The sequence below is a fragment of the Actinacidiphila sp. DG2A-62 genome, assembly GCF_035825295.1.
Classification (GTDB): Bacteria; Actinomycetota; Actinomycetes; order Streptomycetales; family Streptomycetaceae; genus Actinacidiphila.
Window position 1 is genome coordinate 6998357 of the sequence record NZ_JAYMGI010000002.1, and the last position, 57671, is coordinate 7056027.

Sequence of the window (57671 nt, forward strand, 5' to 3'; positions counted from 1 at the left end):
TCCCGGTTGTCCTCGCCGTTGGCCTCGTTGTGCTTGTCGTTGTACGACACCAGGTCGCGCAGGGTGAAGCCGTCGTGGCAGGTGACGAAGTTGATGGAGGCCAGCGGGCGGCGGCCGTCGTCCTGGTAGAGGTCGGAGGAGCCGGTCAGCCGGGAGGCGAACTCGGCCAGCGTGGCGTTCTCGCCGCGCCACAGGTCCCGCACGGTGTCCCGGAACTTGCCGTTCCACTCCGTCCACAGCGGCGGGAAGTTGCCCACCTGGTAGCCGCCCTCGCCCACGTCCCAGGGCTCGGCGATCAGCTTGACCTGCGAGACCACCGGGTCCTGCTGCACCAGGTCGAAGAACGACGACAGCCGGTCCACCTCGTGGAACTGCCGGGCGAGGGTGGCCGCCAGGTCGAAGCGGAAGCCGTCCACGTGCATCTCGGTGACCCAGTAGCGCAGGCTGTCCATGATCATCTGGAGCACGTGCGGGCTGCGCATCAGCAGGCTGTTGCCGGTGCCCGTGGTGTCGGTGTAGTAGCGCGGGTCGTCGGCCAGCCGGTAGTACGAGGCGTTGTCCAGGCCGCGCAGCGACAGCGTCGGGCCCAGGTGGTTGCCCTCCGCGGTGTGGTTGTAGACCACGTCGAGGATCACCTCGATGCCGGCCCGGTGCAGCGCCCGCACGGCCGTCTTGAACTCCAGCACCTGCTGGCCGCGGTCGCCCAGCGAGGCGTAGCCGTTGTGCGGGGCGAAGAATCCGATGGTGTTGTAACCCCAGTAGTTGGCCAGCCCCGCGTCCGCCAGCCGGTGGTCCCGGACGAACTGGTGCACCGGCATCAGCTCCAGGGTGGTGACGCCGAGTTCCACCAGATGGCTGATCACGGACGGGTGCGCGAGCGCCGCGTAGGTGCCCCTGATCTCCTCCGGCAGCCCCGGGTGGGTCATCGTCAGACCCTTGACGTGCGCCTCGTAGATCACCGTCTTGTGGTAGTCGATGCGCGGCGAGCGGTCGTCCGCCCAGTCGAAGTACGGATTGACGACCACCGAGGCCATGGTGTGCGGAGCGGAGTCCAGGTCGTTGCGCGAGTCCGGCTGGCCGAAGCGGTAGCCGTAGACCGCCTCGTCCCAGTCGATCTCACCGCTCATCGCCTTGGCGTACGGATCGAGCAGGAGTTTGGAGGAGTTGCAGCGGTGCCCCTGGGCCGGGTCGTACGGCCCGTGCACCCGGAACCCGTAGCGCTGGCCCGGCATCACGCCGGGCAGATAGGCGTGCCGGACGAAGGCGTCCGCCTCGCGCAGCTCCACCGCCGTCTCGGAGCCGTCGTCGTGCAGCAGACACAGCTCGATCCGCGTCGCCACTTCGGAGAAGACGGCGAAGTTGGTCCCCGCCCCGTCGAAGGTGGCACCGAGGGGGTACGACTGACCCGGCCAGACTTGCATGTAGTGACTCTTCCACTTCTCGAGTTGCCCGAACGTCGCTGACGTCTCCGACGTCGCATCCTCCCATCCCTGCCCCCTTCCGAGGGTGACACGGCGACAACAGGCAGCGACCGCACGGGTGACGGGGTTGTCCGGTAGTAGTCAAGTAGGGTCGATACGGCTGCGGCGCCCCCGGAGCCGCAGTACCCTTCCTTGATCGTGGACGGGGGTCCAAAGGCGGTGAAGCGGTGACGTCCGGAGGTCTGATGCTCCCGGGTGGCGGTGAGCAGGGCGGCCAGCAGGGCGACCAGGACACCGCCGCCGAGGGTCAGTCCGGCGCGGTCACGCTCGCGGCGCCCCTGGAGATCGGAGCGGAACTGGACTGGGGCGACGACGCCTGGGCCGAGGTGCGCACCCGCGCCCGCCGGGCCGGGCGGGCCTACGTGTGGCTCAACCTCGTCGAGCAGCGGCTGCGCGCGGTGGTCAACGCCGTGCTGCGCCCGATATACGAGCCCGTGCACGGCGAGGAGTGGGTGGTCGCCGCGGCCGGCCCGGCCGGCAGCGAGTGGGTGCAGCGCGCGGTCGCGGTCCGCGAGGTCAGCCGCCGCAAGGGCTTCCTGCTCGACCCGGCGGACGACAACGTCCTCAGCTTCCTCACGCTGCCGCAGCTGCGCGAGCTGCTGGTGCAGCACTGGCCGATCTTCGAGCCCTACTTCGACGACCGCCGCGACCTCGAACTCGCCCTGGACGAGCTGGAGGTGGCCCGGCACGTGGTCTCCCGCAACCGGGCGCTGTCGCGGACCGTGCTGGACCAGGCCGAACGGGCCGCGGCCCGGCTGCTCGACCTGCTCGGCGCCGGCCCCTCGCGCGAGGCCGCCCGGCGGCTGCCGGTGGACGTGGTCGAGCAGCTGGTCGCCGACCGGTACTCCGACGTGGTCGGCGTCTACCCCGACCGGGTGCGGCTGCAGCGCCAACTGCCGGTCGAGGACCTGTTCTCCGGGGCGCGCCGGCTGGACGCCGTCGGCATCGGACTCAACCTGCTGGTGCAGAACTACTCCGGCCGCCGCCTGGTGCGCCTGGCCGAGAACGGCTGCCGGATGCGGCTGGCCTTCCTCAACCCGGCGAGCAGCTCGGTGCGCCGCCGGGAACGCGAACTGGGGCTGTCCCGCGGCGAGCTGAGCCGGTCGGTCGAGATGAACATCATGCACATGCGCCGGGTGCGGGCCCGGCTGCGCGACCCGGACGCCTTCGAGATCCAGGTCTTCGACGAGACCCCGCGGTTCACCGCCTACCTGGTCGACGGCGACACCGGCGACGGCCTGGCCGTCGTGCAGACCTATCTGCGCAGGGCCCGCGGCATGGAGGTGCCGGTGCTCGTGCTGCGCGGCGGCTCGCGCCGCACCGTCGAGGGCGAACGCCCGGCCGACGGCGGGCTGTTCGACGTCTACCGCGAGGAGTTCGAGGGCATCTGGGCCGACGCGCGGCCGGTGTCCTGACCGCCGTGGAGCGCGGCGGCGGGGCCGCGCGGCGGCCCCGCCGCGCCTCGGGCCGGGCCGTGCCGCGCGGCCGACTGTCAGTGCCGCACGGGATGATGGCGGAGCAAACGGGGGATTCGGGAGGGAAGGACGCGCCATGGCATGGCACGAGGAGCTGCTCGTCGGCTTCGACCTGGAGACGACGGGCACGGACCCGCGCACCGCGCGGATCGTGACGGCGGCGGTCACCGAGGTCAAGAGCGGGGAGCCGGTCAGGCACCTGACGTGGCTGGCCGACCCGGGGGTGCCGATCCCGCCCGAGACGACCGCGATACACGGCGTCAGCACCGCGCGGGCCGCCGCGGACGGGCGCCCGGCCCCCGAGGTCGTCGCCGAGGTCGCCGACGCCCTGCGCGGCTACTGGGCCCGCCGGGTGCCCGTCGTCGTCTACAACGCGCCCTTCGACCTCACCCTTCTGGATGAGGAACTGAGGCGCTACGCCCTGCCGCCGCTGGTCGCCGCGGGCGCCCCCGCGGGACCGGTGGTCGACCCGCTGGTGGTGGACCGCGCGCTGGACCGCTACCGGCGCGGCAAGCGCACCCTGGAGGCCGCCTGCCAGGTCTACGGCGTGGTGCTGGAGGGCGCGCACGACGCCGGGGCCGACGCGCTGGCCGCGGTCCGGGTGGCGCGGGCGCTCGCGCTGCGCTTCCCCGAAGTCGGCGGCGCCGACCTGGTCGAACTCCAGGCGCTGCAGACCGGGTGGTACGCCGCGTGGGCGGAGGACTTCGCGGCCTGGCTGCGCCGCAAGGGCTCCGCGGACCCGGACGTGGACCCGTCCTGGCCCCTGCGGTCCGCGGCGACCGAGGCGGTCCGGCCGTAGCCGCCACGGCGGCGCCGCCGGGTCCGCGGCCGTCGCCGGGCGAGGCCGCGTGCCTCCGGCAGAGGGCGTGTGTCTCCGGGGGAGGGCGCGCCGGCGGGGTCGGCGCGCCCGCGGATCAGGGGCCGGCGGAAACGGCCGGAGCTAGAAGGTGTACCAGCGGACCGTGGGGTCCGCGTTGCGCAGCGAGGCCACCCGGCGGCGGAACTCGGTGAGCGCCGCCTGGCTGGCCGGCGCGAACTGGGCGACCCAGGCGCAACTGGCCGTCTCGCGGGCACCGCGCAGCACCTCCCAGCCGTCCCAGGTCGTCACATCCCAGCCGTAGGCCTCGGTGAAGGCCGCGTAGTCCGCCGCGGGCACCCCGTAGCGGTCCCGGCTGAGCGCGAGCACGATCAGGTCGTGCTCGCGCAGGTCGCTGGAGAAGGTCTCCAGGTCCACCAGGACCGGGCCGTCGGGACCGATGTGCACGTTGCGCGGCAGCGCGTCGCCGTGGATCGGTCCGCGCGGCAGGTGCGGCCGCAGCGAGGCGGCGGCCTCCGCGTAACCGTCCCTGCGCCGGCGCAGGAACGAGGCATCGGCCGGGTCGATCGCGTCCCCGGCGATCCGCAACCAGCGCTCCACGCCGCCCAGCAGGTCGCGCGGCGGCAGCCCGAAGTCCGGCTCGGGCAGCGCGTGCACCAGCGTCAGCAGCGGTGCCACGTCGGCCGGTTCGGCCGGCCGCAGCGACTCCGGCAGCCGCTGCCAGTACGTGATCGGGTGGCCCTCGACCAGCCGCACCTCCGACTCCGCGGAGCGGACCGCGGGCACGTCGTGCTTGGCCAGCCAGTCGGCGGTGCGCACTTCGCGGCGGGCCCGGTCCAGCAGGTCCGCGCCCCGGCCCACCTTGATCACCAGGCGGCCGGCGGCGAAGACCGCGTTCTCCCCGAAGGAGAGCAGCTCGGCCTCGTGGTGCCCGGCGGCGTCGAGTACCGCACGTGCCCGGTCCTGCGTGAACACCGCTCCCGCCATGCCCAGCCCCTCGAAGCCCTCGAAGTCCGCCCGCCCGGCGCGGTCCGCCCCGCCGCGTCCGGTGTGTCCTGCTCTGCCCTGCCGCGTCTGATGATGTACCACGGGCCGCCCTCCCGTGTCCCGTCCGTCCGCGTCCACCGTGTGCCGCCCGTCACCCGACGTGCGGCGCGCCTGCCGTGCCCTTGCGTGGCCTTGCGTGCCCTTGTCGTTGTCGTGCCGTTGTCGTGCCGTTCGCCCGCTGTGCCCGTGTCGTACCGGCGCCGTACGCGTGCGGTACGCGCGCCGGGTCGACCGCGTCCGCCCGCATATGCCGGCGGCACCGGCGCGCGTGCGCAGGGCAAGTCTCGCATCCGCACGCCGGCGCGTCTCGCCGGGTCCCGAACACGCCGTCAGGCCACGGCGCGCCGGGTATTCCTACCCCGGCACACCGCGGCCTGACCGCTCGTCATGTGACGTTCCGTGAACCGGTCCGAACCGGGCCCTGCCGGACCGCTCCGCCGCTCACACCCGGTCGGCCACCGGGCGTTCCGGCCGCTGGTCGCCGCCGTGCGGCGCGCCGCCGTACGCCGGATGACCGGGCTGCGCCGGGTGGCCGGGGTGGCCCGGCCGGACCGGGTGATCCGAGGCGGCGGCCGGCGCCTTCGGCAGCGACGACTCGTCGTGCGTCATGTCCGGCAGCCACCGCAGGGCCTTGGGCAGGTACCAGTTGCGGTCGCCCAGCAGCGTCATCACCGCCGGCAGCAGCACCCCGCGGATCACCGTCGCATCGATCAGCACCGCGAAGGCCAGGCCGACGCCCATCTGCTTCATGCTCTGCATCGACAGCGTCCCGAAGATCGCGAACACCGCGACCATGATGACGGCGGCGCTGGTGACCACGCCCGCGGTGGTGGTGACGCCCTGCTCGATCGAGTCCCGAGTGCTCAGGCCGCGCATCCGCGCCTCGCGGATCCGGGAGACCACGAACACGTGGTAGTCCATGCTCAGCCCGAACAGGATCACGAAGAGGAACAGCGGCAGCCAGGCGACCACCGCGCCGGTGCCGGTCGCGCCGACCAGCGAGGCGCCCCAGCCGTGCTGGAAGACCACCGTCAGCACACCGTAGGCGGCGCCCACCGAGAGCAGGTTGAGCACGATCGAGGTGATCGCGATGGTCAGCGACCGGAAGGACAGCAGCATCAGCAGGAAGGCGAAGACCGTCACGAAGGCGAACACCGGCGGCACACTGCTGGTGATCTTGTGGTTGAAGTCCATCGAGCCGGCCGTCTCACCGCTGATCGGCGCCTGGAGTCCGGCCACCTTGCCCAGCGTGTCGGGCCTGACGTGGTCGCGCAGCAGCTTCAGATCGGCCTCGGCGCGCTTGTGGTCGGTGCCGCCGGCCAGCGGCACCTGGATCTCCGCGACGTTCTGCCGGGCGTGCACCGTCACCGTGACCGGGCCGGTGCTGGCCCCCGAGGCCACCGCCTCGGTGCGGAAGGCGGCGATGGCCTGCCGGACCGCGGGCGCGCCGATCGCGTCGGCCTTGACGACCACGCTCGCCGGCTCGGGGCCGCCGGGGAAGGCCGCGTCGATGTGCTCGTAGGTCTGCACGATCGGCAGGCTGTCGCCCAGTTCCTGATCCATCGACAGGTTCTCGGTGTGCATGCCGAACGCGGGGATCGCGATGGCCACCAGAGCGCCGCCGGCCACCAGCACGGCCGCTTTCGGGCTGCGCAGCACCGGACGCAGCACCGCGCGCCAGACCCGGCTGCCGTTCGCCGCGGCCCCGGTGCGCCGGGCGCGGGCCCGCCGCGCCCTGGCCAGGAACGGCACCCTGCCCTTCTCCACCCGGTGTCCCAGCAGCGACAGCAGCGCCGGCAGCACCGTCACCGAGCCGAACATCGCGATCGCGACCACGATCATGGTGGCGACGCCCATCGCCTTGAAGTCGCCGATCCCGGTGAAGAGCATGCCCGCCATGGCCACGATCACCGTGACGCCGGAGATCAGCACCGCGCGGCCCGAGGTGGCCGCCGCGATCCGCAGCGCCGTCTGCGGGTCGTGCCCCGCGGCCCGCTCCTCGCGCTCCCTGCGCAGGTAGAACAGGCAGTAGTCGACGCCGACGGCCAGACCCACCAGCAGCATCACCGAGTTGGCGGTGTCGCTCATCGGCACCTTGTGGCTGACCAGCGCCACCACCCCGGTCGCGCCGAGGAAGGCGCTCATCGCCAGCACCACCGGCAGCAGCGCGGCGACCAGCGCGCCGAAGGCGATCAGCAGGATGCCCAGCGCCACCGGCAGCGCGGAGAACTCGGCGGTCTTGAAGTCCGAGCCGAAGGCGTTGTCGATCGCCTTGTTCGAACTCGCGTCGCCGAACTCCTCGACCTTCAGGTCGCCGTGCTGCTTCTGCACCTTCGCCACCGCGTCCAGCACCGGCTGCACCCGGTCCGAGGCCGTGTCGGGATCGCCGCGCATGTCGAAGCGGACCAGCGCCGAGCGGTGGTCCTTGGAGACCGCCCCGGTGTCGTACGGGGAGGTGACCGCGGTGACCTGGCCGGTCGCCTTCACCGCGGCGATCACCTGGGCGACCGCGGTGTGCGCCGCCGGGTCCGACACGCTCGCGCCGGGCCGGGTGACCTGGACCAGGACCATCTCGCCCGCCGCGTCCTGCAGCCCCGCGTCGTCGATGATGGTGGCCGCCTGGGCGACCTCGCCGGGCATCGCCCGGTCCTCGTCCACGTCGACCCGGCCGGCGGCCTGGCCGATCATGAGTGCCGCGATGACGAAGAGCAGCCAGCCGCCCACCGCCGCCCAGCGGTGCCGGGCGCTCCAGCCGCCCATCGCCGCCGCGATTCCCGTCCTGCTGCCGTGTGCGCGTGCGCGACTCACGGTGTGCCCCCTTCGAGGAGTCTGGGTGGCGGCTGACCTGCCGCTCCGTCCACCCATGACGCTAGGGGGGCGGGGACGCGCGACCCATCCGGCCAACCGGTGACTTCCCGGCGGGTGTTCTCCCCCTCAGGGGTGGGGACAGCCCCACCCTCCCCTTCCTGGTTGTCCCCTACACCGGTCGGCTCCCGGGGCCGGCGCGGGCCGCGCGGCGCCTGCCGGCGGGCCGGCGCCGGCCGCTCAGCGCCGCGGCGCCGGCGGCTGCAGGCTGAACGCGGCGGTCTTCAGCGAACGCCGCATGGCCAGCGCTATCGGCTGCTCGGCGAACCGGTGCACCAGATAGGACAGCCCCACCAGGGCCGCCACGGTGACCCCGACCAGCACCCAGGGGTCGACCCGGGTGCCGTAGCGGTGGGCGACCGTCATGCCGACGGTGTCGTGCAGCAGGTACAGCGGGAAGGTGAGCGTGCCGGCCACCGTCAGCCCGCGCCAGCGCAGCCACCGGGTCCAGCCCAGCGCGATCGCCGCGATCAGCGCGAAGAACACGGTGATGACCAGCACCAGCCAGCCCCGCCACGGCGACCATGTGTCCCAGTTGTTGCGCCCGCCGCCCGGCGCCAGCAGGAAGTGCAGCGCCAGCAGCCACGACATCGCCACGATGCCCCACAGCAGCGGCGTCGGCCGGTAGCGGTACATCAGGTAGAAGGCCATCCCGGCGATGAAGTACGGCGCCGAGGTCGGGTTCACCATCAGCGTCAGCAGCGGGATGCGCGCGCCGGGCGCCAGCACCGTGGCGACCGTCCACAGGCCGCAGAAGACCACCACCCGGCGGTAGCTCAAGCCCTTCCACACCACCACCGCGAAGGTCAGGTAGAAGCACAGTTCCGGCCAGAGCGTCCAGTACGCCGGGTCCAGGTTGTCCACCCCGAGCGGCGTCTGCAGCATGGTGAAGTTCGCGAACAGCAGCCGCGGGTTGGGATGCCCGAACGGGCTGTCGGTCAGGTAGATCACGCACGCCGACAGCACGATCGCCACCCAGTACATCGGGTAGAGCCGGGTCACCCGGGAGATGAAGAAGTCCCGCGGGCTGCGCCCCCACGCGCTCATGCAGATGACGAAGCCGCTGATCAGGAAGAACAGGTCGACGCCGAGCCGCCCGAAGGCGAAGTAGCGGTGCACGGCGGGGAAGGTCTGCTGGTACGGCAGCCCCCAGATGTCGACCATCGCCCACGGCGTCTGGCCGATGAAGTGGAAGAGCACCACCGACATCGCGGCCAGGAACCGCAGCCCGTCGAGGGCCGCCAGCCGGTCCCTGCGCACTCCGGGGCGCGGCGCCGCGACGCTCCCCGTCGGCGCCGCGGCCGGCAGCGGGACCTTCGTCGTCGTCCCCGCCCCGGCGGCGCCCGCCGTAGGTCCCCCCGGTCCGCCCGCTCCCTCCTCCGTCCCCCGTGTCGCTGCCTGCGGCGCGGTCGTCTCCCGATGCTCGATCTGGGCCATGCGTCCACCGTTCCGGTGTCGTCCTCCAGTTACAGGGCTCCGGAACCCTCGATCACATGACCGACCAACCGACCGAAAGGTTGCTCTCAGGCAACCACAAGACGACCCACAGGCGAACGCGCCTCGTCGTACCGGCGCAGCAGCAACTCGGCGACCTCGGGGGCGTCGCCCAGCACCGGCGCCAGCACATCGGCCCCGGCCTCGCGGGCGCCGCGCTCGATGCGGTCCGGCAGGAAGCCGGGCGCGAGGACGTACGGAGCCACGGCGACCGACCGTACACCGTCGGCCCTCAGCCGCCGGACGACGTCCCCGGTGCGGGGGAGTGCGGCCGAGGCGTACGCGGGCCGCACCGCGCGCCAGCCGCTGCGCCGCCACCGCCGGGCGATCCCGGCGATCACCGCGCGCGCCTCGGGGTCGGTGGAGCCCGCGGAGGCCAGCACCACACCGGTCGAGGCCCGGTCGGCCGCGGTCAGGCCGGCCTCGCGCAGCCGCCGCTCCAGCGCGGCGACCAGCAGCGGCGACGGCCCGAGCACCGCGGCGGTGTGCAGCCGCGGCACCGGCAGCCCCAGCGGCGGCAGCGCCGCGGCGGCCTCCCGCAGCACCGCGGGGATGTCGGACTTGGCGTGGAAGGCGCGGGTCAGCAGCAGCGGCAGCACCACGGCCTCGGCCACCGCGTCGGCGGCCAGCAGCCGCACCGCCCGCGGCACGGACGGCGCGCAGAAGTCCAGGAACGCGGTCTCCACCCGCAGCCCCGGCCGCGCCGCCGCCACCCGCGCGGTCAGCGCCCGTACGGTCGCCGCGTGCCGGGGGTCGCGCGAGCCGTGCGCGACCACCAGCAGCGGCGGCGGCGCCGGCGCCGGCGGGACCAGCCGCAGGACGCGCCGCGCGCTCACTGGTTCCTTGCGGTCAGGCCGCGGCTGCGCAGCACCCAGCGCTCCAGCGGACTGAAGACGATCTGGTCGATGGCGATGCCGACGAACAGGATCAGCAGGATGCCCAGGAAGACGCCGGCCATGTCCGAGCCCTCCCGCATGTTCTCCAGGTAGCGGCCGAGGCCCACGCCGAGGTCGGGGGAGGAGGCGATCAGCTCCGCGGCCATCAGCGACCGCCAGGAGAACGCCCAGCCCTGCTTCAGCCCCGCGACGTAGCCGGGCAGCGCGGCCGGCAGCAGGACGTACCAGGCGCCGCGCACCCCGGTCGCGCCGATCACCCGGCCGGCCCGCAGGTACAGCGGCGGCACCTGGTCGATGCCCGACACCAGGCCGTTGGCGATCGAGGGCACCGCGCCCAGCAGGATCACCGCGTACATCGCCGAGTCCTCGATGCCCAGCCAGATCACCGCGGCCGGCACCCACGCCACCGACGGCAGCGACTGGAGCCCGGACAGGATCGGGCCGATCGCCGCGCGGACGAACGGCACCCGGGCCACCACCAGGCCCAGCGGGGTGCCGATGGCCAGCGCCGCCAGGAAGCCGAGCAGGCCGCGCTCGACGCTGGTCCAGATGATCGAGAACAGGTCGCCGGCCTCCCAGCGGTCCCGCAGCTCGCCCCAGACCGCGTGCGGGCTGGGCAGCTTGGTCGGGTCGGACACGCCCGCCGCCACCGCGATCTGCCACACCGCCACCACCAGCACGATCGCGGTGAGCGGCGGCACCACCTTCTTCAGCAGCACCTGCCCGACCGGGGCGCGGCCGACGGACACGGTCTCCAGCGCGTCCAGCCCCGCCTCCAGGCCGGACAGGTCGTCGCGTGGACCGTGCGGGCCGTTCGGGTCGCCCCGGTCCACCACCGCGCCGGCCGCCTCCCCGGACGTTCCGGTCTTCCCGGTCTTCCCGGTCTTCCCGGTCTGCCCGAGCTGCTCGGTCTCCCCGGTGTGCCCGGTCTTCGTGTCGGCGCCCTGCGCGCCGGCCTCAGTGCTGGCCATGACGGCGGATCTCCCCCCGCAGTTCCTCGGTGATCTCCACGGACAGGTCCGCCACCGCGGCGTCCTCGATGCGGCGCGGCTGCGGGATGTCGATGCGCCACTCCCGGGCGATCCGGCCCGGGCGCGAGGACATCAGCACGACGCGCTGCGCCAGGCGCACCGCCTCCCGCACGTTGTGGGTGACGAACAGCACCGACAGCTCGGTCTCCGACCAGATCCGGGTCAGCTCGTCGTGCAGCACGTCCCGGGTGATCGCGTCCAGCGCGGCGAACGGCTCGTCCATCAGCAGCAGCGAGCTGTCCTGGGCCAGCGCCCTGGCCAGCGCCACCCGCTGCCGCATGCCGCCGGACAGCTCGTGCACCCGCTTGCGGTACGCGCCGCCCAGCCGGACCAGCGACAGCAGCCGCTCGGCCTCCGGGCGGCGCTCCTCGCGCGGCACCCCGCGCAGCCGCAGCGCCAGCTCGATGTTGCGGCCCGCGGTCAGCCACGGGAACAGCGCGTGCTCCTGGAACATCAGCGCCGGCCTGCTGCCGGGCGCGTCGATGCTGCCGGCCGACGGCTGGTCCAGCCCGGCGACCAGGTTCAGCAGCGTCGACTTGCCGCAGCCCGAGGCCCCCAGGAGGCAGACGAACTCGCCGGGCGCCACGTCCAGCGTGATGCCGTCGAGCACGGCCTGCCGGGCGCCGGGCCGGCCGAACGCCTTCGACACGTGGTCCAGGCGCGCGGCGTACGCGGCGGGGCGGGCGGCCGGCGCCGCGGGTCCGGTCAGAGTGTCGGCCATGGGTGTCACCTCCTGGGGGTCATCGGATACGGGATCGGTGTGCGGATACGGGATCGGTGCGCGGATACGGGATCGCTCGGGGGTCGTGGGTGTGGGACCGGTCGCGGCCAGCGGTGGCGGGACCGGTCACGGGCGCCTACTGCGTGCCGAGGCCCGCGGCGCTCACCGCCGGCTTGCCCTGCGACGTCAGCACCTTGTTGAGCAGCGTCAGGTCGTAGATCCCGTCCAGCTTGGGGGCCTTGAGCAGGCCCGCGGCCACCGCGTGCTCGGCCTCGGCCTTGGCGGTGGACGCCAGCGGGTCGTCCAGCACCTTGATCGACTGCCAGGCCGGGTCCAGGACGTTCGCCGGCAGCGCCTTCTGGGTCAGCGCCTTGAGCTGGTCGTTGGCGTCGGCCTTGGCCTTGTCGGAGTTGGCGTTGATCCACGCGTTGGTCTTCACCGAGCCGCGCAGCACCGCCTCGACCACGTCCGGGTGGGCGGTCAGGAACTTCTGCGACACGATCACGTTGGTGATCACGAAGAGCTTGTCCGGCCACAGCGTGCTCTCGTCCAGCAGCACCTTGGCGCCCTCGGCGACCAGCTTCGAGGCGGTGGGCTCCGGCACCCACGCGCCGTCGATCGAGCCGTTCTTGTACGCGTCCGGGGTGATCTTGTTGTCGGTGCGGATCACCGACACGTCGCCCTTGCCGCTCTGCGCGTCGACCTTCCAGCCGCGCGAGCTGATCCAGTTCAGCAGCGCCACGTCCTGGGTGTTGCCCAGCTGCGGGGTGGCGATCTTCTTGCCCTTGACGTCGTCCAGGGTCTTGATCTTCTTCGGGTTGACCACCAGCTTCACGCCGCCGGAGGCCGAGCCCGCGATGATCCGCAGGTCGCTGCCGCCGGACTTGGTGTAGCCGTTGATGGACGGCGAGGGGCCGATCCAGCCGATGTCGATGGAGCCGGCGTTCAGCGCCTCGATCTCCGCGGGCCCGGCGTTGAAGGTGGCCTGCTTGATCTTCGTGGCGCCCAGCTCCTGCTGGAAGAAGCCCTCCTTCAGCCCGACCAGCGCGGTGGCGTGGGTCAGGTTCGGGAAGTAGCCGATCTTCACCTCGTCGGCGGACAGCTTGACGGCGCTGCTGCTGCCGCCCGTCGCGGCGGGCGTCGCGGCGCTGTCGTCGGACTTGTCGGAACCGTAGCCGCAGGCGGCCAGCGCGCCGAACAGGATCGGCAGGGCGGTCGCCGCGGCGACGAGTCTGCGACGGCGGGAGGAGGAGCGGGCGGACGGGCGGAGCTGGGCAGACACGGAGGTGTCCTCTCGTAAGGCCCGGCGTGTCGCGCCCGTCGTACGTCAGGGCGCGGCCGGAGTGGCGTCAGGTCTTCGACAGCGGTGCGGCGCGGGGAGCGCCGCGCGGATCGCGGGCACGGCGGTGGCGCGTGCGCGGCGGGAACGGCGGAAACGCGAGCGGACCGTCAGCCCGCACATCGCGCGACCCCGCCCGTGCCCGAGCCGAGCGAGCCGCTGCCGACGCGCCCGCCCTCCTTCGCGAAACCGGAGAACGCCTCCGTGGCCTGGTGCTGCACGGTCAGAAGTCCCATCCGCCGTCGTCCGCGCCCGCCCCGGCGGGCGCCTGGGCGCCGGCGGGCGCGGCGAACGCCTCGCCGGCCATGCCCGCGGTCAGCGTGGCGCCGTCGGCCGGGTCGATCAGCAGGAACGATCCGGTCAGCCGGGACACCGCGTACGGGTCCATCGGCAGCGGCTCCGCGGTGCGCAGCACCACCGTGCCGATGTCGTTGACCTCAAGACGCTCCGGCAGGTCCTGGTGGGCCAGCCCGTGCGACAGGTCGATCCGGTAGGGCAGCTCCTTGACCAGCGCCTTGACGGTCCGGGTGCCGTGCTTGAGCAGCACCCGCTCACCGATCCGCAGCGGCCGCTCGTGCAGGTGGCAGACCGTGGCCCGCACGTCCTGGCCGATCGGCGGCGCGTCCGCGGCCGGCGCGATCAGGTCGCCGCGCGAGACGTCCAGGTCGTCGGCGAGCAGCAGCGTCACCGACTGCGGCGCCCACGCGCTGTCCACCGGCTCGCCCAGCGCGTCGATGCCCGCGACCGTGGTGGTCCGGCCGGACGGCAGCACCGTCACCGCGTCGCCCACCCGGAACATCCCCGAGGCGATCCGGCCCGCGTAGCCGCGGTAGTCCGGGTGCTCGGCGCTCTGCGGCCGGATCACGTACTGCACCGGGAAGCGCGGCGGGCACCCGGCCAGGTCGTGGCTGACCGGCACGGTCTCCAGGTGCTCCAGCACGGTCGGGCCGCCGTACCAGTCCATGTGCGAGGACGGCTCCACCACGTTGTCCCCGGCCAGCGCCGAGATCGGGATCGCGGTCACGTCGGGCACGCCCATCGAGGCGGCGTAGCCGGTGAACTCCTCGGCGATCGCGGCGAACACCGGTTCCGCGTAGTCCACCAGGTCCATCTTGTTCACCGCGAGCACCACGTGCGGCACCCGCAGCAGCGCGGCCACCGCGGCGTGCCGGCGGGTCTGCTCGACCACGCCGTTGCGCGCGTCCACCAGCACCACGGCCAGCTCCGCGGTCGAGGCGCCGGTGACCATGTTGCGGGTGTACTGCACATGGCCGGGCGTGTCGGCGAGGATGAAGCGGCGGCGCGCGGTGGCGAAGTACCGGTAGGCCACGTCGATGGTGATGCCCTGCTCCCGCTCGGCCCGCAGGCCGTCGGTCAGCAGCGCGAGGTCCGGGCCCTCCTGGCCGCGGGTCAGCGAGGCGCGCTCGACCGCCTCCAACTGGTCGGTCAGCACCGACTTGGAGTCGTGCAGCAGCCGCCCGACCAGCGTCGACTTGCCGTCGTCCACCGAGCCGGCGGTGGCGAAGCGCAGCAGCGTGGCCTGGGCGTCCGCGCCCGGTCCGGCGCCGAGGGACTGCGTGGTGCTCGTCATGGCTAGAAGTACCCCTCGCGCTTGCGGTCTTCCATCGCCGCTTCGGACAGCTTGTCGTCGGCCCGGGTGGCGCCGCGCTCGGTCAGCCGGGACGCGGCGATCTCCGCGATCACCGCCTCCAGCGTGGTCGCGTCGGAGTCCACCGCGCCGGTGCAGGACATGTCGCCGACCGTGCGGTAGCGCACCAGGCGGGTCTGCACCGGCTCGCCGTCCCGCGGCCCGCCCCACTCGCCGGGGGTCAGCCACATGCCGTTGCGCGCGAACACCTCGCGCTCGTGCGCGAAGTAGATCCGCGGCAGCTCGATCCGCTCCCGCGCGATGTACTGCCACACGTCCAGCTCGGTCCAGTTGGACAGCGGGAAGACCCGGACGTGCTCGCCCGGCGCGTGCCGGCCGTTGTACAGCGACCACAGCTCGGGGCGCTGGCGGCGCGGGTCCCACTGGGAGAACTCGTCGCGCAGCGAGAACACCCGCTCCTTCGCGCGGGCCTTCTCCTCGTCGCGCCGGCCGCCGCCGAAGACCGCGTCGAAGCGCAGTTCGCGGATCGCGTCGGTCAGCGGCACCGTCTGCAGCGGGTTGCGGGTGCCGTCGGGGCGCTCGCGCAGCCGCCCGTCGTCGATGTAGTCCTGCACCTTCGCCACGTGCAGCCGCAGGGAGTGCGCGGCCACCGTGCGGTCCCGGAAGTCCAGCACCTCGGGGAAGTTGTGCCCGGTGTCCACGTGCAGCAGCGCGAACGGCACCGGCGCCGGCGCGAACGCCTTCAGCGCCAGGTGCAGCATGACGATCGAGTCCTTGCCGCCGGAGAAGAGGATCACCGGCCGCTCGAACTCGCCCGCCACCTCGCGGAAGATGTGCACCGCCTCGGACTCCAGCGCGTCCAGGTGGGTCAGCGCGTACGGGCTGCCCGTCGCCTCCGGGTGCGCCACGGTGGTCGTCATGCCGCCAGTCCCCTCTCCACGAGCAGTGCGTGCACGGCCGCCGCCGACTGCTCGACGGTGCGCCCCTGCGTCTCGATCCGCAGGTCCGGGTCCTCCGGCGGCTCGTACGGATCGTCCACGCCGGTCAGCCCGCTCAGCTCGCCCGCGGCCTGCCGGGCGTACAGGCCCTTGACGTCGCGCCGCGCGCAGACGTCGACGGGGGTGGCGACGTGCACCTCGACGTAGCCGGTGCCCTGGGTCTGGTGCCGCTTGCGGACCGCCTCGCGGCTGTCCGCGTACGGCGCGATGACCGGCACCAGCACCAGCACCCCGTGGGAGGCCAGGAGTTCGGCGACGAAGCCGATGCGCTGCACGTTGGTGTGCCGGTCCTCGCGGCTGAAGCCGAGGCCGGCGGAGAGGAACTCGCGGATCTCGTCGCCGTCCAGCACCTCGACCCGGCGGCCGTCGGCGCGCAGCCGCTCGGCCAGCGCCAGCGCGACGGTGGTCTTGCCGGCGCTCGGCAGGCCGGTGAGCCAGACGGTGGCCCCGGTGCTCATGGCGTCCTCCCGGTGGGTCGCGGCGGTCGCGACGGTGGATGTGGTCACAGGTGTATCCCGCACTCGGTCTTGCCCAGCCCCGCCCAGCGGCCGGCGCGCGCGTCCTCGCCCTCCAGCACCCGGCGGGTGCACGGCGCGCAGCCGATGGAGGCATAGCCGTCCATCAGCAGCGGATTGGTGAGTACGCCGTGCTCGGCGACGTACGCTTCCACGTCTTTCTGAGACCAACGTGAGATCGGGGCGATCTTCACCTTGCCGCGGCGGGCGTCCCAGCCGACCACGGGGGTGTTCGCGCGGGTCGGCGACTCGTCCCTGCGCAGCCCGGTCGCCCACGCGTCGTAGCCCTTCAGGCCCTCCTCCAGCGGCGCGACCTTGCGCAGCGCGCAGCACAGGTCGGGGTCCCGGTCGTGCAGCCGCGGGCCGTACTCGGCGTCCTGCTCGGCCACGGTCTGCCGCGGGGTGAGGGTGATCACGTTCACGTCCATCACCGCGGCGACGGCGTCGCGGGTGCCGATGGTCTCGGGGAAGTGGTAGCCGGTGTCCAGGAACACCACGTCCACGCCCGGCGCCACCCGCGAGGCCAGGTGGGAGACCACGGCGTCCTCCATCGAGGAGGTCACGCAGAACCGGCTGCCGAAGGTGTCGACGGCCCAGCGCAGGATGTCGGTGGCGGACGCGTCCTCCAGGTCGCGGCCCGCCTGCTCGGCGAGCTGCCGCAGTTCCTCGTCGGTGTGCTGTGCGGTGGTCACGTGGCGCCTCCAGACGGCGGTACGTGCGGGGTGCGGGAGGCCGACGCCTCCCGGGCGGCGAACCCCTCGGCCAGCAGGCCGAGGAACTTCAGCTGGAACGCGCGGTTGCAGGCGTGGCACTCCCACGCGCCGTGCCCCTGCTCGGAGGGGCGCAGGTCCTCGTCGCCGCAGTAGGGGCAGTGGAAGGGCGCGGCGCGCTCGGTCACGACAGCGCCTCCTCGGAGGCGCGGGCCGCCCACTGGGCGAACCGCTCGCCGTCGGTGCGCTCCTGCTGGAAGCGGCGCAGCACCCGCTCGACGTAGTCGGTGAGTTCGGCGGAGGTGACCTTCAGGCCGCGGACCTTGCGGCCGAAGCCGGCGTCCAGGCCCAGGCCGCCGCCCAGGTGCACCTGGAAGCCCTCGACCTGGTTGCCCTCGGCGTCGGTGACCAGTTGGCCCTTCAGACCGATGTCGGCGGTCTGGATGCGGGCGCAGGAGTTGGGGCAGCCGTTGACGTTGATGCCGATCGGCTCGTCGAACTCCGGCAGCCGTCGCTCCAGTTCGTCGATCAGTGCGGAGGCGCGGTCCTTCGTCTCCACGATCGCCAGCTTGCAGAACTCGATCCCGGTGCAGGCCAGGGTGCCGCGCCGGAAGGACGACGGCCGCACCCGCAGGTCCAGCGACTCCAGCGCGGCGGTGAGCGACTCCACCCGCTCGCCCGGCACGTCCAGCACCACCATCTTCTGGTCGGTGGTGGTGCGCAGCCGGTCCGAGCCGTGCTCGGCGGCGATCTCGGCGATCTTGGTGAGCGTGGCGCCGTCCACCCGGCCGACGCGCGGCGCGAAGCCGACGTAGAAGTTGCCGTCCTGCTGCCGGTGCACGCCGATGTGGTCGCGCCAGACCTGCTGCGGCAGCCGCGGCGCGGGGCCGTCGACGAGCGGGCGCTTGAGGTACTCCTCCTCCAGCACCTGGCGGAACCGCTCGGGGCCCCAGTCGGCCATCAGGAACTTCAGCCGGGCGCGCGAACGCAGCCTGCGGTAGCCGTAGTCGCGGAAGATGCCGACCACCCCGGCCCACACCTCGGGCACCTCGGCCAGCGGCACCCAGGCGCCGAGCCGCTCGCCGAGCCGCGGGTTGGTGGACAGCCCGCCGCCGACCCACAGGTCGAAGCCGGGGCCGTGCTCGGGGTGCTCGACGCCGACGAAGGACACGTCGTTGATCTCGTGCACCACGTCCATCAGCGGCGAGCCGGAGATGGCGGTCTTGAACTTCCGCGGCAGGTTGGAGAACTCCTTGCTGCCGATGTACCGGTCGTGGATCTGCTCGATCGCCCAGGTGCCGTCGATGATCTCGTCCTCGGCGATGCCGGCCACCGGCGAGCCGATGATCACCCGGGGCACGTCGCCGCACGCCTCGGTGGTGGACAGGCCCACCGCCTCCAGCCGGCGCCAGATCTCGGGCACGTCCTCGATCCGGATCCAGTGCAGCTGGATGTTCTGCCGGTCGGTGATGTCCGCGGTGCCGCGGGCGAACTCCTGGGACACCTCGCCGATCACCCGCAGCTGGGCCACCGTCAGCCGGCCGCCGTCGATCCGGACCCGCATCATGAAGTAGCGGTCGTCCAGCTCCTCCGGCTCCAGCACCGCGGTGCGGCCGCCGTCGATCCCGGGGCGGCGCTGGGTGTACAGGCCCCACCAGCGCATCCGGCCGCGCAGGTCGGCGCCGTCGATCGAGTCGAAGCCGCCGTGGGCGTAGATCGTCTCGATGCGTGTCCGCACATTGAGACCGTCGTCGTCCTTCTTGGTCTGCTCGTTGCCGTTGAGCGGGGTGAAATGCCCTTTCGCCCACTGGCCCTCGCCGCGGTGGCGCCCGGACTTGCGGCGGCCCGCGGGCGCGGCGGCGCGTGCGGGCGCGGCCGGGGGCTGGGGGTGTTCGGGGCTGGCGGCCATGGCGTTGCGTCCTTCGGGCAGGCTTGACGAGCGGGTCGGAAAGGCGCGCGCCGGTCCCCTGACCTGGCCGGTCGGGCGCGACGCGGGCCGCTCGACGGGCGGCGGGCGTGGCGAGGCCCGCGCGTCCACGACGGCGGGGACGGCGCAGGAGTGACAGGGGTGACGCGTCAGGGGCGCCGGGTGCGGTCAGCCCGCCGGACAGATGGCGCTGGACACGCGGCAGAAGTCGACGTGCGGCCGACCTACCAAGGCGATTCCCGTGCGCGACATGACGAAAGCGTGGCACGCCGGTCTCCGGAGCGTCCACCGACATCCGCTATGTGGACGTCAATATCCCATTTAGTGAGACGATGTGGTCCGGGTCACCCTGAAGCCGCGGCGCTCGTAGTTGGCCAGCGCGTACGGGCCGTCCAGCGAGCAGGTGTGCACCCACACCCGGGCGGTCGGCTCCCGGCCCGGCCACCGCGCGGCCAGGTCCCAGGCCCGCGCGGCGCCGTAGGACAGCAGGTGGCCGCCGATGCCCCGGCCGCGGAAGTCCGGCAGCAGCCCGAAGTACACGATCTCCACCGCGCCGTCGTCCTGCGCCTCCAGCTCCACGTACCCCGCGGGCGTGCCGCGTTCGTACGCCACCCATGTCTCGCAGCCGGGCCGCTCCAGATACGCCGCCCAGCGCTCGGGCGGCCACTCCAGCCGGTCCGTCCACGACACGTCGCCGCCCACCGCCGTATACAGGAACCGGCTGAACGGCGCGGAGGGTATCTCGGCCCGCACCACCGACACGCCGGCGCCCGAGGCAGGCGCGGCGGCCGGCCGCAGCTCGGCCGCGGCGGTCATCTCCAGATACCACGTGGTCACGGGCGTGGTCCCGGGCTCGGTGGGCGTCGCCGTCATACCGGCCACTGTACGGGCGGGGTGTGACAGCCCGGCCCGGGGCGGCGGGGCCGGCTGCCGTGACGTTTCCGCACAGCTCAGGGGCCGCGGACGTCAAGGCGCCAGCCGCGCCGCCAGCACCGCGGGGGCCACCGAGTGGGGGAGCAGGTCGTGCGCGCGGGTCGGCCGCAGCAGGCTCACGTCCACGCCGTCGGCGAAACGATACGGCCGGTGGGCCAGCACCCCGCCGAGGTTGCGCCGCAGCCGGGACATCTCCGCCCGCACGGTGACCGTACGGCTCGGGTCGCCGAACAGGTCCGCCGCCAGCTCGGCCGCGCTGCGCCCCGAGCGCCGCGCCGCCAGCACGAACAGCAGCTCGGCGTGGCGCGGACTCAGCCGCTGCGACCAACTCCCCGCCGCGCCGCTCACCGTCACCGTCGCGGCCCCCGGCCGGCTCACATCGAGCAGCACCCGGCTCGGCGCGGGCAGCCCGTCCTGCGGGGCGACCCGCACCAGCCAGCCGCCGGGCAGCGGTTCCAGGGTGCAGCGGCCCAGCGACGGCAGCCAGGTCTGCCCGGCCCGGGCCGGCGCCGGCAGCGCCACCCGGTCGACCGGCGCGAGCCCGGTGACCGCGGCCGTCCAGCCGTTGGGGTCGACGGCCAGCGCCCGGCCGCCGATCCGGGCCAGGATCGGCGCGGCGATCGCCCGCAGCCGCTCCACCGCCGCCCAGTGCGCCGCCCGCAGCTCCGCCTCGGCGACCCGCGCCACCGCGGTCACCAGGGACAGCGTCGACGGATGCAGGTTCGCCGCCGGACCGCTGACGTCCACCACGCCGATCAGCCGCCCGTCGCGCGGGTCGTGCAGCGGGGCCGCGGCGCAGGTCCACGGGTGGTGCAGGCGGACGAAGTGCTCGGTGGAGTGCACCTGGAGGGGCGCGCGGGTGATCAGCGCGGTGCCGATCGCGTTGGTGCCGACCGATTCCTCCGCCCAGGACGCGCCCTCCGCGAAGCCCAGCCGGTCCGCGCTCCTGCGCACCGCGAGGCTGCCGTCGCGCCACAGCACCCGGCCCTCGGCGTCGGTGACGACCATCAGGTGCAGCGCCGCGTCCGCGATCGGCACCAGGCCCTCGCGCAGCGCCGGCAGCACCGTGCGGATCGGCCCCGCGCCGCGGCGGTACTCGATCTCGTCGGTGCTCAGCGGCTCGGTGCCGCGGCCCGACTCCGGGTCCACGCCGAGCCGCAGCGCCCGCGACCACGACTCGGAGATCACCGCGCGGGCCGAGCCGTGCGGCGCGTCCCCGGCCGGTGCGGCCTCCTGGGCGGCGACGTCCCTCGCGGGCACCGCCGGTCCGACTGGTGGTTGAGCCACGTCCCTCCCGCTCTGTCCGCGTCGTGCCACGGTCCCATGCTGCCCCTCGGGCCCCGCCGGGCGCAGCGCAATCGGTCATCACCGCCGCGGCGGGTGGCTGCTGTCACCCGGGCGGTGAGCTGCGCCCCGCCGCGCGTTGCAACCGGCTGCAACCCTTGCGGCGCGCGCGCCCTGGACCGAGAGTGACGCCGCGTCACCGAAAACGGCGCCGAGTCGGCGCGGCGCCGTTTTCGTTTTAGACTTCGTTTCTTATGGCGCGATCGTTCGTTGTTCCGTGCATGACGGATCTGGTTGAGCGGTTGGTGCCGGACGAGTTGTGGGTGTTGTTCCGGCGGGTGGTGCCACCGACTGAGGTGATACGTCCGCAGGGCGGCGGCCGACGCCGGGCTGGTGACCGCGAGGCTCTGGCTGCGATCATCTTCGTGGCGACGTCGGGCTGCACGTGGCGGCAGTTGCCGCCGGTGTTCGGGCCGGCCTGGCAGACGGTCTACCAGCGGTTCGCCCAGTGGAGCCGGGAGCGGGTCTGGGCGCGGTTGTATCGCGTGATCCTCGACGAGCTCGGGGCGCGGGGCGAGTTGGACTGGTCGCGGTGCGCTATCGACTCGGTCAGTCTGCGGGCGACAAAAGGGGGCCTTTGACGGGACCGAATCCGACCGACCGCGGCAAACTCGGATCGAAGATCCACCTGATCACCGACCGGAACGGGCTGCCCCTGTCCCTGGGGATTTCCGGCGCGAACATGCACGACAGCCAGGGCCTGGAGCCGCTCGTGCGAGGCATCACGCCCATCCGCTCCCGCTGCGGGCCCCGGCGACGGAAGCCGGCGAAACTGCACGCCGACAAGGGCTACGACTACGACCACCTGCGCCGATGGCTCCGCGAGCGCGGCATCCGCCCCCGCATCGCCCGCAAAGGCATCGAGTCCTCACAACGGCTGGGCCGACACCGCTGGGTCGTGGAGAGAACCGTCTCCTGGCTGGCCGGCTGCCGACGGCTCCACCGCCGCTACGAACGCAAGGCCGAGCACTTCCTCGCCTTCGTCGGCATAGCCGCAATCCTCATCGGCCACCGCCGACTCGCCCGCCTAGATGCGCAAGGGCATTCAGTGTGAGGTTCCAACGCTGCTGGTGCAGACACGCAAGGGCGCGATCTCAGGCTCCGTCATGACCTGCTCCAAGTGGCCGTCCGCCTCGTCCAGCTCCGGCCAGGCGACGACCCCTGGCATGTTGTCGGCCAGGAAACCCTCCACGATCGGACCAAGTTGGTCGGCAACCCTGTAGGTGCCGTCGAACGGCAACTCCTCCGGAGGAACGGAGCCGGTCGAGCACCGGAGCTGCCCGGCCTGCCCGTCGTGCCACACATAGAACGTCGCCACTCCGGAGAAGCCCAGCTCGCGAATGCGTTCCCGGATGCCGGCAGCAGTCTGTTCGAAGGCAGCGACCACCTCGGCAGCGGACAACGGCCGCCCGTCCTCGTCACCTGCACCCAGCGACCAGGTGTTCGTCTCCCACTCCACCCGCCGGTTACCCGGCTCCAATGCAAGCGGCTCTTCGGCCACCTCAGCGATCCATGTCAACAGCACTGAAAGCAGTATCCCCGCCTGGAAGGGGGTGGGGCCGACCATAAGAAACGATGTCTTATTGCCGGCGTCTCGCCTCCGGGCCCTCAGCCCCGGTGTTCGTCGTGTCCTCGCCCCTCGGTTACTCCGCCTCCACCGGGGCGGCCCGGCGGACGATCGCGGCGTGGTCGAGGCCGGCCGGGAGGGTGCCGAAGGCGGCTCCCCAGTCGCCGCCGAGGCGCGAGGCGCAGAAGGCGTCGGCGACCGCGGGCGGGGCGTGGCGTACCAGCAGGGAGCCCTGCAGGACCAGGGCCATTTGCTCGACCACCCGGCGTGCGCGGGCCTCGATGCCCTCCAGGTCGGCGAGGTCGGCGAACAGGTCCTTGACCGCCGCGTCCAGCCGGTGGTCCGCGCCGCGCGCCAGGCCGATCTCGGTGAGGAACGCGTCCAGCGCCCGCGGCTCGCGCTGGAGCACCCGCAGCACGTCCAGCGCCTGGACGTTGCCCGAGCCCTCCCACACCGAGTTCAGCGGCGACTCGCGGAAGATCCGCGGCATCCCGGACTCCTCCACGTACCCGTTGCCGCCCAGGCACTCCAGCGCCTCGGCCGCCACCGCGGGACACCGCTTGGTCACCCAGTACTTGGTGACCGCGACGCCGAGCCGGCGCAGCGCCCGCTCCTGCTCGGTGTCCGCGTCGTACGCCGCGGCCATCCGCAGCGCCGTGGTGGTGGCCGCCTCGGACTCCAGGGCCAGGTCCGCCAGGACGTTGCGCATCAGCGGCTTGTCGACCAGCGGCCCGCCGAACGCCTGCCGGTACGTCGCGTGGTGGACCGCCTGCGCCACCGCCTGCCGCATCAGCGCCGCCGAGCCGAGCGCGCAGTCCAGCCGGGTCGCGGCCACCATGCCGATGATCGTGGCGACGCCGCGGCCCTCCTCGCCGACCCGCCGCGCCCAGGTGCCGCTGAACTCGACCTCGCTGGAGGCGTTGGAGCGGTTGCCCAGCTTGTCCTTCAGCCGCTGGATCGCGAAGACGTTGCGGCTGCCGTCGGGCAGCACCCGCGGCAGCAGGAAACAGGTCAGCCCTCCCCCGTAGCCTTCGGCACGGGAGGTGCCCCCGGGCACCTGCGCCAGCACCAGGAAGCCGTCCGACATCGGCGCGGAGCAGAACCACTTGTGCCCGGTCAGCGCGTAGGCGCCCGGCTCCGCCAGCGGCTCGGCCCGGGTGGTGTTGGCCCGCACGTCCGAGCCGCCCTGCTTCTCGGTCATGCCCATCCCGAACAGCGCCCCGGGCTTGGCGCCGGGCGCGACCAGCTGCGGGTCGTAGGTCCGCGACCCCAGCCGCGGCTCCCACTCGGCGGCCAGTTCCGGTTCGGCCCGCAGCGCCGGGACCGCCGCGTGCGTCATCGAGACCGGGCAGCCGTGCCCGGCCTCCACCTGCGACCACACCAGGAAGCCGGCCGCCCGGCGCAGATGGCCGTCCGGGCGCGACCAGGCGTCGGTGAGCCCGGCGGAGACCGCGTGGCCGAGCAACCGGTGCCAGGACGGGTGGAACTCCACCTCGTCGATCCGGTTGCCGTAGCGGTCGTGCGTCCGCAGCACCGGTGCGTAGGTGTTCGCCTCCTCCGCCCACTTCTGCGCCTGCGCGGAGCCCGCGGCCCGGCCCAGCTCGGCCAGCTCCGCCTCGATGCCGGCCAGCCGGCCGGGATCGGCGTGCCGCGCCACCGCCTCGACGAGGGCGCGGTCGGTGCTGTAGACGTCGTGGCCCACCAGCGGGGGAGCCTGGTTCGTCACCGTGTGAGTGAGGGTGGTCATGCCAGCTAACGTAAGGGCGTGCAAGCAGCGGAAGAAAGAAGCCATCGGCGTCCGACCCGGTGGCACAGGGCGCGGGCCCTGTACCGGAACGTCTCCAAGCGCAAGGTCGCCTGGCTGCTGCTCAAGGACACGGTCGACTCCTGCATGGAGTACCGCGTCACCGGGCTCGCCGCGGAGGCGGCCTTCTTCGTGCTGCTCTCGCTGCCCCCGCTGCTGCTCGGCCTGGTCGGGGCGCTCGGCTACGTCGACACCGTCATCGGGCTCGACACCATAGACCACATCCGGCACAACATTCTGAGCGCGTCCTCGACCGTGCTCTCCGACAAGGGCGTCAACCAGCTGGTCAAACCGCTGGTCGACGACGTCTTCCACGGCCGCCGCCCGGACCTGATCTCCCTCGGCTTCCTGATCGCCCTGTGGTCGGGCTCGCGCGCGGTCAACGTCTTCGTCGACACCATCACGATCATGTACGGCCTGGAGGGCCGCCGCGGCATCGTCATGACCCGCCTGATGTCCCTGGGGCTGTACGTGGTCGCGCTGGTGCTCGGCGCGGCCGTGCTGCCGCTGGTGGTGGTCGGCCCGGACGCGGTGACCGACGTGCTGCCCGGCGGCGCCGGCACCGTGCACGTCCTGTACTGGCCGTTCGTGCTGCTCGCCTCGATCGCCTTCCTCACCACCCTCTACCACGTGTCGGTGCCGGTCAGGTCGCCCTGGTACGAGGACGTGCCGGGGGCGCTGGTCGCCCTGCTGATGTGGGTGGTCGGCAGCTTCGTGCTGCGCATCTATCTCACCCACGCGGTGGAGGGTCCGACCATCTACGGCTCGCTGGCCGCGCCCGTCGCGGTGCTGCTGTGGATCGGCGTGTCCGCCTTCGCGGTGCTGGTCGGCGCGGCCGTCAACGCCGCGGTCGACCGGGTCTGGCCGTCGCTGGCCACGAAGGCCGCGCGCGAGGAGAACGCGCGGCTGCGGGAGGCCGCGGCGGCCGAGGTGGTCGCCCGCGCGGCGGCGCGGCGGGCCCGTCAGGCCGCCGCGGCCGAGGCGGGGGAGGACGAGGACGACGACGGCGAGCCGCCCGCGGAGTACCCCGAGCGCTGGGCGGACATCCTGCCGCACGGCGACGTGCGCTCCCGGCTGCGTCGGCGCTCCGAGCCGCCGCTGCCGGGCCGGACGATGCCGGGGCAGCCGGCCGCCGGCCAGCCGCTGCCCGGGCAGCCGCTGACCGGGCAGCCGCTGCCCGGTCAGCCCTCGCCCGACCGGTCGATGCCCGGCCGGCAGCCGTCCGACGGGCCGACCCCTGGCCGGCCCGTGTCCGGCCCGCGCGGACAGGACCCGGCGCGGCAGCCGCCGGAGCCGCCGCCGGGGCTGCGCCCCCCGGCGTCGCCGCTGCCGCCTTTGTCGGCGCCTTCACCCGTGCCCGCGCCGGGAGCGCCGCAGCCGGTGTGGCCGGACCAGCCGCCGAGGCTGCCCCCGCAGCCTCCCCGGCCGCCGCTGCCTCCCGAGCCGCCGCAGGGACCGCCGTACGCCGCGCCCTCTCCGCACCCGTCGCACCCCCCGCACCTGCCCCCGGGGCCGCCCGCCTCCCCGCGGCCCCGGCATGGCTCCGACCACCGTCAGCCCTGACCCCGCGCGCCGTACGGCCCCAGCCCGGTGGCCCGGTGGCCCGGTCGGCCCGGTCGGCCCGGTCCCGTCCCGCCGGCCGGCTCGCCGCCGCGCGGCCCGGTGCGACCATGGGGGAGTGGGCCGGTACCAGGAGTGGAGCGGGCGGGCCGCGGGCGTCACGGTGTGGACCCGCACGGTCGGCGCGGACCCGCCTGCCGCCACGGGCGTACGTGCCGGGTACGCGGCCGGCCCGCTGGACATTCGCCCCCAGGACGCCGCGAGCGCTCCGCGAGCATCGGGCGGGCCGGGCGCGTCCGCGCGGTCCGGACCCGTGACCCTCGCGCGGGCGCCGTACCGGGTGCTGCCCGACGGGTGCATGGATCTGCTCTGGTGCGAGGGCGAACTGCTGGTCGCGGGCCCCGACACCGTGGCGTACGTGGCGAGCGCGCGGGTCGGGACGCGGTACGCGGGGCTGCGTTTCGCGCCCGGGTCCGCGCCGCGGGTGCTGGGCGTGCCGGCGAAGGAGCTGCGGAACCGGCGGGTCCCGCTGGACGCGCTGTGGGGGGACGGACCGGCCCGGCGGCTCGCCGAGCGCGCGGCCGAGGACCCCGCCGCCGCCCTCGACGCCTGGGCCGCCCGCCGTGTCCTGCGGATGGCAGGGGAGGAGACGTCGGGCGACGCGGCCAGGCGCGGCGAGCGGCGGCTGCCGGCCGAGATCGCGGCGCGGCTGGCCGCGGGCCGCGGTGTCGCCGAGGTCGCGGCGGCCGTGGGCCTGGGCGAGCGGCAGTTGCGGCGGCGCTGCGAGGACGCCTTCGGTTACGGGCCCAAGACGCTGGCCAGGGTGCTGCGGTTGCAGCGGGCGCTGGAACTGGCCCGCGGCGGGCTGCCGTTCGCGTCGGTCGCCGCCGACGCGGGCTACGCCGACCAGCCGCACCTGGCCCGCGAGGTCAGGGCGCTGACCGGGCTGCCGCTGAGCGAACTCCTCACCGCGTAGCGGCGGTTCGCGTCACCGGGCCGCTCGTGCCCACCACCCGGCGGCCGTTGGCTCGCTGGGAGCTTCACGCCCATCGCCTGGCGGGTGTGCGCCCTCCGGGAGTTCGCGCCCACCGCCTGGCAGGTGTGCGCCCCACCGTAGTTCGCGCCCACCGCCCACCGTCCGGCATTCACCGCCCGGCGGCCGTGCGCCTTCCGCCCGGCCGCGCACCTCACCGCTCGCGCGGGGTTCAGCCGGCGGCCGGGGGCTCTTCGGAGGCGGCGAAGAGGTCGACGGTGTTGCCGTCCGGGTCGTGGACGACCGCGTACCGCTGCCCCCAGAAGGCGTCCCACGGCTCCAGCCGGCCGGTGTGGCCCGCCGCCGTCAACTCCGCGTACACCGCGTCCACTCCCGCGGGCGACCCGCAGTCGAAGGCCAGGCCGATCCGGCCGTCCCCACCCGTCGGGGTCCAGTCCGGGTGGAAGGAGCGGACCGTCGCCTCGGTGTCCCAGGCCAGCCGCGGGCCGCCGGGCAGCGCCGCCTCCACGTGCGGCTCGCCGTCCGCGCCGGGCGGCACCTCGACGCCCAGGCGGCGGTAGAAGGCCAGGGACGCCGCCATGTCGGCGACGACCAACCCGATCAGGTCGAAGCGCGGCGTGACCCGCTGACCGGGCCCGCCGTCCTGGCGGCCCGCCGCGTCGTGCGTGTTCTGTGCGTTCATGCCCCTCACGCTAGGCGGCGCGCCCCCGCGGGTCTTGAACGAAACGGACACGCCGCGATCCGGCCGCGATCCGGCCCGCCCGCCGTTCGCCCGCCGCCCGCGCGCCGCCCGCCCGGCCCCGGCGACCGCTCCCGTGGCCCCGCCCCCAGGCTCCCGCGGGGTCATGGATCTGACCACGAGCCATTGACATGAACATAGTCTGGACCTTTCAATCAGGGCCACAGGCGCGCGCCCCCACCGTCGCCCACAGGAAGGCCCCCCACATGCTCAGACGACGTACCGCGGCCCAAACGCTGGTACGGCTGTTCGCGCTGCTCGCCGTGCTGCTCGGCTACCAGGCCGCGCCCGCCGCCCACCCCGCGCACGCCGACACCCCGTTCCACGTGATCGCGTTCTACGACGGCACTTACGACGCGGCGCACATCAGCTTCGTCCACGAGGCCAACGCGTGGTTCCCGCAGCAGGCCGCCGCGAACGGCTTCACGTACACCGCCACCAACGATTGGTCCCAGCTCACCGCCGCCAACCTGGCGAACTACCAGGTGGTGATGTTCCTCGACAACTACCCCGGCACGGCCGCCGAACAGAGCGCGTTCCGGACCTACATGGACAACGGCGGCGGCTGGATCGGCTTCCACGTCGCGGCGTACAACGACTCCTCGTCCGACAGCTGGTCGTGGTACCACCAGACGTTCCTGGGCACCGGCCTGTTCCAGTCCAACAGTTGGGGGCCGACGGCCGAGACGCTGCGGATCGAGGACCCCGCCCACCCGGCGACCGCGGGCCTGCCCGCCACCATCACCTCGTCGGTCAGCGAGTGGTACAGCTGGCAGAACGACCTGCGGAACAACCCGGACATCGACATCCTCGCGTCGATGGACCCCTCGACGTTCCCGATCGGCACCGATCCCGACCAGACGTGGTACAGCGGCTATTACCCCATCGTCTGGTCCAACCGGAACTACCGCATGGTCTACAACAACTTCGGCCACAACGCGATGGACTACACGACGAACACCGCCCTGTCGTCCACCTTCGCCAGCGCGCAGCAGAACAAGCTCCTGCTCCAGGAGATCGCGTGGGCGGCCGGCAGGTCGGGACCGGTCACCCCGCCGTCGGGTGGGGCCACCGGTGCGATCCGGTCGGGTTACGCGGGCAAGTGCGTGGACGTGGCGGGGGCGAGCAGTGCGAACGGCGCGGCGGTGCAGCTCTACGACTGCAACGGGACGAACGCGCAGAGCTGGACGGTGGGTTCGGACCGTTCGCTCAAGGCGCTGGGCAAGTGCATGGACGTGACCGGGGCGGGTACGGCCAACGGCACGACCGTGCAGCTGTACGACTGCAACGGCACGGCCGCGCAGAAGTGGCACGCCTCCGGCTCGACGCTGGTCAACGACGGCTCCGGCAAGTGCCTGGACGCCACCGGGCCCAGCTCGGCCAACGGCACCCGGCTGCAGATCTGGAGCTGCACCGGATCGGTCAACCAGCAGTGGACATTGCCGAGCTGACCGGATGAGGCGCGGGTGTGGGGCAGGTCAGGCCGGATAGGCGTGCGTCTGGGCGGCCTTGACGGTGGCCCACACCCGCGCGCCCCGCACCAGGGCGAGTTCGGCGACCGCGACCGCGGTCAGGTCGGCGGTGAGCGCCAACCCGCCGGGCTCGGTCGCCGTCCCGCCGGCATCGGTCGCCAACCCGCCGGGCCCCGCCGCCGTCCCATCGGGCTCCGCCGCCGTCCCGCCGGGCTCGGCGGCCAGTGCGACGCGGATCTGGTCGCCGTGCGACTCCATGCCGGTGACCCGGGCCGGCCAGGCGTTGCGTGCGCTGGAGTCCGGGCGCGCCGGGTGCAGCGTCACCGCGCTCGGCGGGAACGCGACGAAGGCCGGGCCGGACAGCGACTCCGCGGCGGTCAGGGCCAGTTCGGGCCCGAGCGTCACCAGGTGACCGTCCGCCTCGCCGCGGTAGAGGTTGAGCCCGACCAGCCGGGCGACGTAGTCGGTACGCGGCCGGCGGGCGATCTCGGCCGGCGTGCCCTCCTGCACCACCTCGCCGTGCTCGACCACCACCAGCCGGTCGGCCAGCACCATCGCGTCCAGCGGATCGTGCGTCACCAGCACCGCGACCGCCTCGAACTCCGCGAGATGGCGGCGCAGTTCGGCCCGCACCTCCAGCCGTGCGGCCGCGTCCAGCGCGGCCAGCGGCTCGTCGAGCAGCAGCAGCCGCGGCGCGGTCGCCAGCGCCCGGGCCAGCGCCACCCGCTGGGCCTGGCCGCCGGACAGCCGCCGGGGCCTGGCGTGCGCGTGGTCGGCCAGACCCATCCGGTCCAGCAGGTCCGCGGCGAGCTGCCGGGCCCGCGCCCTGCCCATGCCGCGGCAGCGCGGCCCGAAGGCGACGTTGTCCAGCGCGCTCAGGTGCGGGAAGAGCAGGTAGTCCTGGAAGATCACGCCGCACGGCCGGTCCTCGGGCGGCACCCGCAGCCGCAGCGCCGGGTCCTCCAGCACCGCGGCGTCCAGCGTCAGCGCGCCCCCGGTCAGCGGGGTCAGCCCGGCCAGCGCGCGCAGCGCCGTGGTCTTGCCCGCGCCGTTCGGCCCGAGCAGCGCCAGCACCTCGCCAGGGGCCGCCGCCAGCCGCACGTCCAGCCGGAACGCGCCCCGGTCCACCACCAGGTGCGCGTCGAGACCGGCGCTCCCGCTCCCCGCCGTCACGCCGCCGCCCCCGTCCAGCGGTCGCGCAGGCCGGCCAGCACCGCCACCGAGACCGCCAGCAGCACCAGGCTCAGCGCGATCGCCGCGTCCGGGTCGTCCTGGAGGGCGAGGTAGACCGACAGCGGCATGGTCTGGGTGCGGCCGGGGAAGCTGCCCGCGAAGGTGATCGTCGCACCGAACTCGCCGAGTGCCCGCGCCCAGGCCAGCACCGCGCCCGCGGCCACGCCCGGCGCGATCATCGGCAGGGTCACCCGGCGGAAGGCGGTGAAGCGCGAGGCGCCCAGCGTCGCCGCGGCCTCCTCGAAGCGCGTGTCGGCGGCCCGCAGCGTGCCCTCGACGCTGATCACCAGGAACGGCATCGCCACGAACGCCTCGGCCACCACCACCCCGGCCGTGGTGAACGGCAGGGTGATCCCGAACCACGCGTCCAGCCAGCGCCCCACCACGCCGTTGCGGCCGAGCGCCAGCAGCAGCGCCACACCGCCCACCACCGGGGGCAGCACCAGCGGCAGCGTCACCAGGGCCCGTACGATCCGGCGGCCGGGGAAGCGGGTGCGGGCCAGCAGCCAGGCCAGCGGCACGCCCAGCACCAGCGCCACCACGGTCGCCGAGGTCGCCGTCTCCAGCGACAGTCGCAGCGCCTGCCACACCGCGGCGCCGGTCAGCTGGTCCGGCATCGACCGCCACGGCGCCCTGATCAGCAGCGCCAGCAGCGGCACCAGCAGGAACGCCATGCCCACCACGGCGGGCGCCAGCAGCGGCAGTGGAGCGCCGCGCGGCCGTCGCCGCGGGCCCGCGGACCGTCGCACGCGCGGCTGCGAGGACCGCCCCGCGCCAGGACCGGGAAACCGCTTCACGGGCTGCCTCACGGCTTGAGGAAGCCCGCCTCGCCCAGGACCTTCTGCCCCTGCGCGGACTCCACCAGCGCCACGAACGCCCGCGCGGCCGCCGGGTTGGGCGCGTGCTCGAGCGTGACGATCGGGTACGCGTTGACCGCCTTCGCCGCCTCGGGGAAGTCCACGCCGGTGACCTTGCCGCCGGCCGCCTTCACGTCCGTCCGGTAGACCACCGAGGCGTCGACCTCCTTCAGCTCCACCTTCGTCAGCGCCGACTTCACGTCCTGCTCGTACGACACCGGGGTCAGCCGCAGACCGCCCGCGCGCAGTGCGGTCTGCGCGGCGGCCCCGCACGGCACCGTCTTCGCGCACAGCGCGACCTTCAGGCCGGAGCCGGTGAGGTCCTTCAGCGTGGTGATGTGCCGGGGGTTGCCGGGCAGTGTGGCAATCTCCAGCCGGTTGCGGACGAAGGTGTCCGGCGTGCCGTCGCCGTCGCCCGCGTCGGTGACCGTCTTCATGGTCGTCGGGCTGGCCGCGGCGAAGACGTCGGCGGGCGCGCCGCCGGTGATGCTCGCCGCGAGCGTGTCGCTGCCGCCGAAGCTGAAGACCACCTTGGTGCCCGGGTACGCCTTCTCGAAGTCCTCGCCGAGCGTGGTGAAGCTCTCCTTCAGCGACGCCGCCGCGAACACCACCACCGTGCCCGACACCTTCGTCGCCCGCGAGCCCGCCGTGCCGGTCGGCGTGGCGGCCGGGGCGTCGGAGGACGTGTCGTCGTCCGACGAGGAGCAGGCGGTGAGCGCGAGCAGTGCGGTGGCGCCGGCGGCGACGGCCACCAGGGCGCGCCGTCGCGCGGAACGGGTTGTCACAAGGTTTCTCCCTTTCGGCGCCTCTCGGACCACGGCTGACCTGGCTGTGCCGATGATAGTGCCGCATCTGCGAGGCAGATGTCTGCTGGACCATTGCATAATCCGAACATCTCCCGGCTCGGGGCTCGCTTGTGCGATCCTCCGACGATCGGATGCGGACTGCCGCCGGGCGGGAACGGCCGCGTCAACGGGAACGGCCGCCCACACGGGAACGGCCGTCTCCTCGACGCGTGGTGCGTCGAGGAGACGGCCGCCGTGGTTCGACCGGTCAGCCTTCTCAGCCGGTCGCCCAGCTGGTCAGGCCCGCGCCGTACGCGTACAGCGGATTGCCGTACGTGGTCGGCACCGTCTGTCCGGCGTCGATCTTCGCCCGGATGTCCTGCCGCTCGGCGTCCGTCGCGCCGAGGTCGTACGGCAGGTCCCACGCCTCGTTGGCGTCGGCCTGGGTGTCGCCGCCGCCCGGCTTGAGCACCTGGTCCAGGCTGCGCGGCAGCTGCCAGGGCAGGTGGCCGTGCGGGGTGTAGTCGCCGAAGAGCAGGCTGGCGGTGGCCGGGCCCACCTCCTCGCCGCCGCGGTAGGTCACCACGATGGCGTCGGCCAGGTTGTTCCAGTCGCTGATCACGATGGGTCGCGGCAGCGTCAGCACGACCACCACCGGGACGCCCTGGTTCTTGAACTTCTGGATCAGCGCGACCTGGTCGGCCGGCAGGTACGGCTGGGTGTCCGGCCACGCGGTGGCGTGGGTGTACGACGGCTCGCCCACGTCCACCACCGCGAGCTTCGGCGTCGGACCGGTGTCCTGGTAGACGTTGACGCCCGCGGTCGCGGCCCGCTTCTTGATCGCGTCCAGCATGTCCAGCGAACCGTCGTCCGGGTGGAAGTAGCTGGACCAGATGCAGCAGGCCGCGCCGTCGGTCGCCCGGTCGCCGGTGACCACGATGTTGTCGCCGGCGTTCAGCTTCACCGGCAGCACGCCGTCGTTCTTCAGCACGGTGTCCGACTCGCGCGCCGCCTGGTTCGCCAGCTGCACGTAGGACGGCTGGTGGAAGCGGTACGGGCCGTTCACCGGGTCGCCGTACGGGTGGTCGAAGATCCCCAGCTCGAACTTGAGCTTCAGGATGCGCCCCACCGCGTCGTCGATCCGCGACTGCGGCACCTGCTGCTCGAAGCTCGCCATGGTGAACCCGGTGGCGCCCGGGTCGGCGCCGCCCATCACGTCCGAGCCGGCGTTCGCCGCGTTGATCCACGCCGACGACGGCAGCCAGTCGGTGGTGATCAGGCCGGTGTAGCCGATGTTCTGCCGCAGGTAGGCCAGGATCTTGGCGCTGTCGCCGGCCCGGGACCGCCCGGGTCGAGGTACGAACTGCCCGCGTAGCCCGGCATGATGTTCACCGCGCCGGCCTCGATCGCCGCCTTGAACGGGATCATGTGGTACTTGATCGTGACTCCGTCGTAGACGATCCCGGCCTCGCCGCCGGCGCCCTCGCCCGGCCAGTGCTTGACCGTGGCCAGCACCGAGTGCGGGTTCAGCTCCGGGCCGCCCTGCAACCCGGCGACCAGCGCCCGCAGTTGGGCCGCGGCCACGTCGGCGTTCTCGCCGCCGCCCTCCTGGATGCGCGGGTAGAGCACCTTGGTGCCCACCTCGGCCAGCGGCGACAGCGTGCCGCGGGCGCCGACCTCCAGCTCCTCCTTGCGCTGCATGTCGCCCAGTTGGTAGTCCAGCGGGTAGTCCTTGCCCGCCGCCAGCGTGCTCTGCAACGGGTACGTCGTCTGGTAGCCGGCGGTGGTGTCGCCCGCGGAGACCGGCGGGATGCCGAGCCGGGTGGCCGCCGTCGACAGCAGCACGTTGTTCAGGTCGGCCGGCTGCGCGGGCCCGAAGTGCCAGCCGGACATGGGGTACTGCTGCACGTTGTAGAACATCTGGTACGCCTTCTCCTCCAGGGTCATCCTGGAGAGCAGGTCGCTCACCCGCGTGTCGACCGACAGCCGCCAGTCCTCGTACGGCTCGATCGTGCCGTCCTTGTTGAGGTCACGCGCGCCGTTGATGACGTTGATCCCGTCGTTCACCTGCTCGATGTCCGGCAGGTAGACGCTGAAGGTGCGGATGTTCGAGGTGGCCCGCGTACCCGAGCCGCTCACTGCGACGACGAACCACTTGTACGTCCAGCGGTCGGTGATGTCCCAGCTCGGCGTGTAGCTGGTGCCGGTGGGCTCGGCGACCTTGGTGTAGAGGTCCAGCAGGTTGCCCGACGCGGTGAAGTCGTAGTCGGTGCGGCTGATGTTGATCCACACCTCGTAGTGCGCCGCGCCGCCGACGGCCGCCCAGGACAGCGCGGGACGCCGGGTGTTGGTGACCATCGCGTGGTCCGCGGGGGCGGACAGCGCGAACTGGCCGGTGGTGGCCGGGGCCTTGGTCGGCCCGGACAGCAGCGGCGGGGTCGAGGTGGAGGAGTCCACCGTGCCGTAGACCTGGAACTCCCAGAGGGAGTAGCCGTATCCGGTGGCGCGCGCGGTGCCGGTCAGCCGCACGTAGCGGCCCTTGCCGGTCACCGGGAGCTGCTCGACGCCACCCTTGCCGTCGGTGGTGCTGTAGAGCTGCGTCCACGCGGTGCCGTTGTCCGACACCTCGATCCGGTAGCCCTTGCCGTACGCCGACTCCCAGTTGAGCACGATGCCGGTGACGGAGCCGATGGCGCCCAGGTCCACCTGGAGCCACTCGTTGTCGGTGTACAGGCTCGACCAGCGGGTGTCGGTGCGGCCGTCGAGGGCCGCGGCGGGCGCGTTGCCGCCCTCGTAGGACGACGCGGAGACCTGCTTGTAGGCGGAGATCACCGAGCCGGAGAAGTCGCCGCCGCCCGGGTTGGTGCCGCCGGTGCTGCCGCCGTTCGTCCCGCCGCCGTTGGTTCCGCCGCCGGCGGTCGATCCGCTGCCGGTGTAGACCTCGAACTCCCACAGCGAGTAGCCGTATCCGGTGCCGCGCGCGGTGCCGTACATCCGCACGTAGCGCCCGGAGCCGCTGACGTCGAGCGACTGGGTGCCGCCCGTGCCGGTGGTGGTGGAGTAGACGTCGGTCCAGGTCTGGGCATCGGCGGAGACCTGGATCGTGAACGCCTTGCCGTACGCGGTCTCCCAGTTGAGCACCACGCGGCACACGCTCGCGCTCGCGCCCAGGTCGACCTGGAGCCACTGGGGGTCGGAGGCGCCGCTGGACCAGCGGGTGCCGGTGTCACCGTCGACGGCCGCGGAGGCGGGGGTGCCGGCGCTCTCGGTGGAGGAGGCGGTCGCGGTACGTCCGCGGGCCGCGTTCACGGTGCCGCAGCCGCCGGCCGCGCCGGCCGTGCCGTAGACCTGGAACTCCCAGAGGGAGTAGCCGTATCCGGTGCCGCGCGCGGTGCCGTACATCCGCACGTAGCGACCGGAACCGTTTACGGCGAGCGTCTGCGTGCCGCCGGCGCCGGTGGTGGTGGAGTAGACGTCGGTCCAGGTCTGGGCATCGGCGGAGACCTGGATCGTGAACGCCTTGCCGTACGCGGTCTCCCAGTTGAGCACCACCGAGGTGATCGTGTCGGTGCTGCCCAGGTCGACCTGGAGCCACTGGGGGTCGGAGGCGGCGCTGGACCAGCGGGTGCCGGTGTCGCCGTCCACCGCCGCGGAGGCGGGGGTGCCGGCGTTCTCCGTCGAGGAGGCGGTGGCCGTCCGGCCCTGGGACAGCAGCGTGTCCGCCGCCTGCGCCGTCCCGCTAGTCGCGCCGATGGCGCCGCCGATCGCCAGCGCCATCACGGCGACGATCGCCACCAGCGATCTGTGTCGTCTCGTGCGTCGCACGAGGGGGGTAAGGAACCTCATCTGCATCTCCACGGGAGGCGCCGTCCGCGGACGGCTGGGGGACTGCGGACTGCCGCGACGGCATCCGGAGTTGACTCGGGAGAGCGCTCTCCGGGGGAGTGTCCCGGCCGCGTCGAACCCGTGTCAATCCCTGTGCGTCCGCTGTGGAACGCCCCCGTGGGCCCGGCCACGCGGCCGTGTGCGGGGCGGTCGGCCGTCGTGCGCCGGTCCGCCCGGACGGTCGACGATCCCCCGGGGCAACCCTGCTGAGCTGCGAGGGGAGCCCGGCGCGTCGGCCGCCCGTTCGAGGGGTGTGGCGTGAAAACGACCCGTGCGCCGCGGCGGAGAACGTAATCTCTTCTGCGTGAGCAGAGGTGTGGAGAGCCGACAGTGTGCCCGTTGTGGCGAACTGGAGGCACGGTTCCTGGACCCGGAGACCCCCAATCCGGGCGCTTTCCTGTACCGCTGGGCCACTCACCACCTCGACGACCACGGCACCCGGCCGGGCCCCCGCGAGGGGTGCGCGGAGTGCGACACCTATGCGGAGAACGCGGTCGGGGTGCACAGCGTGGTGTGGGAGCGGTGGCGGCAGACGCACTACATGCAGTGCGCGCTCGCGCCGGACTGGAAGCCGCGGACCGACTAGACCGACCAGCCGGGCCGGCCCACGCTCGCCCCGGGTGAGCCGGGCGCGCCCGGGGTGCTTCCCGCGGCGCTCGGGACGGTGCCGCTCATGGCGCCTCGTGCGGCGCCCGCCTGGCCGCCTCCCGGGATGCCTCCCGCGGCGCGATCATCGTCATGCCGGCGGGCGAGCCGCCGCTGAGCGCCGCCAGGGCGGCCGGGGCCTCGTCCAGGCCGATGACCGACCCGGTCAGCAGCTCCGGGCGCAGCGTGCCGGCGGCCACCTGGCGCATCAGCTCGGGGTAGGCGTGCGCGGGCATGCCGTGGCTACCGAGCAGTTGGAGCTCCAGGGCCAGCACCCGGTCCATCGGCACGGGTGTGCCGCCGGCCGGGAGCAGGCCGACCTGGACGTGCCGGCCGCGGGCCCGCAGCCCGGCGACCGAGGCGGCGCAGGTCGCGGCGGAGCCGAGGGCGTCCAGGGACAGGTGCGCGCCGCCGCCGGTCAGCTCGCGCACGGCCTCGGCGGTGTGGTGTGCGGCGGATGCGGTGGCGGGTCCCGCGGATGCGGTGGCGTGCGCCGCGGACGGCCCGGCGGGGGAGGGGGAGGTGGCCGGGGCGGAAGGGGCGGGGGCGGTGTCGGAGAGCGCTCCCCCGGCGTGGAGAGCGTTTCCGGCGTCGCCACGGGGGTCTCGGCCGCGCCGGGGGCGGTGGCGGCCGGGTCCACCGCGGCCTGTGCGCCGAGCGACAGGGCCAGCTCGCGGGCGCGCGGCGAGGGGTCGACGGCCACCACCCGGGCACCCGCCGCGACCGCGATCATCACCGCGGAGAGCCCCACGCCGCCGCAGCCGTGCACCGCGACCCACTCGCCGGGCCGCACTCCGCCCTGCGCGACCACCGCGCGGTGGGCGGTGGCGAAACGGCAGCCGAGCGAGGCGGCCGTGGTCGTCGCCATGCCGTCGGGCACCGCCACCAGGTTCACGTCGGCGTGATGGAGCGTCACATACTCCGCGTAGGAGCCCCAATGGGTGAAGCCCGGCTGCTGCTGGCGCTCGCACACTTGCTGGTCGCCGCGGGCGCACGCCGCACAGGTCCCGCACGCGCAGACGAACGGCGCGGTGACGCGGGCGCCTTCGCGCCAGCCGGTCACGCCCGCGCCCGTCGCCACGACGGTGCCCGCGAGTTCGTGGCCCGGCACGTGCGGCAGCGTGATGCCGGGGTCGTGGCCGAGCCACCCGTGCCAGTCGCTGCGGCACAGGCCGGTGGCCTCCACGCGGATCACCACGCCGCCGGGCGGCGGCGCGGGGTCCGCCACCCGCCGTACCTCGGGCAGCCGCCCGAACTCCTCGATCAGCACCGCTCGCATGTCCGCACCCTTCCGTTCCTTCCCGCGCTGGCCGCGCCGCCCGCGCCCGGCGTGGCCCGTGCCGCCCGTGCCGCGTGCCGCTCGCGCCGCTCGGCCGCTCGCGCCGCCGCTCCGTCCGTGCGCCGCGGCGCGCCGTTCGGGCGCTGCGCGCTTCCGCCGGGCCCGGTCCATCCTGCCCGGTCCTGGCACACTGGTCCGCATGGCTGGGGCGTGGGGTCGGGCCGGCGAGCCGCCGGGGGCCGCGGGGCGGCGCGGACCGGGCGCGGTGCGCAGGATCGGTGTCACCGGGCACCGGGCGATCCCGGCGGAACTGACCGGGCACGTACGGAGAGCGCTCACCCGGGAGCTGCGGGCGGTCGTGGGGCGGCCCGGGTCCGTGGAGGCGCTCAGCTGCCTCGCGGCCGGCGCGGACCAGCTGTTCGCCGAGATCGCGCTCGACAGCGGGGCGCGGCTGACCGCGGTGACGCCCGCGGACGACTACGAGAGCACGTTCGCGCCCGCCGAACTGGCCCGGTTCCGCGTGCTGTTGCGGCGGGCGGACACGCATGTCGCGCTGGACTTCGCGCGGGTCTGCGGCGAGGCGTACTACGCCGCGGGGGCGTATATCGCCGACCACTGCGACCTCATCGTCGCGGTGTGGGACGGGATGCCGGCGCGCGGGCAGGGCGGGACGGCCGAAGTCGTCCACTATGCGCGGGCTTTGGGCAAGCCCGTCTCCGTGATCTGGCGCCCCGGCGTCCACCGCCCCTGACGCTGTCGCCGAGTCGGCGGCTCGGGCCGCGCCTCCTTCGACGACTCCGCGTCGGCCTCCGCATCACCTCGGGCCGGTGGCCCTTCCCGTCAGCTCGGCGCCGGACGCCGCGCCGCCGGGCACCCCAGGCTGGTTCAGCCCCGCGCTGGGCGTCGACCCCCAGGGGCGCGGGGAACCGCTCCCCCAGAGCTTCGCCCGGGAGGTACCCCCGCACGCCTCCCCCAGACCTTCGCCCGGGAGGTACCCCCAGCCGGTGATGGGCTGCTCGCGCGGTTCCCCGCGCCCCGAAGCGCACGTCCGGCGTTCTGCTGGCGTACGAGGGCCCGCGCCCGATGAATTCAGCGGCCGGCGTCGTGGTGGCGGGCGAGCCAGGCCGTGTGGTCGGGGGAGATCGCGTCCTCGGCGGCCCGCACGGCGACCGACCAGCGCGACTCCTCCGTGATCTTCGGCATGGTCACGACCATCGTGTCCAGCTCCTGCGCGACGACGGAGTGCGCGGCCACCAGCGGCTGGTACTGCCGCAGCTCGCTCCAGGCCACCCCGGCCGCGGCCGCGGAGGACGCGAGGCCGACCAGGTCCATGGACGTCCCCCACTCGAACGCGCGGGCCGCCGCCGCGGCCAGCGCGGCGGCCGTGCCGGCGAAGGCGACGGACTGCCAGACCGCCGCCGCCCGGCGCGACTCGCCGGTCCTGCGCCGGTACCAGTCGCGCTGCTCCATCACCCGGTCGCGCACGTACACGTCGCGGCGCACCGCCAGCGGCCTGCCGCGCAGCTCCCGCATCGCCGGGGTGATCAGCGCCCGTTCGTGCGCGGCGCCGGCCGGTCGTGGGTCGTGCCAGCCCGCGGTCCGCAGCTCGTGCAGGCTGTCGTTGACCCGGACCTCGAAGTCGCCGTCGGGATCGGCGAGTCCGCTGTCGTACGGACTGCCGCGCACCGCGTACCGCCAGCAGTGGGAGCGCAGCAGTTCGGCGGCGCTGCGGTGCAACTGCCAGTTCTCGCGGTGGTGATGGCGCGCGGTCTGCCAGGTGAACCACAACGCCCCGACGTAGGCCGCCGCGCTGGTCGCCGCGAGCAGGTCGACATGGCCGACCCGCCACCGCCACGGCGTCGCCGAGCAGGCCGCCGCCGCGACCAGCAGCACCAACTGCCGCCGCACCCAGTCGACCGTCAGCCGCTGCCGGCGCACCGCCGCGGCGTCGGCGACGCGGAACAGCGCCGGCAGCTGCGCGTCGCCGACCACCGTGCTGCGGCCGACCACCGTGCCACGGCCGGTCGCCGTGCCGCGCCGGGGCGGCCGTCCGGACACGCCCACGCGTCACCCCCGTCCCCCGGCGGTCCCGGTCCCGCGCCCGCTTCGTGGCCAAAAGCGCCGCATCCTCCGGTAGCCCGGAGCATGCGGCGCGGCGCGTCACCTGAACAGAGCACTTCACGCCAAGGAGGACGGTCGACGCCTTTCCTGGGAATTCATTCGCACAATAGGGTCAAGGTTGACCCCGAATTCCGGTCCGGGGTCGCCTTTCCGCATGACACCGGGATCGTGTTTTCGGATGAACGCGAGTCCCACGTGCGCGCGTACCCCGCTGCGGGATGCGCGCGGCGGGATGCGCGCGAAGTCCACTCGCGCTAGTATCCCGAATTGCCTATCCACTCCGCTCCGGCAAGCCATGATCCCGTTTGTCCGGGGCATGGACCGCGCCGGACCTCCCGCCCATAGGACGGCCGTGAACACTTCCGCGCACTCTTCTCACTCCGCCACGCCGGAGATCCGTGTTCCCCAGGCCGCGACGCGTCTGCCGGGCGGCGGCGCGCTGGAAAGGAGCCTGCGGCGGTCCGCGTCCGCGCTCACCGGTCGCAGGGAGTCGGGGGCCACCTTCAACTCCTGCATCTGATCCCTTCCCGATGTCCGGACCGCTGGTCCCCTTCCGCCAGGTCGTGCTGAAGGTCCACAGCAGATGCGATCTGGCGTGCCGCCACTGCTACGTTTACGAGCACGCGGACCAGAGCTGGAGCGCGCGGCCCAAGGTGGTCTCCGAGGAGGCGGTCTCCTGGACCGCGCACCGGCTGGCCGAGCACGCCAAGACGCACGCGCTGCCGTCGGTCCACGTCATCCTGCACGGCGGTGAGCCCCTGCTGGCCGGCCCGGCGCGGCTGCGCCGGGTCTGCGAGGAACTGCGCGGCAGGCTCGACGGGATCACCGAGCTGGACTTACGCATCCACACCAACGGCGTCCAGCTCAGCGAGCGCTACCTCGACCTGTTCGCCGAGTTCGACGTCAAGGTGGGCGTCTCCCTCGACGGCGACAAGGCCGCCAACGACCGCCACCGCGTCTACGCCAACGGCCGCAGCAGCCACCAACGGGTCCTGGACGCCGTCGCGTTGCTCCGTCAGGAGCGCTACCGGCACCTGTACGCGGGCCTGTTGTGCACCGTCGACGTCGCCAACGACCCCGTCGCGGTCTACGACGCGCTCGCCGAACTCGCCCCGCCCCGCATCGACTTCCTGCTCCCGCACGCCACCTGGGACGAGCCGCCGGTACGTCCGGACGGTGCGAGCACCCCCTACGCCGACTGGCTGATGCGGATCTTCGACCGCTGGGACGCGGCCAGGCCGATGCCGGTACGCCTGTTCGACTCGGTGATCAGCACCCTCGACGGCGGTCCCAGCCTCACCGAGTCGCTCGGCCTCGGCCCGGCCGACCTCGTCGTCATCGAGACGGACGGCACCCTGGAACAGGCCGATTCGCTCAAGACCGCCTACGACGGCGCGCCCGCCACCGGCTTCGACGTGTTCGCCGACAGCCTCGACAGCGCCGCCCGCCACCCCGGCGTGCTGGCCCGGCAACGCGGTCTCGCCGGGCTGAGCCGGCAGTGCGTGAACTGCCCGGTGGTCCGCTCCTGCGGCGGCGGCCTCTACGCCCACCGGTTCCGTACCGGCAGCGGCTTCGACAACCCCTCGGTCTACTGCGCCGACCTCAAGTCCCTGGTGGAGCGGATCGGTTCCCGCACCGGCCGGCCCGCGCCCGGACCGGTCGCCGCCGCGGCGGCCCGGGCGGAGCGCGAGGCCGCGCCGCTGGTGGCCGCGGTCGCCGACGTCGCGGACGAGGCCGTGCTGGCCGAACTCGCCGCGGCGCAACGGCTGGTGACCCACGACTGGCTGCGGCTGATCGACGCCAGGCTGGCCGGCAGCGACCCGCGGTGGGACGCCGCCTGGCAGTGGCTCACCGCGCCCGGCGCGCGCACCGACGTGCTCGACGCCGTGCTCGCCCATCCGTACACGCGCAGTTGGGCCGCGGCCTGCCTGGACGCGCTGGACGTGCGCGACGCCCAGGACGTCGGGGGGACCGGGCACGAGGCGGCGGACCTGTCGGACCCGACGGGCCGGGCCCATCCGGACCGCCCGGACCGTTCCGACCGCCCGGTCCATCGCGCCGACCCCGCCCACCCCGGCGCCGGCCGTCCGTTCGCCGGCGCCGGCCCGTCCGGCGGGCACGTCGCCGAGCCGTTCCCGGTACGGCTCCCGGAGTTCGCCGTGGCCGAGGACGTGTTCGGGGCGCTGGACGAGGAGTTGTTCGGCCCCGACACCCACCGCGCGGCCGGCGTCGGCAGCGGGCTCGCCGCCCCGGCGCACCTCGCCTCCCTCGCCGCCGCGGCGGCCCTGCGCACCGCGGGCACCCGCCACCCGCTCCCGGTGCCGGTCGCCGCCGACGGCACGGTCTCCCTGCCCGGCCTCGGCCGGGCGGTCCTCGCCCGCAGCGGCCCCGCCACCGCCGATGTCCAGGGAACGTCCGCCGCGTTCGTGATCCGCCGCGGCGAGGAAGAGGTCAGGGTGCTCGCGGGCACCCCGCACGACCGCCGCTGGCAGCCCGTTCGCGCCCTGGCCGCGACCGACCCGGTCACACCCGCGGTCCCTGCCACGCCCGCTGCCCCGGCCGCGGACCCTGCCACCGTCGCGGAAACGGCCGAGCTCGCGGAGCCCGCCGCGCCCACCGGCTCCGCCGCGCCCACCGGCCCCGCCGCGTCCGCCGCCGCGGACCTCCCCGCCGGCGGCCCCGTCCTCGCGCCGCTGCTCGACGACGTGGACCCGTACCGCGACAGCCACCACCGGGCCGCCGCGCCGCGACTCAGCGCGGGGGAGGCCGAGGCGTGGGGCCGCGGGCTGACCGGGGCGTGGCGGGTGCTGCGCGCCGCCGTGCCCGCGCGGGCGGCGGAGCTGGCCGCCGGGCTGGTCGGCGTCACGCCGGTCGTGCCCGGGGCCGGCGCGCGGCGGGCGTCCGTGCTGGCGGGCGGGCGCCGCGGGCTCGGCGCGGTCGGCGTGGTGTTCTCCTCGGACCCCGCCGTCCTGGCCGGACGGCTGCTCGCGGCCTGGCAGCACGCCAAGCTGGACGCGCTGCTGGAACGCGTCGAGCTGTACGACGAGACCGCGCCGCACTCGTTCCCGCCGCCGTGGGGCGGCGCGCCCCTGCCCGCGGGCGAACTCCTCGCCCACGCCTACGCCCGTACCGCCACCGCCGCGCTCGCGGCGGACCCGGCGGCCCACGCCGCGGCGACCGTGCGCGCCCTGGACGACCTGCGCGACACCGGCGTCCTCACCGCCCCCGGCGCGCTCTTCGCCGCCCGCCTGCGCTCGGCGCTGACCGGGAGCACCGGCGTGCGCCGTTCCGGGACGGCCGCCGGCGCGCGGGACGCGGACACGGCGGCCGGCGGGCGCGCGGACGCGGCCGGGAGGTGAGCGGGCGGTGCACACGCGCGACTCGCTGGCCGCGGACTTCCGGGCGCTGGGGCTGACCGCCGGGCAGACCGTGCTGGTGCACGCCGCGATGCGCCCGGTCGGCCCGGTCGCGGTGCCGGTCGGGGCCGCGTCCGGGCGCATGGCGCCCACCGCCGGCTGGGGGCGTCCGGCCGCGTGGCGGGCGCCGACCTGGGCCCGTAGCGCGCACGCGTCGCTGCACCAGGGCTTCAGGAGCTGGTTCCGCCCGGCCGCCGAGGTCCGCGGCGCGGTCCCCGGCGACGCCCTCGCCGGGGCGCTCGCAGTCGCCGGGGCCGTCGCGCCCGCCGAACTCGCCGTGTCCCCTGAACCCGCCGTGCCCGCCGAGGCCGTCGTGTTCGCGGCGGGCGAGGCGGCCCTCACGCCCGGCGCCGCGACCGGGTTCGGAGCCGCACGGCGGCCCGCGGCCGCGACGCCCACCGCCCCCGGGCCCACCGCGCCGGTACGCCGCCGCGCCGCCGCGCCCGTACCCGTCGCATCCGTCGCACCCGCGCCCGTACCCGTCGCACCCGCGCCCGTGGCGCCCGCCTCCCTCGACGCCGCCGCACCCGCACGCGCGGCCCGCCCCACCGGGTCCCGGTGGTCCGCCGCGCCCGCGCCGGACGAGCCACGCGGCCCCCGCCGCGCCGACGCCACCGCTGAAACGGTCCTCCACGCGCTGCGCGACGTCCTCGGCCCCGAAGGCACCGTCGTCGTGCCCGCGTTCACCGAGTCCAACTCGGACACCTCGCGGGCCCACCGGGAGGCGACCGCCGGCATGACGCCGGGCGAGGCCGCCCGGTACCGCGCCGCGATGCCGCCCTTCGACCCCGCGCGTTCGCCGTCCGAGCGCGTCGGGCGGCTCGCCGAGACGCTCAGGACGACGCCCGGCGCGCTGCGCAGCGGCCACCCGCAGACCTCGTTCGCGGCGCTCGGCAGGGACGCCGAGGCGATCGTCGGCGGCCACGATCCCACCGACCATCTCGGAGAACGCTCTCCGGTGGCCCGGCTCTACGACGCCGAAGCGGTCGTGCTGCTCATCGGCGTCGGATTCGGGGTGTGCACCGCCTTCCATCTCGCGGAGTATCGAATTCCGGATACTCCGTTGCGTGACTACAGTTGCGTGGTGATGCGCGAGCGCGACGGCGCGCGCGGCGGGAAAAGCGGGGACGCCGGTCAGTGGATCACGTACCGCGACATCGTTCTCAACGACTCGGATTTCCCGCAGCTCGGCGCCGCTTTCGAACGGTCCGGGGCCCGGGTGGAACGCGGCCCGGTGGGCGATGCGGACAGCCGCTGCCTTCCGCTGAAGGACGCCGTGGACTTCGCGGGCCGCTGGCTGTCCGAAAACCGACGCCCCGGGTCCGGCCGAATGTGAGGGGCTTGCGTATTCCGGCCGCCCGAGTTCCCGCCACGGTCGATAATTCCTACACTGTGGACATCCGGAACCGGGTGGGGGACGCGCGTGCTCGTATCGGGACAGGGGCGGGGCGATGATCGCGCCCCGTATTTCTTTCTGAGTTACGCCCATACGCCCCGCCCCGATTCCAATGTGCAGGACCCGGACATGTGGGTGGGCCGGCTCTACCAGGACCTGTGCGACCACGTCCTGGCGCTCACCAACATCGGGCCGGGCGCTCCGGTCGGCTTCATGGACCGCGACATCCGCTCCGGCGAGGGCTGGTCGGAGCGGCTCGCCGAATCGCTGGCCACCTGCCGGGTGTTCGTGCCGCTGTTCTCGCCGCGGTACTTCGACAGCGTGCACTGTGGCAAGGAGTGGTTCGCCTTCGCGCAACGCGCGTTGACCGACGGCGCGCGCGGCAACCGGGTCTCCGAGGCGATCGTGCCGGCGCTGTGGGTGCCGGTGCCGCCCAACCGGCTGCCGAGCGCCGCCGAGCGCCTCCAGTTCAACCACAGCGCGCTGGGCGACACCTACGCCACCGAGGGCCTGTACGGGCTGATCAAGCTCAGCATGTTCCGCAGCGCCTACGAACTGGCCGTCTACGAGCTGGCCAAACGCATCGTCAAGGTCGCCCAGAGCGGCGGCGTGGGACCGGGCCAGCCGGTCAACTACCGCCTGATACCGAGTGCGTTCGGTGATCCGCGCGGGCCGCGGTCACTGCGGATCACGGTGGCCGCGGGGGTGCGCGGCAGGCTGCCGGAGGGCCGCAGCGCCGACTACTACGGCGACCGGGCCGCGGACTGGAACCCGTACCATCCGGTGACCTCGCGGCCGGTCGCGGCCTTCGCCGCCGACCTCGCGCGCAGCTTCGACTACGAGCCGACCGTCGTCTCGCTGGACGACGAGCCGCCCACCGAACTCGGCGCGGTGGACGGGTTCTCGGACCCGGGGCCCGGGGCGGCGGGCGTGCCGGACGGGTCGCCGCGGCCGGGGGAGCCCGGCGGGCCCACCGGCCCGGCGGGGCGCGCCGCCGGCGCGGGCGGCGGCCCGGAGATCCTCATCGTGGACCGCTGGACGGCCGCCGACCCGCGCTGGCGGGCCCGGCTCGCGGCCTTCGACGCCGCCCGGCCGTGGACCGCCGTCGTCGTCGCCTGGAACCGTGACGACGGGCAGAGCCGGGACGCCGAGGACGAGTTGGCCGCGAGCCTGGAGCGGACCATGCCGCGCGGCACCGGTCAGGGGCCGCCGGCCTGTCGCGTCGCCGCGCGCGGGGTGCACAGCCTGGAGGCGCTCAGCGACATCCTGCCGCAGGTGGTGGAGTGGTCCGCCGCCCAGTACCTCAAGCACGCCCACGCCTATCCGCCGGACGGACCCAGGACGGAGCGGTTCCGGCTGCTCGGCCCCGAGGCCCCGGCGCTCAGCGCGGCCGCGCACCGCGGCTTCCCGCGGGCCGGCGCCCCGGACGACACGGAGGACCCGCGATGACCATGCCCGCGCCCACCCCTGGGCCGACGCCCGCGCCCGCGCTCGGGGCCGCCACCGCCGCACCGGGCGGCCGCGGGCGCGGCGGCACCATCGTCACGTTCTACTCCTACAAGGGCGGCACCGGCCGGACCATGGCGCTGGCCAACACCGCCTGGATCCTGGCCGCTTCCGGCAAGCGCGTGCTGACCGTCGACTGGGACCTGGAGGCGCCGGGACTGCACCGCTTCTTCCACCCCTTCCTCGACCCGTCCACGATCGGCGCCACCAGCGGCGTCATCGAACTGATCCGCGACTTCGCCGAGGCCGCGACCATCCCCGGCCGCCCGGCCGGCGACTGGCACAAGGACTACGCGCGCATCCGGCAGCACGCCGTCTCGCTCACCTGGGACTTCCCCGACGGCGGCACCCTGGACTTCGTCTCGGCCGGCCGCCAGGACCGCACCTACTCCGCGATCGTCAGCAACTTCGACTGGGACAACTTCTTCGACCGCCTCGGCGGCGGCCAGTTCTTCGACGCGGTCCGCGAGGACATGAAGGCCCACTACGACTACGTCCTGATCGACAGCCGCACCGGCATCAGCGACATCGCCGACATCTGCACGGTGCTGCTGCCGGACGTGCTCGTGGACTGCTTCACCCTCAGCGGCCAGAGCATCGACGGCGCGGCGAGCGTGGCGCGCAACATCAGCGAGCGCTACCACGAGCGCCGTATCCGCATCCTGCCGGTGCCGATGCGCATCGACGAGGGGGAGAAGGAGAAGGTCGACGCCGGACGGTGGCTGGCCCGCGCGAAGTTCGACCGGATGCCGCAGGGCCTGTCCGCGCAGGAGGCGGCCCGCTACTGGGGTTCGGTGGAGATCCCGTACCGCTCGTACTACAACTACGAGGAGACGCTGGCCACGTTCGGCGACGAGACCGGGCTGACCACCTCCCTGCTGTCGGCGTTCGAACGGCTCACCGCGGTGATCACCGGCTCCGAGGTCACCGCGCTGCCGCCGATGCCGGAGGACGTACGCCTGCACTACCGGGCGAAGTTCACCCGCTCGCACCGGCCGGCGCCGGTCGCCGACGTGCACCTCAGCTTCGCGCCGCAGGACCGGATGTGGGCCGACTGGATCGAGTGGCTGCTGACCCGGGCCGGCTTCCAGGTCACCGCCCGCCCGCTGGCCGAGGGCGTGGAGAGCGCGGGCGCCGCGGTCGGTGCGGCCCTCGCGGTCGGCGCGGGCGGCGCCGGCGGCGCCGGGGACACCCTCGGCGGCGCCGCTCCGGACGGCGCGAAGGGCGCGAAAACCGTGAAGGGCGCAAGGGACGCCACCTCCGAGGCCGCCGCGCCCGGACCCGGTGTCGAGACCGCCTCGCGCACCGTGGTGCTGCTGTCGCCGGCGTACCTGCGTGCGCCCGAGGCCCGCGCGGTGTGGGAGCGCGCCGTCGCGGCCGACCCGACCGGCACGCGGCGGCAGTTGGTGCCGATCAGGGTCGGCGACGTGCGCCCGCCCGCGCCGTTCGCCGAGCGCGGCGCGGTCGACCTGGTGCGCCGCGACGAGAGCTACGCGGCCGCCGCCGTCTTACGCGCCCTGGACCGCTCGGCCCGCCCCCGGGAACTGCCCGACGACGACGCGCCCGCGCCGCGCTTCCCCGGCACCCTGCCCCGGGTGTGGAACGTGCCGCCGCGCAACCCCAACTTCACCGGCCGCAGTTCGGGCCTGGACCGGATCAGGGCCGAACTCGGCGGCGGGATGACCATCGTGCTGCCGCGCCCGCAGACCCTGTTCGGCCTCGGCGGCGTCGGCAAGACCCAGATCGCCCTGGAGTACGTCCACCGGTTCATGGGCGACTACGACCTGATCTGGTGGATCTCCTCGGAGCAGACCGAGCTGATCACCTCCTCGCTCGCCGAACTGGCCGGCCGGCTCGGCCTGCCGGTCGGCGAGGACATCGCCGCTGCCGCCGCCGAGGCGCTGGACCACCTGCGGCACACCCCGCCCGGCGAACGGTGGCTGCTGGTCTTCGACAACGCCGACGACCCCGCCGCGGTACGGCCGTTCCTGCCCGGCCCCCAGGGGCACGTGCTGCTCACCTCCCGCAACCAGAACTGGTCGCAGATCGGCAACGCCCTCGAAGTCGACGTGTTCGAACGGGAGGAGAGCATCGAGCACCTGACCCGGCTGGTGCCGTCGCTGGCCCGCGAGGAGGCAGACGAGGTCGCCGCCGCGCTCGGCGACCTGCCGCTGGCGGTCGAGCAGGCCGGCGCCTGGCTCGCCGAGACCGCCACCCCGGTGGCCGACTATCTCGCGGAACTGCGCGAGCAGACCACCCGGGTGCTCTCCCTCAGCCAGCCCGCCGGCTATCCGGAACCGGTCGCGGCCACCTGGAACATCTCCATCAACCGGCTGCGCGAGCGGGCGCCCGCCGCGGTCCGGCTGCTGCAGCTGTGCGCGTACTTCGCCCCCGAGCCGATCTCCGGCAACCTCGTCTACAGCGACCAGATGATCGGCGCCCTGCTGCCGGACGACGAGAGCCTCCAGGACCGGCTCAACCTGGGCCAGCTGATCCAGGAGCTGAGCCGCTTCGCGCTGGCCAAGGTCGACCAGTCCACCCGCAGCATCCAGGTGCACCGCCTGGTCCAGTCGGTGATGCGCTCCCAACTCACCACGGCCGAGGCCGAGGAGACCATGCACCAGGTGCACCGCATCCTGGTCGGCGCCCGGCCGATCCAGGGCGACACCGACGACCCGGCCAACTGGGAGCGCTTCGGCGAGATATGGCCGCACCTAGACGCCTCGGAGGCCAGCCGCTGCGACGAGCCCGACACCCGCCAGCTGCTCATCGACCGGGTGCGCTACCTGTGGAAGCGCGGCGACCTGAAGGCCGCCGAGGCGTTCGGCAACCAGCTCGCCGCGCAGTGGGGCCGGCGCGACATGGCCGCCGAGACCCCGCAGCGCCGCAAGTACTTCGAACGCCTCAACCACTTCCTGGACTTCCACCTCGCCAACATCCTGCGCTCGCAGGGCAAGTACGTGGAGGCGTACGAACTCGACGCGCGGGTCCTGGCCTGGCAGCGCGCCAACCTCGACCGGCCGGGACGCCCCGACACCCACACGCTGATGACGACCACCGGCCTGGCCACCGACCTGAGCACCCTCGGCCGCTTCGACGAGGCGCTGAGCACCGCCCGCGAGGCGTACAACGGCTTCAAGGACCTGCTGGGCCTGGACCACCCCAGGACGCTCGCCGCCGCCAACAACCTCGCGGTCTGCCTGCGCATGGTCGGCGAGTGGTACGAGGCCAGGGACGTCGACCAGGAGACCCTGGAACGCCGCCGCAGGGTGCTCGGCGAGAAGCACCCGTACACGCTGTTCTCCACCACCAACCTCGCCCGTGACCTGCGCGAGGCCGGCGACTACGAGGAGTCCGCGACGCTGCTCGCCGACGCCTACGCCTCCTACCGCGACGTGCTCGGCCAGGACTTCCCCGACACGCTGCACGCCGCGAAGAGCTACGCGGTGTCGCTGCGCAAGGCGGGCCGGCTGGAGGAGGCCCGGCAGCTGTCGGCCGACACCCGGGAGCGCTACTCCGAGAAGTACCCGGGCCTGGTCACCCCCGACATCCTGTCGTGCACCCTCAACCTGGCCGCCGACCTGTACGCCACCGGGCAGCGGGACAAGGCGCTGGAGCTGACCGAGGAGGTGATGCGCGAGTACCGCGTCGCGCCCGGGGTGCGGCACCCGGCGACGCTCGCCGCGGAGAACAACCTGGGCGTCTACCTGCGCGGCACCGGGCAGTTGGACCGCGCGGAGGCGGTGCTCGCCGGCGACCTGGAGCTGCTGCGCGAGGTGCTGGGCGACACCCACCCGTACACGCTGTCCTGCGAGGTGAACCTCGCCAACGTGCTGGCCGAGTCCGGGCGTCCGCACCTGGCCGAGGAGCGCGAGCGGAGGGTCGCCGACGCCTTCGAGCGCAGGCTCGGCTCCTACCACCCGGAGACGGTGATCTGCCGCTCCAATCTCGCCATCACCTTGGGCCAGTTGGGCCTGGAGCAGGACGCGCGGCGGGGCCTGGAGATCGCCGGGGAACAGCTGACCCGGCTGCTCGGCGCGGGCCACCCGTACACGGTGAGCGTGAAGGAGCACAAGCGGATCTACCGGGACATCGAACCCCCCACAGTGTAGGGGGAGCCGGCGCGGGTCAGGCGGGGACCTGGCCGGCCCACGGGCGGTCGCCGAGCAGCCAGACCAGGATGTCCGGCATCACCCGCAGCGCGGTGAAGTGCGCCGCGGCCGGCTCCAGCACCGCGGTCGCGCACGGGATGCGGCGGGCCAGCCAGCGCGAGTGGCTGATCGGCGAGAAGACGTCCTCCTCGCCGTGCCACAGCAGCACCGGCACCGTGATGTCCGCCGGGTCGAAGCCCCAGGGCGTCGCGAACGCCACCGCGTCGTCGATCCAGCCGGCCGCCGACGTCCGCAGCGCCTCGCGGTAGTTGCGCACCAGCAGCGCCCGGATGCCGGCGTCGGAGACCACCCGGCGGTCCGGCTCGGTCAGCTCCAGGCGCAGGTCCGCGAGCAACTGCACCGGGTTCTCGCGGATCTGCGCGGAACGCGACTCCAGGCCCGCCGCCAGCCGGTCGGGTCCCGCGGAGGCCGCGGTGTACTCGGCGACGTTGGACTGCGACATGCCCGCGAACCAGTCCAGCCCCTCGGCCTGCCACGGCGCGAGGCTGACCAGCGCCGCCGCCCGCGTCACCCGCTCCGGCAGGAGCGCCGCGCAGGCCAGCGCGTGCGGACCGCCGCCGGAGCGGCCCACGACCGCGAACCGCTCCACGCCCAGCGCGTCGGCGACCGCCGCGACGTCCTGCGCCACGTCGGCCACCGTGCGCAGCCGCAGCCGGTCCGAACTGCCGTAGCCGGGGCGGTCGTAGGAGATCAGCCGCACCCCCTGCTGGTAGAGCACCACGCCGCGCGGGGCCGGTCCGAGCCGGCTGCCAGGGGTGCCGTGCAGCAGGAACACCGGCTTGCCGCGCGGGTCCCCGGTCGTCTCCACGATCAACTGCCGCCCGTCCGCGGCCCGTACGCTCTGGCGCACCGCCACCTCCCCCGGCCGCCCCGCGAGGCTTCCCGCGTCGAAGAACCCCAGGTGTACATTCTGGGCTCCGCTGTGCGGGCTGCCACCCCCGTGCCGGACAATCCGCCCGGCGGATCCGGCCGCGGCGGGCACGGCACGGGCCGCCGAGCCGGCCCGGGAGCGGGCGCGCGGCGACGAAGGCCCGGCCGCCGGGCTCCGGCGCCCGACGGCCGGGCTGTCTGTCCCCCGTGGCCGACGTCGCGACGGCCGCTCCCCATGTCCGGTCGCCGCGCCTCCCGGCCCGTATCACCGCCTCCGGCGGTGTGCTCCCATGATGCGGTACGCGCGCTGCCGGCCGCCTCTCCCTCGTTGCCACGTGTGCGGCGCACGGGGTGCGCGAGGCACACGAGGCGGACCCGGGGCGGTGTCGGTCGGCTCGTCAGCCCCGGGCGCGCAGCGTCGCGGCGAACGCGCGCAGGTCCGCGACCAGCAGATCGGGCTCCTCCGCGGCGGGGAAGTGGCCGCCGCGGTCGAACTCGCTCCAGTGCGCGATGTCGCTGAAGTGGCGCTCGGCGAACCGGCGGATCGGCTGCGCCGGATCGTGCGGGAAGATCGCCACGCCGAGCGGCGTGTCCAGCACCGGCGGGGCGGGCGGCCGCGTCGGCGCGGTCGGCAGCAGCGCGGCGTTGTCGAAGTACGCCTGCGCGGAGGACGCGCCGCTGCCGGTGAACCAGTACAGACTGGCGTTGGCGAGCAGCAGGTCCCGGTCCACCGCGTCCTCGGGGACTTTCTGGACGTCCGCCCACGCGTGGAACTTGTCGATGATCCAGGCGAGTTGGCCCACCGGTGAGTCGTTGAGCGCATAGCCGAGGGTCTGCGGCCTGGTCGACTGGACGACCATGTACGCCGATCCCCGTTCGCCGAACTCCTGGAGCCGTCCCAGCCGGGCGAGTTCGGCCGGTTCCAGACCGGCCAGGTCCCGCGGATCGGGCCCGGGCGGTGTGGCGAGGAAGTTCAGGTGCAGGCCGGCCACGTGCTCGGCGTCCGTCCCGGCCAGGATCTGCCCGACCCACGAGCCGAGGTCGCCGCCCTGCACCAGGTAGCGGTCGTAGCCCAGCCGGGCCATCAGCCGCGCCCACGCCGCGGCCACCCGCGCGAAGGTCCAGCCGGGGCCGGACAGCGGGGTGGAGAAGCCGAAGCCGGGCAGGCTCGGGATCACCAGGTGGAAGGCGTTTGCCGGGTCGCCGCCGTGCGCGCGCGGGTCGGTGAGCGGCCCGATGACGTCGGCGAACTCCACGAACGAGCTGGGCCAGCCGTTGGCCATGAGCAGCGGGGTCGCGTCCGGCTCGGGCGAGCGCACGTGCAGCAGGTGGACCGTCGTGCCGTCGATCTCGGTGCGGTACTGCGGGAAGGAGTTCAGCCGCGCCTCGACCGCCCGCCAGTCGAACTCCGTGCGCCAGTACTCGGCGAGTTCGCGCAGGTAGTCCAGCGGCACGCCGCGCTCCCAGCCCGCGGCGGGCGAGGCGGGCGCCCAGCGGGTGGCGGCCAGCCGCCGGCGCAGGTCGTCGAGGTCCGCCTCGGGGATCTCGATCCGGAAAGGCTTCATCCTGCCGTCCTCCGATGTCGCGGTGCGTCCTGGCGTGCGGCGGAACAGCGAACCAACGTCGACGGTAGTCGGCGGCCCGGCCGGCACCGAGCGCCACGGGACAAAACCCCGGGTGACTGAGCACTCCTGAAGAAATCCCCGCGCCGCCGGAGCCGCGCAACGGCGGCTACGCGGTCAGCGTCGCCGGGTCGCTGGTGGACGGCGTGCCGTTCTCCACGTGGCCGGCGAAGCGCCGCACGTAGGACGGGTCGGCGTCGCAGGTGACCGTCACGTCGTACCAGCGGTTGCCGGCCGGGACGCCCCAGTGCGGCACCACCCGCGACTGGCCCGGTGCCACGGTGTACCTGTAGTGGTCGCCGGGCGCGTACGCGTCGGTCGCGGTGAAGGTGACGGTCCGGCTGCCGCCGCCGGTGAACGTCAGGGTGACCTGCCCGTTCGCCGCGTCGTGCCGGGCGGTCACCTCGGGGCCGAGTCCGCCGACCGTGCCGGCCCACTCGCGCAGCCAGCCGCCCGGCCCGAACACCGAGAACTGGTAGCGGTCGCCCGCGCCCGTCGGCAGCTTCCAGGTGTCGCTGACCGACGTGCCGGCCCCGACGGTGTACGGCCACGGGCTGTCCGAGCGGACCGCGGACCTGACGTGGAAACCCGCCCCCGCCGAGCCCGAGTTGATGAAGGTGAACTGCCACCGGCCGTTCACCACCGCGGCGTCCGCGGCCAGTTCGTACGGCAGCGGGCGGGCCTTGCGCAGCCCCGGCTCCTGCTTGGGCAGCGCGCCGGAGGACGGCGGCGCTGGGTGGAAGACCGGCGGCGTGCTGTGGTCGGCCGGCGGCGCCCAGCTGACGGTCGACGGCAGCCCCGGGACCGTGGAGTTGGCGCCGGTGAAGTCGAACGCCGAGGTGAGGTCGCCGCACACCGCGCGCCGCCAGGCCGAGACGTTCGGGTTGTGCACGCCGAACCGCCGCTCCACCAACTGCACGATCGAGGTGTGGTCGAAGGTCTGCGAGCACACCCAACCGCCGGTGCTCCAGGGGGAGACGACCAGCATCGGCACCCGCGGCCCGAGCCCGTACGGCACCGAGGTGCGGTACGACGAGGAGGCGCCGCCGGTGTAGATCTCCCCGGCGGTGCTCACCGTGGACAGCCCCCAGGACGCGTCGACCGGCGGGTACGGCGGGACGACGTGGTCGAAGAAACCGTCGTTCTCGTCGTAGGTGATCAGCAGCACCGTCCGGCTCCACACGTCGGGGTCGGCGGTCAGCGCGTCCAGCACGCCGGAGATGTACCAGGCGCCGTAGTTGGCCGGCCAGCTCGGGTGCTCGCAGTAGGCCTCGGGCGCCGCGATCCAGGAGACCTGCGGCAGCCGGCCGCCCAGGACGTCGGCCCGCAACCGGTCGAACAGGCCGCCGCCGGAGGAGACACGGGTGCCGGTGCGCGCGTTGTCGTACAGCGGGCTGCCGGGCTGCGCGGTGCGGAACTGGTCGAAGTACAGCAGCGAATTGTCGCCGTAGTTGCCGATGTACGGGTCGGAGGTCCAGCCCCAACTGCCCGCCGCGTCCAGACCCGTTCCGGTGTCCTGGTAGACCTTCCACGACACCCCGGCGGCCTGGAGGATCTCCGGGAAGGTGCGCCAGCCGTAACCGGCCTCCTCGTTGCCGATCACCGGGCCGCCGCCCGAGCCGTCGTTGCCCACCCAACCGGTGTACATGTAGTACCTGTTGGGGTCGGTCGAGGACAGCAGCGAGCAGTGGTAGGCGTCGCACACCGTGAACGCGTCGGCCAGTGCGTAGTGGAACGGGATGTCCTGGCGGGTCAGATACGCCATCGAGGTGGTCGACTTGGCGGGCACCCAGCTGTCCCAGCGACCCGAGGCCCACGCGTTGTGCGTGCCGTTCCAGTCGTGGTTGAGGTCCTCGATGAAGGTCAGGCCGAGATCGTCGCCCCGGGGCGGCTTCGGGCGGAACGGCAGCGTGACCGCGCCGGCGGAGTCCGCCTGGTACCACACCGGCTTGCCGCTGGGCAGCGCCGCCGGCCGCGGGTCGCCGAAGCCGCGCACCCCGCCGAGGGTGCCGAAGTAGTGGTCGAAGGACCGGTTCTCCTGCATCAGCACGACGATGTGCGCCACGTCGGCCAGGGTGCCGCTGTCCACCGCGGCCGGCACGGAGGCGGCGCGGGCGATGGCGGAGGGCAGCGCCGAGGCGCCGGCGGTGGCCGCGGCGATCTGCAGGAAGCGCCGGCGATTGACGTCGGTCATCGTGGTCCCCTCGGAAGACGGCGGAGCGGCGTGCGGGGGCAGCGGCGGGCGGCCCGGTGGCGTGCCGCCGGACGCGTCGCCGGAACGGCGGTCCGGCGACCGCCCATTGGTCTGGACCGCGCGGGCCTCATTGCACCGTCACGGCAGGCACAGTGTCAATAAGGCGGCACACCCGCCTCATGGGGACGGCCCACCCCCCTCGAACGCTCGAACCCTGCGCACGCGGCTCGCAAAGGCGGCCCGGTCGCCTCGCCGACGCCGCCCACCTGTCCGGTCCGAACACCGCCCGCCGGGTCCGAACACCGCCCGCCCGTGTCATTGACGGGTTCATGGCATATGGCTACCTTCACGAGAGCGCTCTCCGCCCGGACGCCGCGACGCGCCGGGCAGCGCGGCTCCGCGGCTCCACCTGTGTCCGACATCGGCTCCACCGGCGGCGACCTGGCAATTGACAACGTTGCCATCGGCTGGGGTCGCGACGGTCCCGATCACGTCCTCCCTCCCCCACCGATCCCCCCAGGAGGCGGAAGAATGACTTCCCCGTTCACAGGCGCGCTGCGGCACCGGCCGCAGGACAGACGCCCCGGCGCCCGGCGGCTGACCGCGCTGCTCGGCGCCGGCGTCGGCGTCGCGCTGGTCGGAGTGTTCGCGATGCCCGCGCAGGCCGCCCCGGCCGGCGGCCACGGCGCCGCCAGGGCCGCCGCGCTGGTCACCTCGCCGGCCGCCCTGGTCAACCCGTTCATCGGGACGTCCAACCAGGCCGACGACTTCCCGGGCGCCGACGTGCCGTTCGGCATGGTGCAGTGGAGCCCGGACACCCCCTCGCGCCCGTCCGGCGGCGGCTACGAGTACAACGACTCCTCGATCACCGGCTTCAGCCTGACGCACATCGCCGGGCCCGGCTGCGGCGCCGGCGGCGACATCCCGGTGCTGCCCACCGTCGGCGCGGTCGACAACTCCGCCAACGACAGTTTCTCGCACGCCTACGAGTCCGCCTCGGCCGGCTCGTACAAGGTCACCACCGACAACCAGGTGACCACCGAGCTGACCGCGACCGCGCGCAGCGGCATGGCGCGCTTCACCTTCCCCGCCACCACCCAGGCCAACCTGATCTTCAAGCTGACGGGCAGCCAGAACGGCGCCGGCAACACGCAGTTCACCGTGGTCTCCAGCACCGAGGTGAGCGGCCAGGTCACCAGCGGCCACTTCTGCGGCGCGGGCAACACGTACACCGTGTACTTCGACATGGTCTTCGACCAGCCCTTCACCGGGCAGGGCACGAACGCCACGCCGGCCGCCACGTCCGCCACGCCGGCCACCGGCGGCAAGCGCGCCTCGAAGAACGCCGCCGAGAAGCCCAACCAGCCGCAGCTGCACGGCGCCATGCCGAAGCCGGCCGCCACCGCGAAGACCGCGGCGCCCGAGGCCGCCGCCTCCGCCGCGCACGTCACCTTCAACACCACGTCCAACCGCGTGGTGCAGGCCAAGGTCGGCCTCTCCTACGTGTCGATCGCCAACGCGACCGCCAACCGCACGTCGGAGAACTCCGGGTGGAACTTCGACACCACCCGCGCCGCCGCGCAGAGCGCCTGGAACGCCGCGCTCGGCACCATCCAGATCGGCGGCGGCACCGCCGACCAGCAGACCGAGTTCTACACCGGGCTGTACCACTCGCTGCTGCATCCGAACATCATCAGTGACGTGGGCGGCCAGTACTTCGGCTTCGACGGCAGGACCCACACCGTCGACTCCGGCCACAAGGCGGCCTACGCCAACTACTCCGGCTGGGACATCTACCGCTCCCAGGCCCAACTGGAGGCCCTGGTCGCGCCGGACGTCGCCTCCGACACCGCCCAGTCGATGATCGACGACTACGCCCAGACCGGCATCTTCCCCAAGTGGTCCGAGGACAACGGCGAGTCGTACGTGATGGTCGGCGACCCGGCGGACGGCATCCTCGCCGACTACTACGCCTTCGGCGCGCGGAACTTCGACACCGCCACCGCGCTGGCCGACATGGTCAAGCAGGCGAGCACCACCAACAACGACCGGCCGGGCCTGAACTACCTGAGCGCGCCCGGCTACGAGCCGCACGACGGCTCCTACGGCTGCTGCAACTTCTACGGCCCGGTGGCCACCACGCTGGAGTACGACACCGCCGACTTCGCGGTGTCCGCGCTGGCCGGCGCCCTCGGCGACACCGCGAACCAGCAGAAGTTCGCCGACCGCGCGCAGGACTGGCGCAACGTGCTCGACCCGGCCTCCGGCTTCGTCCAGCCGCGCAACGCCGACGGCAGCTGGGTCAACGGCTTCGACCCCACCAGCGGCGACGACATGGTCGAGGCCGACTCG

At 73.9% G+C, this 57671-nt stretch carries 44 protein-coding genes and 2 pseudogenes (2 of these 46 running past the window's edge); 14 read left to right on the forward strand and 32 right to left on the reverse strand.

The window, feature by feature from the left end:
- Nucleotides 1-1421, reverse strand: partial view of a glycogen debranching protein GlgX gene (glgX, locus tag VSR01_RS31195; RefSeq protein ID WP_326452359.1) — the 5' portion only. The gene continues 718 nt to the left of window position 1, outside the view; only the first 1421 of its 2139 coding nucleotides appear in the window; its start codon is at nucleotides 1419-1421; the stop codon falls past the left edge of the window.
- Between the two features lie 245 nt (nucleotides 1422-1666).
- Between glgX and VSR01_RS31200 the strand changes: the two genes are divergently transcribed.
- Nucleotides 1667-2896 carry an SAV2148 family HEPN domain-containing protein gene (locus tag VSR01_RS31200; protein WP_326453916.1) on the forward strand — a complete coding sequence of 410 codons (1230 nt, stop codon included), beginning with the start codon at nucleotides 1667-1669 and terminating at the stop codon, nucleotides 2894-2896.
- A gap of 136 nt (nucleotides 2897-3032) precedes the next feature.
- On the forward strand, nucleotides 3033-3755 hold the full coding sequence (locus VSR01_RS31205; protein WP_326452360.1) for a 3'-5' exonuclease: 723 nt from the start codon (nucleotides 3033-3035) through the stop codon (nucleotides 3753-3755).
- 141 nt (nucleotides 3756-3896) lie between these two features.
- Here the strand turns inward: VSR01_RS31205 and VSR01_RS31210 are convergent, their stop codons facing one another.
- The 17 genes from VSR01_RS31210 to VSR01_RS31290 form a co-directional block, all read right to left on the reverse strand.
- Complete coding sequence (locus tag VSR01_RS31210) at nucleotides 3897-4760, reverse strand: aminoglycoside phosphotransferase family protein (RefSeq protein ID WP_326453917.1); 864 nt, start codon at nucleotides 4758-4760, stop codon at nucleotides 3897-3899.
- Between the two features lie 501 nt (nucleotides 4761-5261).
- Nucleotides 5262-7580, reverse strand: coding sequence for an MMPL family transporter (locus VSR01_RS31215; RefSeq protein WP_326453918.1), 2319 nt, complete (start codon nucleotides 7578-7580; stop codon nucleotides 5262-5264).
- Between the two features lie 285 nt (nucleotides 7581-7865).
- On the reverse strand, nucleotides 7866-9122 hold the full coding sequence (locus tag VSR01_RS31220; protein WP_326452361.1) for an acyltransferase family protein: 1257 nt from the start codon (nucleotides 9120-9122) through the stop codon (nucleotides 7866-7868).
- Between the two features lie 86 nt (nucleotides 9123-9208).
- Complete coding sequence (locus VSR01_RS31225) at nucleotides 9209-10015, reverse strand: sirohydrochlorin chelatase (protein WP_326452362.1); 807 nt, start codon at nucleotides 10013-10015, stop codon at nucleotides 9209-9211.
- Nucleotides 10012-11046: an ABC transporter permease gene (locus VSR01_RS31230; protein ID WP_326452363.1), complete on the reverse strand. Its 1035-nt coding sequence runs from the start codon at nucleotides 11044-11046 to the stop codon at nucleotides 10012-10014. The genes VSR01_RS31225 and VSR01_RS31230 overlap by 4 nt, the downstream gene beginning before the upstream one ends.
- Nucleotides 11033-11827: an ABC transporter ATP-binding protein gene (locus tag VSR01_RS31235; RefSeq protein WP_326452364.1), complete on the reverse strand. Its 795-nt coding sequence runs from the start codon at nucleotides 11825-11827 to the stop codon at nucleotides 11033-11035. Before VSR01_RS31235 ends, VSR01_RS31230 begins: the two co-directional genes overlap by 14 nt.
- A 136-nt stretch (nucleotides 11828-11963) precedes the next feature.
- Nucleotides 11964-13109 carry an aliphatic sulfonate ABC transporter substrate-binding protein gene (locus VSR01_RS31240; protein ID WP_326452365.1) on the reverse strand — a complete coding sequence of 382 codons (1146 nt, stop codon included), beginning with the start codon at nucleotides 13107-13109 and terminating at the stop codon, nucleotides 11964-11966.
- Between the two features lie 167 nt (nucleotides 13110-13276).
- The gene (locus VSR01_RS31245; protein ID WP_326452366.1) at nucleotides 13277-13402 is read right to left on the reverse strand and encodes a hypothetical protein; all 126 of its coding nucleotides are present in this window, start codon (nucleotides 13400-13402) and stop codon (nucleotides 13277-13279) included.
- On the reverse strand, nucleotides 13390-14757 hold the full coding sequence (locus VSR01_RS31250) for a sulfate adenylyltransferase subunit 1 (protein WP_326452367.1): 1368 nt from the start codon (nucleotides 14755-14757) through the stop codon (nucleotides 13390-13392). The genes VSR01_RS31245 and VSR01_RS31250 overlap by 13 nt, the downstream gene beginning before the upstream one ends.
- A gap of 2 nt (nucleotides 14758-14759) precedes the next feature.
- Nucleotides 14760-15695: a sulfate adenylyltransferase subunit CysD gene (cysD, locus tag VSR01_RS31255; protein ID WP_326452368.1), complete on the reverse strand. Its 936-nt coding sequence runs from the start codon at nucleotides 15693-15695 to the stop codon at nucleotides 14760-14762.
- On the reverse strand, nucleotides 15692-16231 hold the full coding sequence (cysC, locus tag VSR01_RS31260) for an adenylyl-sulfate kinase (protein WP_326453919.1): 540 nt from the start codon (nucleotides 16229-16231) through the stop codon (nucleotides 15692-15694). Before cysC ends, cysD begins: the two co-directional genes overlap by 4 nt.
- A 44-nt stretch (nucleotides 16232-16275) precedes the next feature.
- Nucleotides 16276-16980 (reverse strand): phosphoadenylyl-sulfate reductase, encoded by a 705-nt coding sequence (locus VSR01_RS31265; RefSeq protein WP_326452369.1) that lies wholly within the window; start codon nucleotides 16978-16980, stop codon nucleotides 16276-16278.
- Nucleotides 16977-17186, reverse strand: coding sequence for a hypothetical protein (locus tag VSR01_RS31270; protein ID WP_326452370.1), 210 nt, complete (start codon nucleotides 17184-17186; stop codon nucleotides 16977-16979). Before VSR01_RS31270 ends, VSR01_RS31265 begins: the two co-directional genes overlap by 4 nt.
- A complete protein-coding gene (locus VSR01_RS31275) occupies nucleotides 17183-18907 on the reverse strand; it encodes a nitrite/sulfite reductase (RefSeq protein ID WP_326452371.1) in 1725 nt (574 codons plus the stop codon). The genes VSR01_RS31270 and VSR01_RS31275 overlap by 4 nt, the downstream gene beginning before the upstream one ends.
- A gap of 186 nt (nucleotides 18908-19093) precedes the next feature.
- Complete coding sequence (locus VSR01_RS31280; protein ID WP_322899662.1) at nucleotides 19094-19177, reverse strand: putative leader peptide; 84 nt, start codon at nucleotides 19175-19177, stop codon at nucleotides 19094-19096.
- 69 nt (nucleotides 19178-19246) lie between these two features.
- The gene (locus VSR01_RS31285; protein WP_326452372.1) at nucleotides 19247-19798 is read right to left on the reverse strand and encodes a GNAT family N-acetyltransferase; all 552 of its coding nucleotides are present in this window, start codon (nucleotides 19796-19798) and stop codon (nucleotides 19247-19249) included.
- 93 nt (nucleotides 19799-19891) lie between these two features.
- Nucleotides 19892-21118, reverse strand: a complete 1227-nt coding sequence (locus tag VSR01_RS31290) for a GAF domain-containing protein (protein WP_326452373.1) — start codon at nucleotides 21116-21118, stop codon at nucleotides 19892-19894.
- Between the two features lie 305 nt (nucleotides 21119-21423).
- On the opposite strand from VSR01_RS31290, the gene VSR01_RS31295 reads away from it, so the two are divergent.
- Nucleotides 21424-22256, forward strand: a protein-coding gene (locus VSR01_RS31295; protein ID WP_442785589.1) for an IS5 family transposase whose coding sequence is annotated in 2 segments (ribosomal slippage) — nucleotides 21424-21778 and nucleotides 21778-22256 — 834 coding nt in all. Because the reading frame shifts where the segments join, the coding sequence is not laid out codon by codon here.
- Here the strand turns inward: VSR01_RS31295 and VSR01_RS31300 are convergent.
- Nucleotides 22248-22769: a hypothetical protein gene (locus VSR01_RS31300; RefSeq protein WP_326449134.1), complete on the reverse strand. Its 522-nt coding sequence runs from the start codon at nucleotides 22767-22769 to the stop codon at nucleotides 22248-22250. The genes VSR01_RS31295 and VSR01_RS31300 overlap by 9 nt on opposite strands.
- A 76-nt stretch (nucleotides 22770-22845) precedes the next feature.
- Nucleotides 22846-24516 carry an acyl-CoA dehydrogenase family protein gene (locus VSR01_RS31305; RefSeq protein WP_326452375.1) on the reverse strand — a complete coding sequence of 557 codons (1671 nt, stop codon included), beginning with the start codon at nucleotides 24514-24516 and terminating at the stop codon, nucleotides 22846-22848.
- 18 nt (nucleotides 24517-24534) lie between these two features.
- Between VSR01_RS31305 and VSR01_RS31310 the strand changes: the two are divergent.
- Both VSR01_RS31310 and VSR01_RS31315 read left to right on the forward strand, forming a co-directional pair.
- Nucleotides 24535-25653, forward strand: a pseudogene (locus tag VSR01_RS31310) (YihY/virulence factor BrkB family protein); the annotation flags it as partial.
- A 793-nt stretch (nucleotides 25654-26446) separates the two neighbouring features.
- Complete coding sequence (locus tag VSR01_RS31315) at nucleotides 26447-27109, forward strand: helix-turn-helix transcriptional regulator (RefSeq protein ID WP_326453920.1); 663 nt, start codon at nucleotides 26447-26449, stop codon at nucleotides 27107-27109.
- 229 nt (nucleotides 27110-27338) lie between these two features.
- Here the strand turns inward: VSR01_RS31315 and VSR01_RS31320 are convergent, their stop codons facing one another.
- On the reverse strand, nucleotides 27339-27809 hold the full coding sequence (locus VSR01_RS31320; RefSeq protein WP_326452376.1) for a VOC family protein: 471 nt from the start codon (nucleotides 27807-27809) through the stop codon (nucleotides 27339-27341).
- A 263-nt stretch (nucleotides 27810-28072) separates the two neighbouring features.
- Between VSR01_RS31320 and VSR01_RS31325 the strand changes: the two genes are divergently transcribed.
- Nucleotides 28073-29317, forward strand: a complete 1245-nt coding sequence (locus VSR01_RS31325; protein ID WP_326452377.1) for a ThuA domain-containing protein — start codon at nucleotides 28073-28075, stop codon at nucleotides 29315-29317.
- 27 nt (nucleotides 29318-29344) lie between these two features.
- Here the strand turns inward: VSR01_RS31325 and VSR01_RS31330 are convergent, their stop codons facing one another.
- The 5 genes from VSR01_RS31330 to VSR01_RS31350 form a co-directional block, all read right to left on the reverse strand.
- Complete coding sequence (locus VSR01_RS31330; RefSeq protein ID WP_442785729.1) at nucleotides 29345-30529, reverse strand: ABC transporter ATP-binding protein; 1185 nt, start codon at nucleotides 30527-30529, stop codon at nucleotides 29345-29347.
- A complete protein-coding gene (locus VSR01_RS31335) occupies nucleotides 30508-31368 on the reverse strand; it encodes an ABC transporter permease (RefSeq protein ID WP_442785730.1) in 861 nt (286 codons plus the stop codon). Before VSR01_RS31335 ends, VSR01_RS31330 begins: the two co-directional genes overlap by 22 nt.
- 8 nt (nucleotides 31369-31376) lie before the next feature.
- Complete coding sequence (gene modA, locus VSR01_RS31340; protein ID WP_326452380.1) at nucleotides 31377-32213, reverse strand: molybdate ABC transporter substrate-binding protein; 837 nt, start codon at nucleotides 32211-32213, stop codon at nucleotides 31377-31379.
- A gap of 277 nt (nucleotides 32214-32490) precedes the next feature.
- Nucleotides 32491-33390, reverse strand: coding sequence for a glycoside hydrolase family 3 C-terminal domain-containing protein (locus tag VSR01_RS31345; protein ID WP_326452381.1), 900 nt, complete (start codon nucleotides 33388-33390; stop codon nucleotides 32491-32493).
- A gap of 98 nt (nucleotides 33391-33488) precedes the next feature.
- Nucleotides 33489-35990 (reverse strand): discoidin domain-containing protein, encoded by a 2502-nt coding sequence (locus VSR01_RS31350; protein WP_326453921.1) that lies wholly within the window; start codon nucleotides 35988-35990, stop codon nucleotides 33489-33491.
- A 412-nt stretch (nucleotides 35991-36402) separates the two neighbouring features.
- Between VSR01_RS31350 and VSR01_RS31355 the strand changes: the two genes are divergently transcribed.
- Nucleotides 36403-36684 (forward strand): hypothetical protein, encoded by a 282-nt coding sequence (locus tag VSR01_RS31355; protein WP_326452382.1) that lies wholly within the window; start codon nucleotides 36403-36405, stop codon nucleotides 36682-36684.
- Between the two features lie 85 nt (nucleotides 36685-36769).
- On the opposite strand, the pseudogene VSR01_RS31360 reads toward VSR01_RS31355, so the two are convergent.
- A pseudogene (locus VSR01_RS31360) lies at nucleotides 36770-37189 on the reverse strand (zinc-binding dehydrogenase); the annotation flags it as partial.
- Nucleotides 37162-38022, reverse strand: a complete 861-nt coding sequence (locus VSR01_RS31365) for an alcohol dehydrogenase catalytic domain-containing protein (RefSeq protein WP_442785590.1) — start codon at nucleotides 38020-38022, stop codon at nucleotides 37162-37164. The gene VSR01_RS31365 and the pseudogene VSR01_RS31360, both read right to left, overlap by 28 nt.
- A 265-nt stretch (nucleotides 38023-38287) precedes the next feature.
- Here VSR01_RS31365 and VSR01_RS31370 point away from each other — a divergent pair, with 265 nt between their 5' ends.
- Nucleotides 38288-38773: a hypothetical protein gene (locus VSR01_RS31370; protein WP_326453922.1), complete on the forward strand. Its 486-nt coding sequence runs from the start codon at nucleotides 38288-38290 to the stop codon at nucleotides 38771-38773.
- Between the two features lie 338 nt (nucleotides 38774-39111).
- On the opposite strand, the gene VSR01_RS31375 is transcribed toward VSR01_RS31370, so the two are convergent.
- A complete protein-coding gene (locus VSR01_RS31375; RefSeq protein ID WP_326452383.1) occupies nucleotides 39112-40080 on the reverse strand; it encodes a DUF4231 domain-containing protein in 969 nt (322 codons plus the stop codon).
- A 415-nt stretch (nucleotides 40081-40495) separates the two neighbouring features.
- On the opposite strand from VSR01_RS31375, the gene VSR01_RS31380 reads away from it, so the two are divergent.
- From VSR01_RS31380 to fxsT, 5 genes are all read left to right on the forward strand, one after another.
- Nucleotides 40496-40663, forward strand: coding sequence for a hypothetical protein (locus VSR01_RS31380; protein ID WP_326452384.1), 168 nt, complete (start codon nucleotides 40496-40498; stop codon nucleotides 40661-40663).
- 10 nt (nucleotides 40664-40673) lie between these two features.
- Nucleotides 40674-43502, forward strand: coding sequence for an FxsB family cyclophane-forming radical SAM/SPASM peptide maturase (locus VSR01_RS31385; protein WP_326452385.1), 2829 nt, complete (start codon nucleotides 40674-40676; stop codon nucleotides 43500-43502).
- 7 nt (nucleotides 43503-43509) lie between these two features.
- On the forward strand, nucleotides 43510-44895 hold the full coding sequence (locus VSR01_RS31390) for an AAC(3) family N-acetyltransferase (RefSeq protein ID WP_326452386.1): 1386 nt from the start codon (nucleotides 43510-43512) through the stop codon (nucleotides 44893-44895).
- An 87-nt stretch (nucleotides 44896-44982) separates the two neighbouring features.
- A complete protein-coding gene (locus VSR01_RS31395; protein ID WP_326452387.1) occupies nucleotides 44983-46404 on the forward strand; it encodes a TIR-like protein FxsC in 1422 nt (473 codons plus the stop codon).
- Nucleotides 46401-50573, forward strand: coding sequence for an FxSxx-COOH system tetratricopeptide repeat protein (gene fxsT, locus VSR01_RS31400; RefSeq protein WP_442785591.1), 4173 nt, complete (start codon nucleotides 46401-46403; stop codon nucleotides 50571-50573). Before VSR01_RS31395 ends, fxsT begins: the two co-directional genes overlap by 4 nt.
- Before the next feature lie 16 nt (nucleotides 50574-50589).
- Here fxsT and VSR01_RS31405 read toward each other — a convergent pair whose 3' ends face one another.
- From VSR01_RS31405 to VSR01_RS31415, 3 genes are all read right to left on the reverse strand, one after another.
- Nucleotides 50590-51483: an alpha/beta fold hydrolase gene (locus VSR01_RS31405; protein WP_326452388.1), complete on the reverse strand. Its 894-nt coding sequence runs from the start codon at nucleotides 51481-51483 to the stop codon at nucleotides 50590-50592.
- Between the two features lie 418 nt (nucleotides 51484-51901).
- A complete protein-coding gene (locus VSR01_RS31410) occupies nucleotides 51902-53068 on the reverse strand; it encodes an epoxide hydrolase family protein (RefSeq protein WP_326452389.1) in 1167 nt (388 codons plus the stop codon).
- Between the two features lie 166 nt (nucleotides 53069-53234).
- Complete coding sequence (locus tag VSR01_RS31415) at nucleotides 53235-55319, reverse strand: phosphocholine-specific phospholipase C (RefSeq protein WP_326452390.1); 2085 nt, start codon at nucleotides 55317-55319, stop codon at nucleotides 53235-53237.
- Nucleotides 55320-55850: 531 nt separating this feature from the next.
- Here VSR01_RS31415 and VSR01_RS31420 point away from each other — a divergent pair.
- Nucleotides 55851-57671, forward strand: partial view of a lectin gene (locus tag VSR01_RS31420; protein WP_326452391.1) — the 5' portion only. 1416 nt of this gene lie beyond the right edge of the window; 1821 of the gene's 3237 nt are visible here — the first part of the coding sequence; the start codon lies at nucleotides 55851-55853; its stop codon lies beyond the right edge, outside the window.

Excerpts from the sequence above, each read along its gene's own strand:
- VSR01_RS31200 (WP_326453916.1), top strand. The coding sequence starts at position 1,667 with ATGCTCCCGGGTGGCGGTGAGCAGGGCGGCCAGCAGGGCGACCAGGAC.
- VSR01_RS31205 (WP_326452360.1), top strand. The coding sequence starts at position 3,033 with ATGGCATGGCACGAGGAGCTGCTCGTCGGCTTCGACCTGGAGACGACG.
- VSR01_RS31210 (WP_326453917.1), bottom strand. The coding sequence starts at position 4,760 with ATGGCGGGAGCGGTGTTCACGCAGGACCGGGCACGTGCGGTACTCGAC.
- VSR01_RS31215 (WP_326453918.1), bottom strand. The coding sequence starts at position 7,580 with ATGGGCGGCTGGAGCGCCCGGCACCGCTGGGCGGCGGTGGGCGGCTGG.
- VSR01_RS31220 (WP_326452361.1), bottom strand. The coding sequence starts at position 9,122 with ATGGCCCAGATCGAGCATCGGGAGACGACCGCGCCGCAGGCAGCGACA.
- VSR01_RS31230 (WP_326452363.1), bottom strand. The coding sequence starts at position 11,046 with ATGGCCAGCACTGAGGCCGGCGCGCAGGGCGCCGACACGAAGACCGGG.
- VSR01_RS31235 (WP_326452364.1), bottom strand. The coding sequence starts at position 11,827 with ATGGCCGACACTCTGACCGGACCCGCGGCGCCGGCCGCCCGCCCCGCC.
- VSR01_RS31245 (WP_326452366.1), bottom strand. The coding sequence starts at position 13,402 with ATGGGACTTCTGACCGTGCAGCACCAGGCCACGGAGGCGTTCTCCGGT.
- VSR01_RS31250 (WP_326452367.1), bottom strand. The coding sequence starts at position 14,757 with ATGACGAGCACCACGCAGTCCCTCGGCGCCGGACCGGGCGCGGACGCC.
- cysD (WP_326452368.1), bottom strand. The coding sequence starts at position 15,695 with ATGACGACCACCGTGGCGCACCCGGAGGCGACGGGCAGCCCGTACGCG.
- cysC (WP_326453919.1), bottom strand. The coding sequence starts at position 16,231 with ATGAGCACCGGGGCCACCGTCTGGCTCACCGGCCTGCCGAGCGCCGGC.
- VSR01_RS31275 (WP_326452371.1), bottom strand. The coding sequence starts at position 18,907 with ATGGCCGCCAGCCCCGAACACCCCCAGCCCCCGGCCGCGCCCGCACGC.
- VSR01_RS31280 (WP_322899662.1), bottom strand. The coding sequence starts at position 19,177 with ATGTCGCGCACGGGAATCGCCTTGGTAGGTCGGCCGCACGTCGACTTC.
- VSR01_RS31285 (WP_326452372.1), bottom strand. The coding sequence starts at position 19,798 with ATGACGGCGACGCCCACCGAGCCCGGGACCACGCCCGTGACCACGTGG.
- VSR01_RS31300 (WP_326449134.1), bottom strand. The coding sequence starts at position 22,769 with ATGGTCGGCCCCACCCCCTTCCAGGCGGGGATACTGCTTTCAGTGCTG.
- VSR01_RS31305 (WP_326452375.1), bottom strand. The coding sequence starts at position 24,516 with ATGACCACCCTCACTCACACGGTGACGAACCAGGCTCCCCCGCTGGTG.
- VSR01_RS31320 (WP_326452376.1), bottom strand. The coding sequence starts at position 27,809 with ATGAACGCACAGAACACGCACGACGCGGCGGGCCGCCAGGACGGCGGG.
- VSR01_RS31325 (WP_326452377.1), top strand. The coding sequence starts at position 28,073 with ATGCTCAGACGACGTACCGCGGCCCAAACGCTGGTACGGCTGTTCGCG.
- VSR01_RS31345 (WP_326452381.1), bottom strand. The coding sequence starts at position 33,390 with ATGGCGAGCTTCGAGCAGCAGGTGCCGCAGTCGCGGATCGACGACGCG.
- VSR01_RS31350 (WP_326453921.1), bottom strand. The coding sequence starts at position 35,990 with ATGGCGCTGGCGATCGGCGGCGCCATCGGCGCGACTAGCGGGACGGCG.
- VSR01_RS31365 (WP_442785590.1), bottom strand. The coding sequence starts at position 38,022 with ATGCGAGCGGTGCTGATCGAGGAGTTCGGGCGGCTGCCCGAGGTACGG.
- VSR01_RS31385 (WP_326452385.1), top strand. The coding sequence starts at position 40,674 with ATGTCCGGACCGCTGGTCCCCTTCCGCCAGGTCGTGCTGAAGGTCCAC.
- fxsT (WP_442785591.1), top strand. The coding sequence starts at position 46,401 with ATGACCATGCCCGCGCCCACCCCTGGGCCGACGCCCGCGCCCGCGCTC.
- VSR01_RS31410 (WP_326452389.1), bottom strand. The coding sequence starts at position 53,068 with ATGAAGCCTTTCCGGATCGAGATCCCCGAGGCGGACCTCGACGACCTG.
- VSR01_RS31415 (WP_326452390.1), bottom strand. The coding sequence starts at position 55,319 with ATGACCGACGTCAATCGCCGGCGCTTCCTGCAGATCGCCGCGGCCACC.